The 57,671-nt window shown below is 68.0% G+C and carries 44 protein-coding genes and 2 pseudogenes (1 of these 46 running past the window's edge); 39 read left to right on the top strand and 7 right to left on the bottom strand.

Annotation, left to right across the window (positions count from 1 at the left end; genetic code table 11):
* The 4 genes in view from metH to FB547_RS00215 are tightly spaced (at most 52 nt apart) and all read left to right on the top strand, a layout consistent with a single transcriptional unit that may run on beyond the window.
* On the top strand, window positions 1-763 hold the final stretch of the coding sequence (gene metH / locus FB547_RS00230) for a methionine synthase (RefSeq protein ID WP_145740500.1). Its footprint begins 1,952 nt before the window's first position; 763 of the gene's 2,715 nt are visible here — the last part of the coding sequence; its start codon lies beyond the left edge, outside the window; it ends in the stop codon at window positions 761-763.
* Window positions 764-815: 52 nt separating this feature from the next.
* Complete coding sequence (locus FB547_RS00225; protein WP_145738628.1) at window positions 816-2,621, top strand: ArnT family glycosyltransferase; 1,806 nt, start codon at window positions 816-818, stop codon at window positions 2,619-2,621.
* A complete protein-coding gene (locus FB547_RS00220; RefSeq protein ID WP_145738626.1) occupies window positions 2,618-3,595 on the top strand; it encodes a glycosyltransferase family 2 protein in 978 nt (325 codons plus the stop codon). Before FB547_RS00225 ends, FB547_RS00220 begins: the two co-directional genes overlap by 4 nt.
* Entirely contained in the window at window positions 3,592-3,996 is a 405-nt protein-coding gene (locus FB547_RS00215; protein ID WP_145738624.1) for a GtrA family protein, read from the top strand. The genes FB547_RS00220 and FB547_RS00215 overlap by 4 nt, the downstream gene beginning before the upstream one ends.
* A gap of 12 nt (window positions 3,997-4,008) precedes the next feature.
* Here FB547_RS00215 and FB547_RS00210 read toward each other — a convergent pair whose 3' ends face one another.
* Genes FB547_RS00210 through FB547_RS00200 form a run of 3 tightly spaced genes read right to left on the bottom strand, consistent with a single transcriptional unit; the run spans window position 4,009 to window position 6,715 of the window.
* On the bottom strand, window positions 4,009-5,208 hold the full coding sequence (locus tag FB547_RS00210) for an amidohydrolase family protein (protein WP_145738622.1): 1,200 nt from the start codon (window positions 5,206-5,208) through the stop codon (window positions 4,009-4,011).
* Window positions 5,154-5,924, bottom strand: a complete 771-nt coding sequence (locus FB547_RS00205; RefSeq protein WP_145738620.1) for a TetR family transcriptional regulator — start codon at window positions 5,922-5,924, stop codon at window positions 5,154-5,156. The genes FB547_RS00210 and FB547_RS00205 overlap by 55 nt, the downstream gene beginning before the upstream one ends.
* Window positions 5,925-5,941: 17 nt before the next feature.
* A complete protein-coding gene (locus tag FB547_RS00200) occupies window positions 5,942-6,715 on the bottom strand; it encodes a ferredoxin--NADP reductase (protein ID WP_145738618.1) in 774 nt (257 codons plus the stop codon).
* Window positions 6,716-7,039: 324 nt separating this feature from the next.
* Between FB547_RS00200 and FB547_RS00195 the strand changes: the two genes are divergently transcribed.
* The 28 genes from FB547_RS00195 (at window position 7,040) to FB547_RS00060 (ending at window position 42,363) form a co-directional block, all read left to right on the top strand.
* Entirely contained in the window at window positions 7,040-8,656 is a 1,617-nt protein-coding gene (locus FB547_RS00195; RefSeq protein ID WP_145738616.1) for a 6-hydroxynicotinate reductase, read from the top strand.
* A gap of 167 nt (window positions 8,657-8,823) precedes the next feature.
* Window positions 8,824-9,732: a UPF0280 family protein gene (locus FB547_RS00190; protein WP_145738614.1), complete on the top strand. Its 909-nt coding sequence runs from the start codon at window positions 8,824-8,826 to the stop codon at window positions 9,730-9,732.
* 21 nt (window positions 9,733-9,753) lie between these two features.
* Window positions 9,754-10,395 (top strand): amino acid synthesis family protein, encoded by a 642-nt coding sequence (locus FB547_RS00185; RefSeq protein WP_145738612.1) that lies wholly within the window; start codon window positions 9,754-9,756, stop codon window positions 10,393-10,395.
* 37 nt (window positions 10,396-10,432) lie between these two features.
* The gene (locus tag FB547_RS00180) at window positions 10,433-11,017 is read left to right on the top strand and encodes an amino acid synthesis family protein (protein WP_145738611.1); all 585 of its coding nucleotides are present in this window, start codon (window positions 10,433-10,435) and stop codon (window positions 11,015-11,017) included.
* Window positions 11,018-11,154: 137 nt separating this feature from the next.
* Window positions 11,155-12,360: an ABC transporter substrate-binding protein gene (locus tag FB547_RS00175; protein ID WP_145738608.1), complete on the top strand. Its 1,206-nt coding sequence runs from the start codon at window positions 11,155-11,157 to the stop codon at window positions 12,358-12,360.
* Window positions 12,361-12,388: 28 nt separating this feature from the next.
* Window positions 12,389-14,314: an ABC transporter permease gene (locus FB547_RS00170; protein ID WP_145738606.1), complete on the top strand. Its 1,926-nt coding sequence runs from the start codon at window positions 12,389-12,391 to the stop codon at window positions 14,312-14,314.
* A gap of 130 nt (window positions 14,315-14,444) precedes the next feature.
* A complete protein-coding gene (locus tag FB547_RS00165; protein ID WP_145738604.1) occupies window positions 14,445-15,248 on the top strand; it encodes an ABC transporter ATP-binding protein in 804 nt (267 codons plus the stop codon).
* Window positions 15,245-15,979, top strand: a complete 735-nt coding sequence (locus FB547_RS00160) for an ABC transporter ATP-binding protein (protein WP_145738602.1) — start codon at window positions 15,245-15,247, stop codon at window positions 15,977-15,979. The genes FB547_RS00165 and FB547_RS00160 overlap by 4 nt, the downstream gene beginning before the upstream one ends.
* Window positions 15,980-16,030: 51 nt before the next feature.
* Window positions 16,031-16,753 (top strand): bifunctional nicotinamidase/pyrazinamidase, encoded by a 723-nt coding sequence (gene pncA / locus FB547_RS00155; protein WP_145738601.1) that lies wholly within the window; start codon window positions 16,031-16,033, stop codon window positions 16,751-16,753.
* A gap of 61 nt (window positions 16,754-16,814) precedes the next feature.
* Window positions 16,815-17,981 carry an ABC transporter substrate-binding protein gene (locus tag FB547_RS00150; RefSeq protein ID WP_145738598.1) on the top strand — a complete coding sequence of 389 codons (1,167 nt, stop codon included), beginning with the start codon at window positions 16,815-16,817 and terminating at the stop codon, window positions 17,979-17,981.
* Complete coding sequence (locus tag FB547_RS00145; protein WP_145738596.1) at window positions 17,959-18,462, top strand: (2Fe-2S)-binding protein; 504 nt, start codon at window positions 17,959-17,961, stop codon at window positions 18,460-18,462. Before FB547_RS00150 ends, FB547_RS00145 begins: the two co-directional genes overlap by 23 nt.
* Window positions 18,459-22,211 (top strand): molybdopterin cofactor-binding domain-containing protein, encoded by a 3,753-nt coding sequence (locus FB547_RS00140; protein WP_145738595.1) that lies wholly within the window; start codon window positions 18,459-18,461, stop codon window positions 22,209-22,211. Before FB547_RS00145 ends, FB547_RS00140 begins: the two co-directional genes overlap by 4 nt.
* A 104-nt stretch (window positions 22,212-22,315) precedes the next feature.
* A complete protein-coding gene (locus tag FB547_RS00135) occupies window positions 22,316-23,503 on the top strand; it encodes a fumarylacetoacetate hydrolase family protein (protein ID WP_145738593.1) in 1,188 nt (395 codons plus the stop codon).
* Between the two features lie 132 nt (window positions 23,504-23,635).
* The gene (gene tssA, locus FB547_RS00130) at window positions 23,636-24,727 is read left to right on the top strand and encodes a type VI secretion system protein TssA (RefSeq protein ID WP_145738591.1); all 1,092 of its coding nucleotides are present in this window, start codon (window positions 23,636-23,638) and stop codon (window positions 24,725-24,727) included.
* Window positions 24,728-24,807: 80 nt separating this feature from the next.
* Window positions 24,808-25,380, top strand: a complete 573-nt coding sequence (tssB, locus tag FB547_RS00125) for a type VI secretion system contractile sheath small subunit (RefSeq protein WP_145738589.1) — start codon at window positions 24,808-24,810, stop codon at window positions 25,378-25,380.
* A gap of 18 nt (window positions 25,381-25,398) precedes the next feature.
* A complete protein-coding gene (tssC, locus tag FB547_RS00120) occupies window positions 25,399-26,907 on the top strand; it encodes a type VI secretion system contractile sheath large subunit (protein ID WP_012745359.1) in 1,509 nt (502 codons plus the stop codon).
* Between the two features lie 49 nt (window positions 26,908-26,956).
* Window positions 26,957-27,439 (top strand): Hcp family type VI secretion system effector, encoded by a 483-nt coding sequence (locus tag FB547_RS00115; protein ID WP_012745360.1) that lies wholly within the window; start codon window positions 26,957-26,959, stop codon window positions 27,437-27,439.
* A gap of 107 nt (window positions 27,440-27,546) precedes the next feature.
* A complete protein-coding gene (locus FB547_RS00110; RefSeq protein WP_145738587.1) occupies window positions 27,547-28,413 on the top strand; it encodes a type VI secretion system accessory protein TagJ in 867 nt (288 codons plus the stop codon).
* A 29-nt stretch (window positions 28,414-28,442) separates the two neighbouring features.
* Window positions 28,443-28,970, top strand: a complete 528-nt coding sequence (gene tssE, locus FB547_RS00105) for a type VI secretion system baseplate subunit TssE (protein ID WP_145740498.1) — start codon at window positions 28,443-28,445, stop codon at window positions 28,968-28,970.
* On the top strand, window positions 28,971-30,842 hold the full coding sequence (gene tssF, locus FB547_RS00100; protein WP_145738585.1) for a type VI secretion system baseplate subunit TssF: 1,872 nt from the start codon (window positions 28,971-28,973) through the stop codon (window positions 30,840-30,842). It begins immediately after the preceding gene.
* Window positions 30,839-31,993 (top strand): type VI secretion system baseplate subunit TssG, encoded by a 1,155-nt coding sequence (gene tssG / locus FB547_RS00095; RefSeq protein ID WP_145738584.1) that lies wholly within the window; start codon window positions 30,839-30,841, stop codon window positions 31,991-31,993. The genes tssF and tssG overlap by 4 nt, the downstream gene beginning before the upstream one ends.
* Window positions 31,990-34,719 carry a type VI secretion system ATPase TssH gene (gene tssH, locus FB547_RS00090; RefSeq protein ID WP_145738582.1) on the top strand — a complete coding sequence of 910 codons (2,730 nt, stop codon included), beginning with the start codon at window positions 31,990-31,992 and terminating at the stop codon, window positions 34,717-34,719. The genes tssG and tssH overlap by 4 nt, the downstream gene beginning before the upstream one ends.
* A gap of 19 nt (window positions 34,720-34,738) precedes the next feature.
* Window positions 34,739-37,117 (top strand): type VI secretion system Vgr family protein, encoded by a 2,379-nt coding sequence (locus tag FB547_RS00085; RefSeq protein ID WP_145738580.1) that lies wholly within the window; start codon window positions 34,739-34,741, stop codon window positions 37,115-37,117.
* A 68-nt stretch (window positions 37,118-37,185) separates the two neighbouring features.
* Window positions 37,186-37,587: a DUF3592 domain-containing protein gene (locus tag FB547_RS00080; RefSeq protein ID WP_145738578.1), complete on the top strand. Its 402-nt coding sequence runs from the start codon at window positions 37,186-37,188 to the stop codon at window positions 37,585-37,587.
* A gap of 13 nt (window positions 37,588-37,600) precedes the next feature.
* On the top strand, window positions 37,601-40,213 hold the full coding sequence (locus FB547_RS00075) for a DUF2169 domain-containing protein (protein ID WP_145738576.1): 2,613 nt from the start codon (window positions 37,601-37,603) through the stop codon (window positions 40,211-40,213).
* On the top strand, window positions 40,177-41,259 hold the full coding sequence (locus FB547_RS00070; protein WP_261380191.1) for a pentapeptide repeat-containing protein: 1,083 nt from the start codon (window positions 40,177-40,179) through the stop codon (window positions 41,257-41,259). The genes FB547_RS00075 and FB547_RS00070 overlap by 37 nt, the downstream gene beginning before the upstream one ends.
* Window positions 41,260-41,304: 45 nt before the next feature.
* Window positions 41,305-41,967 (top strand): DUF3540 domain-containing protein, encoded by a 663-nt coding sequence (locus FB547_RS00065; protein ID WP_145738575.1) that lies wholly within the window; start codon window positions 41,305-41,307, stop codon window positions 41,965-41,967.
* Between the two features lie 15 nt (window positions 41,968-41,982).
* Window positions 41,983-42,363, top strand: coding sequence for a DUF4150 domain-containing protein (locus tag FB547_RS00060; protein WP_145738573.1), 381 nt, complete (start codon window positions 41,983-41,985; stop codon window positions 42,361-42,363).
* Window positions 42,364-42,391: 28 nt separating this feature from the next.
* Here the strand turns inward: FB547_RS00060 and FB547_RS00055 are convergent, their stop codons facing one another.
* Genes FB547_RS00055 through FB547_RS00045 form a run of 3 tightly spaced genes read right to left on the bottom strand, consistent with a single transcriptional unit; the run spans window position 42,392 to window position 45,515 of the window.
* Window positions 42,392-43,213 carry a PP2C family protein-serine/threonine phosphatase gene (locus FB547_RS00055; protein WP_145738570.1) on the bottom strand — a complete coding sequence of 274 codons (822 nt, stop codon included), beginning with the start codon at window positions 43,211-43,213 and terminating at the stop codon, window positions 42,392-42,394.
* Complete coding sequence (gene tagH / locus FB547_RS00050) at window positions 43,206-45,086, bottom strand: type VI secretion system-associated FHA domain protein TagH (RefSeq protein ID WP_145738568.1); 1,881 nt, start codon at window positions 45,084-45,086, stop codon at window positions 43,206-43,208. The genes FB547_RS00055 and tagH overlap by 8 nt, the downstream gene beginning before the upstream one ends.
* 57 nt (window positions 45,087-45,143) lie before the next feature.
* The gene (locus tag FB547_RS00045; RefSeq protein WP_225613334.1) at window positions 45,144-45,515 is read right to left on the bottom strand and encodes a TssQ family T6SS-associated lipoprotein; all 372 of its coding nucleotides are present in this window, start codon (window positions 45,513-45,515) and stop codon (window positions 45,144-45,146) included.
* Window positions 45,516-45,679: 164 nt separating this feature from the next.
* Here FB547_RS00045 and tssJ point away from each other — a divergent pair, with 164 nt between their 5' ends.
* The 6 genes from tssJ (at window position 45,680) to FB547_RS00015 (ending at window position 55,680) form a co-directional block, all read left to right on the top strand.
* The gene (tssJ, locus tag FB547_RS00040; RefSeq protein WP_018906610.1) at window positions 45,680-46,195 is read left to right on the top strand and encodes a type VI secretion system lipoprotein TssJ; all 516 of its coding nucleotides are present in this window, start codon (window positions 45,680-45,682) and stop codon (window positions 46,193-46,195) included.
* Window positions 46,196-46,353: 158 nt separating this feature from the next.
* On the top strand, window positions 46,354-47,733 hold the full coding sequence (tssK, locus tag FB547_RS00035) for a type VI secretion system baseplate subunit TssK (protein WP_145738565.1): 1,380 nt from the start codon (window positions 46,354-46,356) through the stop codon (window positions 47,731-47,733).
* 8 nt (window positions 47,734-47,741) lie between these two features.
* Window positions 47,742-49,121, top strand: coding sequence for a DotU family type VI secretion system protein (locus tag FB547_RS00030; RefSeq protein ID WP_145738563.1), 1,380 nt, complete (start codon window positions 47,742-47,744; stop codon window positions 49,119-49,121).
* Window positions 49,121-52,756, top strand: a complete 3,636-nt coding sequence (gene tssM, locus FB547_RS00025) for a type VI secretion system membrane subunit TssM (protein ID WP_145738562.1) — start codon at window positions 49,121-49,123, stop codon at window positions 52,754-52,756. Before FB547_RS00030 ends, tssM begins: the two co-directional genes overlap by 1 nt.
* A 1-nt stretch (window position 52,757) precedes the next feature.
* A complete protein-coding gene (tagF, locus tag FB547_RS00020; RefSeq protein WP_145738560.1) occupies window positions 52,758-53,483 on the top strand; it encodes a type VI secretion system-associated protein TagF in 726 nt (241 codons plus the stop codon).
* A 31-nt stretch (window positions 53,484-53,514) separates the two neighbouring features.
* On the top strand, window positions 53,515-55,680 hold the full coding sequence (locus FB547_RS00015) for a serine/threonine-protein kinase (RefSeq protein ID WP_145738558.1): 2,166 nt from the start codon (window positions 53,515-53,517) through the stop codon (window positions 55,678-55,680).
* Window positions 55,681-55,715: 35 nt separating this feature from the next.
* Here FB547_RS00015 and FB547_RS00010 read toward each other — a convergent pair.
* A pseudogene (locus FB547_RS00010) lies at window positions 55,716-57,265 on the bottom strand (YifB family Mg chelatase-like AAA ATPase).
* Window positions 57,266-57,482: 217 nt separating this feature from the next.
* On the opposite strand from FB547_RS00010, the pseudogene FB547_RS00005 reads away from it, so the two are divergent.
* Window positions 57,483-57,671 (top strand): annotated as a pseudogene (locus tag FB547_RS00005) (hypothetical protein); the annotation flags it as partial.

Genomic DNA, 57,671 nt, shown 5'->3' with positions numbered 1-57,671 from the left:
GCGCGTGTATGCCGACGGCCAGCGCATGCTCAAGCGTTTGATCGAAGGGCGCTGGCTCAGCGCCAGCGGCGTGGTCGGCTTCTGGCCCGCCAACACGGTGAACGACGACGACATCGAGCTCTACACCGACGAGACGCGCAGCGAGGTCGCCATGACCTGGTACGGCATGCGCCAGCAGACCGAGAAGCAGGTGATCGAGGGCGTGATGCGCCCGAGCCGCTGCCTGGCCGACTTCGTCGCGCCCAAGGACAGCGGGCTGAAAGACTACGTGGGCGTGTTCGCGGTGACGGCGGGCCTGGGTGTCGAGAAGAAGGAGAAGTACTTCATCGACGACCTCGACGACTACTCCGCCATCATGCTCAAGGCCCTGGCCGACCGGCTGGCCGAGGCCTTTGCCGAATCGCTGCACCACCGCGTGCGCACCGACCTCTGGGGCTATGCGCCCGACGAGGGCCTGAGCAACGAGGACATGATCGCCGAGAAATACCGCGGCATCCGTCCCGCGCCCGGCTACCCGGCCTGCCCCGACCACAGCGTGAAGCGCCCGATGTTCGACCTTCTGGGCTGCGCGGACATTGGCATGACGCTGACCGAAAGCCTCGCTATGATGCCCGCCGCCAGCGTGAGCGGCTTCTACCTGAGCCATCCCGAGTCGACGTACTTCAACGTCGGCAAGATCGGGCACGACCAGCTGCAGGACCAGGCGGCGCGGCGCAAGGAGAGCGAATCCGACCTCGAGCGCCTGCTGGCGCCGAACCTTTGAACCTGCCGGCCGGCGTGGCCGACCGGCACCGGGAGTTGTTATTCAGAAGCTGATATTTGCTGCCGCGCACTACGCGGCATTGGCGGTCTTTGTCCTTGGCTGCTGGGGCTTCGGGCGTGCGCTGCTGGCGCGCCTCGCGCCGCCGCCGCGCCGGGACGCCTGGCTCGAAGCGGCCATGGCGGCGGCCCTGGGCGTGGGTTTGTTCATCTGCGCCTTCCAGCTGCTGGCGATCTTCGGCGCGTTCAAGCCGGGCGCCACCGTGGCGCTGATCGCCGCCGGCGTGGTGGCGGCCGCGCTGCAGCTGCGGCCCTGGTGGCGCGAAGTGCGGGCGCTGCGCGCCCCTGCTCCGCCGTGGAGCCGCGCCGAAAGGATCGCCGCCATCGCGCTGGCGCTGGTGGCGCTGCCCGCGCTGGTCGCGCCGCTCGCGCCGCCCGCCGCCTTCGACGAGCTGATGTACCACCTGCCCTATGCGCGGCAGGTGGCGCAGCAGGGCTCGCTGGGCATCCACGAGTGGCTGCGCTACCCCTGGTTCCCCTACAACTACAACCTGCTGTATGCGGCCGCGCTGCAGCTGGGCGACGACGTGCTGCCGCACTTTCTCAATGCGCTGGCTGGCGCGCTTTCAGCGGTGATGGTCTACCGCCTCGGCATCCAGCACGCGAACCGGCTCACGGCCTGCATCGGCGCGGCCATCTGGATCGGCATCGGAGATTATTCGAACGCGCTGATCGACATGGGCGTGGCGCTCTTCGTGCTCGGTGCCTGCGTGGCGCTGTGGTGGTGGCGCGAATCGCAGCCGCTGCAGGGCGGCACGCGCTGGCTCGGGCTGGCGGCGTTCTGCCTTGGGGTGGCGGCGGGTTCGAAGTACCAGGCGCTCACCTTCCTGCCGCTGGTGGCGCTGTTCGTGGTGTGGCACGAGCGCCGGCCCAAGGCCTGGGCGCTGGCGCTGCTGTGCTTCCTGATTCCGTGCGTGTACTGGTACGCGCGCAACGCCATCATGACCGGCGATCCGTTCAACCCCATCGGTGCGCGCGTGTTCGGCTTCACCGACTGGATCCCGGCCGACTACGTGCAGCAGGTGGCCGACGTGCGCGACCATGCGGCACGGCCCAACGCGCTGATCTGGGCCGTGTTCCTGGCGCCGTTCAGCCTGCTGTGGAAGCGCTCGGCCGCGCTGCGCGCCGCGGGCTGGTTCTGCTTCTATTCCGTGGCCGTGTGGCTCTTGACCTCGCGCTATCCACGCTACCTCACGGCCTCGTTTCCGCTGCTCGCGCTGATGGCGGCCATCGGCTGGCAGGTGCTGTTCGGCGGGATGGCCGCAGGCCTGCGCCGTGCATTCGGAGGCCGGAGCGGGCAGGCGGAGGCCGCACCTGCGTCCACCGCTGCAGCACCCGCCGGTCGCCTGGGCCTTGCCGGCGACTGGATCGTCGTGCTGCTCCTGGCCGCGTTGGCCGCGGTGTCGCTGCGCCAGACGGCGGGCAAGGTGGCGATGATCTCGCCCACGCCCGAAACGCGCGAAGCCTTCCTGCGCCAGCATGTGCCGGGCTATGCCGCCATGGACTACCTGCGCCAGCATGCCGACGGGCGCGTCTACCAGATCGCGCTGAACGAGGCGATCTACTACGGCCCCAATCCGATCTGGGGCGATACGCTCGGCCCGTGGCGCTACCGCGATTTCCTGCTGCTGCTGCCCGGCGACATGGCGCGCAAGCTGGCCGCGATGGGATTCACGGCCATCGTCATGCCGACCTCGATGGTGCCCACGCTGGCCACCCGGCCCGGCTTCGACGCGCATTTCGCCCTGCTGTACGAAAAAGACGGCGGCCGGGTCTACCGCATTCTCTCGACCGCACCATGACCGACGACAACCCATCCGCCGCCGCCCGCGCCCCGATCCGCATCGCGGCGGTGATCCCCTGCTACAACGAGGCGCTGTCGATCGCGCAGGTGGTCGCGCAGTTCCGCGCGGCGCTGCCCGAGGCCGAGATCCATGTCTTCGACAACAACTCGACCGACGACACGGCCGCCATCGCACGCGCGAGCGGCGCCACGGTGACGCACGTGGCGGCGCCGGGCAAGGGCAACGTCGTGCGCCGCATGTTCGCCGACGTCGAGGCCGACGTGTACGTGACGGTCGACGGCGATGCCACCTACGATGTGGCCAGCGCGCCGCGGCTGGTGGATGCGCTGGTGGAGCGCAACCTCGACATGGTCGTGGGCTGCCGCGTCGACGATGGGCAGAACGCGCTCACCTACCGCGCCGGCCACCGCTTCGGCAACCGGCTGCTCACGGGCGCGGTGGCGCAGCTCTTCGGCGGCGGGCTGACCGACATGCTCTCGGGCTACCGCGTGTTCTCGCGCCGCTATGCCAAGTCGTTTCCCGCGCTCTCGCAGGGCTTCGAGATCGAGACCGAGCTCACGGTGCATGCGCTCGAACTGCGCATGCCCCATGCGGAGTTCGACACCGCCTACAGCACCCGGCCCGAAGGCTCGCACAGCAAGCTCTCGACCTACCGTGACGGCTGGCGCATCCTGAAGACCATCTGCAAGCTGTTCATCAGCGAGCGGCCGCTGCAGTTCTTCTCGATCCTTGCGGCGGTGCTTGCGGCGGGCGCGATCGCACTGGCCATTCCGCTGCTGCTCACCTACCTGCACACCGGCCTGGTGCCCCGGCTCCCCACGGCGGTGCTGGCGACGGGCGCCATGCTGGCCGCCATGCTGTCGATGGTCTGCGGCGTCGTGATGCACGCCATCCGGCTCGCCCGCCGCGAGGCCAAGCGGCTGCGCTACCTCGCGATTCCCGGCGTCGGGCAGTTCCGCCGCACGCCATGAAGGCGGGCCGCGAGTTCCTGGCGTTCGCCATCGTCGGGGCGGCGGGATTCGTGGTCGACGTGGCCGTGCTGTACCTTGCGGCGCCGCTGCTGGGCTGGTACGGCGCGCGGGTGCTGTCGTTTCTTGCGGCGGCAACGGCCACCTGGGCATTGAACCGGCGCTACACCTTCGCGGCGCGGCGCTCCTCGGGCGCGGCGACGCCGATCGTGCGCGAATACCTCGGCTATCTGGCCACCATGCTGGGCGGGGCGGTCGTCAACTACGGCGCGTATGTGCTGGTGCTGCACTGGGCTTCGGGCCCCTGGGCTCCCGCGGCCGGCGTGGCGCTGGGCAGCTGCGCAGGGCTGGCCGTGAACTTCCTGTCCGCGCGCTACCTGGTGTTCAGGACGCCTCGCCGCTGAGCCAAGGGCGCCTCAGTGCGCCGCCGACACCACCACGGGGATTTCGGTCGCGGGCGGCGTGTTGCGGCTGCGGCCGCAGCGCACGATGCCGTCGATCATCACCATGCCCACGCCCGGAATGTCGCCGAGCTGCACGCTCTCGAGCAGGCCTGGTGCGGGCGAATGCTGCGCGCGGTCCATGAAGACGAAGTCGGCGTCGCGGCCCACCTCGACCAGCCCGCAGTTGAGCTTGCGGATCTTCGCGGTGTTGCCGGTGGCAAAGCAGAACACCAGCTCGGCCGGGATGTTTGCAATGGACGACAGCATGGCCACCATGCGCAGGATGCCCAGCGGCTGCACGCCGGAGCCCGCGGGCCCGTCGGTGCCGAGGATCACGCGGTGCGGGCACTTGAGCTCGAGCGCGGCCTTGGCCGCGGCGATGGCCACCTTCTCGTTGCCGTTGTGCACGATCTCGATCGCGCGCGAGCTCTTCTCGCACAGCTCGCACACATGCGCCTCGGGCAGCGATGTGTGGCCGCCGTTGATGTGGCCGATGATGTCGGCGTCGGCCTCCAGCACCACGTCCTTGTCGATCAGGCCCGAGCCCGGGATCGACGGGCCGCCCGTGTGGATCGTGCTCTGGATGCCGTACTTGCGCGCCCAGGCCACCATCTCCTTGGCCTCGTAGCCGGCCTTCACCGAGCCCAGGCCCACTTCGCCGAGCAGGCCCACGCCGGCGTCGGCGAGTTCCTTGAAGTCGCTCTCGACCATGCCCTTCTCGATCACCGGCGCGCCGGCCAGCACCTTCACGCCGCCGGGGCGGAAGTTGTCGAACGCGCGCTGCGCGGTGATGGCCAGCGCCTTCAGGCCCACGATGTCCTTGGGCCGGCCGGGCAGGTGCACCTCGCCGGCCGAGATCATGGTGGTGACGCCGCCGTGCATGGTCGAGTCGATCCAGCCGATCTGGCCCTGGCGCGGCGTCCAGTCGCCGAACACCGGGTGCACGTGGCTGTCGATCAGGCCGGGCGCGACGCAGGTCTTCTTCGCGTCGATGACGGTCTGCGCACCTTCGAGGTCGCAGTCCTTTTCCTTGCCGACTGCCACGATCAGGCCGTCGTTCACCACGATGGTGTCCGCGTCCAGGATGGGCTTGTCGATGTCGCCCGAGAGCAGCAGCCCTATGTTCTTGATGACGACCTTGCCCGACTTTGCGCCGGCTGCGATTTCTGCCATTTCGTGGTGTCCTCGTCGTGGGGTGGGGAGTTGTTCTCTTGTTCCTGGATGTCGTCCGCGCGCACGGTGCGCAGCACGGTCTCGATCACGAAGTCTTCCCAGTGCGTGATCGCCTCGGGCGACTCCAGCGGCTCGCCCAGGAAGGCCGTGAGCGTGTGCCGGTTCGAGGTGTAGAAGTAGCCGGTGGACGCGATCAGCAGATAGATGTCGCGCGCGTTCAGGTCGCGGCGGAACAGGCCCTGCGCCGCGCCGCTCGCCAGGATCTCGGCAATGATCGCCACCGCCCGTGACGAGTATTCGCGCGCCCTGAGCGACTTCGAGATGTGCCGGCCCTTGTGCAGGTTCTCGGTGTTCAGCAGCGTCACGAACTCGGGGTTCTTGCGGTAGTAGCCGAGCACGAAGCGGATGACCTCGGTGAGCGCCTCCACCGGCCGCGAGGCATCGAGCGCGATGGCGGCTTCGGCGTCGTCCATGCGCTTGTAGATGCCTTCGAGCACCGCGATGAAGAGGCCTTCCTTGCTGCCGAAGTAGTAGTAGATCATCCGGTCGTACGACTTGGCGGCCTTGGAGATCTTCTCCACGCTGCCGCCGTCGTAGCCGTATTTGGCGAACACCTTGGTCGCCGACTTCAGGATGCTGTCGCGCGTGGCCTGTGCCGCGGCCTCGCGCACGCCGGTGCGGCGCTGGGGCTTGGCGGCGGTGCGGCTGTCGACCATCGTGCGCGCGGCTCGGCCTACTTTTCGGCGAAGGCGCGTTCGACCACGAAGTCGCCGGGCGTCGAGGTGTTGCCTTCCTTGAAGCCGCGCTTCTCCAGGATGTGCTTCAGGTCCACCAGCAGGCCCGGGCTGCCGCACAGCATCACGCGGTCTTCCACCGGGTTGAGCGGGGGCAGGCCGAGGTCGTCGGTGAGCTTGTTGGTCTCGATCAGGTCGGTGATGCGGCCCTGGTTGCGGAATTCCTCGCGCGTGACCGTCGGGTAGTAGAGCAGCTGCTTCTCGACCATCTCGCCGAGGAACTCGTGCTTGGGCAGGTGGTCGGTCACGAGGTCGTGGTAGGCCAGCTCGTCGACCTGGCGCACGCCATGCACCAGGATGACCTGCTCGAACTTCTCGTAGGTGTCCGGGTCGCGGATGATGCTCATGAACGGTGCGAGGCCGGTGCCCGTGCCGAACAGGTACAGGCGCTTGCCGGGCAGCGTGTAGTCGATCAGCAGCGTGCCGGTGGGCTTGCGGCCCACGATGATGGTGTCGCCGACCTGGATGTGCTGCAGCTTGGAGGTGAGCGGGCCTTCTTCCACCTTGATGCTCAGGAACTCGAGATGCTCCTCGTAGTTCGGGCTCACGATGCTGTAGGCGCGCAGCAGCGGCTTGTTGTTGACCTTCAGGCCGATCATCGTGAAATGGCCGTTGGAGAAGCGCAGCGCCGGGTCGCGCGTGGTGGTGAAGGTGAACAGGCGGTCGGTCCAGTGGTGGACGCTCAGGACGCGTTCTTCGCTGAAAGCACTCATACGGAACTCAAGAGTTGGTTGGAACAGTGGAAGGTGGCTGAGCCGGAACGCACGCTTGTGGGGCGTGCAGCCGCCGGCCGGCTGCGAACCCTCCATTGTCGTTGGTCGGAAAAACCCCGATGAACACCGCGAGAAAACACCATTGCAAGCATCGGGCCTGTTTGCTACATTGACCTCGAATGTAGTGAACGCAACATGAAAGTGTAGGGAATGCTACACAAATGGAAGGCGGCGCACAAGCGGGCAGGCGGCACGTTTGTTGCAACCCTCCGCTGACCGAGTTTCCCCGTGCCCGACCCGCATCACGCCCACGAGATCGCCCCGATGACAGAACACACCAAGACAGATGGCCTTCCCGGCATGGACATGCCGGTGGTGGCCGAAGCCGGCAGCGGCGCCTTCGGCAAGGCGCCCCTGCGCAACGAGAAGATGAGCAGCGCCAAGGTCGAATGCAACGCCTGCCCGGTGCTGTGCCAGATCTCCGACGGCCGCACCGGCGCCTGCGACCGCTATGCGAACAGGCAGGGCGTGCTGGTGCGCGTCGACCCGGTGCTGCTGCTGCGCCGCGAGATCGCGAGCGAGGCCCCGGTGCTGGTGCCCTTCGACCGCCCGGCTGCAGAGAAACCCGAGGGCGGTGCGCCCGACTGGAACGGCGACCTGCTGCACGCCGACGAAGTCTTCGTGACCGGCGTGGGCTCGTCCACCACCTATCCCGACTACAAGCCCGCTCCCTTCATCGTGGCCTCCAAAGCCCAGGGCGTCGACATGGTCACCGTCGTCACCGAAGGCATCTTCAGCTACTGCAGCTTCAAGGTGAAGATCGACACCGACCGCTTCCTCGGCTCCGAGCAGGCCAACGTGCGCTACAAGGGCGAGGTGGTCGGCCACGTGACAACGGCCGAGTACGGCTCGCAGATGCTGTCGCTGGGCGGCGTGCACCATCTCACCGGCGGCAGCAAGAAGGAAGGCCGCATGACGGCCGAGCTGATGCAGCTGCTGGGCAACAAGAAGGCCGTCGAATGCACCATCGACGGCGGTTCCACGCTCGTCATCCAGGCCGGAAAAGCACCCATCGTCAACGGCGTGGAGGAGCAGCGCATGCGCGTGGGCTGCGGCTCGGCGGCCGTGGGCATCTTCGCGCGCCAGTTCGCGGGCGTGGCCGACGAGGTGGTGGTGGTCGACGACCACATCACCGGCGTGCTCACAGAGCACCAGGCGGGGCGCTGTCTCGACATGGCGCCTTCGGGCATCCAGATGCTGGGGCGCAAGTCCACGCCGGGGCGCTACTTCCAGGTGGCGAATCCGGGCAACGGCTGGGGCGGCACCGACATCGCCGATCCGCTATCGATCATCGAGGGCTGGGAAGAGGGCGTGGCGCGGCCGGGCCTGCGCCTGTTGATGACATCGACCACCGGCGAGCATGCGCAGTGGTACGTGCTCGACGAGGCGCTGAAGCCTGTCGAGCAGCTAATGCCGCCCGAGGTGCGCCGCATCGTCGAGCGAATCGGCGAGAACTGCGAACCTTCGCTGTGCACCGTGCTGTTCCTCGGTGGTGCGGGCGGGTCCTTGCGCGCCGGCGTCACCGAAAACCCGGTGCTGCTCACGCGGGCCATCAAGCGCGCGCTGGTCAACGTCACCTGCGGCGGCGCGCCGGCCTATGTGTGGCCCGGCGGCGGCATCACCGTGATGGCGGACGTCATGCGCATGCCCGACAATAGCTTTGGCACCGTGCCCACGCCGGCCATCGTGGCGCCCATCGAGTTCAGCATGCGGCGTGACGACTACCAGGCGCTCGGCGGCCACATGGAACACATCTTCTCGCTCGAGCAGGCGCTTTCGCGCGGCGCGTGGCAGGAAGACGGCGCACCGCTGGCGCGGCAGTGGGTCGTGATGGACGATGCCAATCCGTGGCCGCTTGGCCACCCACCCATGCTGGGTTGAGCGATGGCCATCTTTTCGTGTGCCGTGGCTGTTGCCCCTTCCCCCACCGGGGGAAGGCCGGGATGGGGGCGGGCAGAGCGCCCGACGATTGCACCGCGTGCCCCCACCCCGACCCTCCCCCGGAAGGGGAGGGAGAAACAAGGCGCCGTCCCCGCGCTCTTGCTGCCATGACCGCCCAACGTACCGCGCTCGACGCGAACCGCTGGCACTTCAACCACGGCCCGATCGACATCGTGGCCGAGGCGCATGGCGACCCCTACGCCGTCGCAGCCGCGCACGACGCGGCCTGGGCGCGCTTCGGCCATGTGCTGGACGAACTGGTGCGCGAGCTGCCGCTGCTGCGCGCGCCCGTGGCCGGCGGCGTGCGCCCGCGCGGCGTGGTCGGTGCGCGCATGTGGGATGCCTGCGCGGCGTTCTCGCCGATGTTCATCACGCCGATGGCGGCGGTGGCCGGCTCGGCGGCGCAGGAGCTGATCGCGTTCTATGACCGCCCCGGCATCGAGCGCGCCTGGATCAACAACGGCGGCGACATTGCGCTGCACTTGGCGCCGGGCCATTCGGCGCGCGTGGGAGTCTATGCCGATCTCGCGCGCTTCGACTGGCGCGAGCGCGATACCGGCTTTCTCACCACCGACGGCCAGTTCGAGATCAGCGCCGAGCAGCCGGTGCGCGGCGTGGCCACCAGCGGCTGGCGCGGGCGCAGCTTCTCGCTGGGCATTGCCGACAGCGTGACGGTCCTGGCCGCCACCGCAGCGCAGGCCGATGCCGCCGCCACCGTGATTGCCAATGCCGTCGACGTGGACGATGCGGCCATCGGACGGCGCCCCGCCAGCGAATGCAAGGACGATAGCGACCTGGGCGACACCCTGGTCACGGTCGATGTGCCGCCACTGGCGCCCTCGCAAGTGAAAAGCGCGCTCGACACCGGCGCCGTGTGCGCGAAGGTGCTGCAAAAAGGGGGGCTCGTCTGGGCCGCTCTGCTCGTTTGCCAGGGGCAGTGGCGACTTGTCGAACCCTTATGCTCGAAGTCGCTGCCCAGTGCACCGTCCGATGCAGTTGGTTCAGTATTTGCTTAACGAAAAGCAAGGTTCCTTTCCATGATCGATATACGCCGCGTCTTCACCCATGTCGAGCACATTCACCACGAGTTCGGACCGCGCGCCGCAACGCCGCTGGTGCGCGGTGCCATCGGCGCGGTGCTGACCAATCCCTTTGCGGGCCGCTACGAGCCCGACATCCTGCCGATGATGGCGCTGCTGGACCCGGTGGGTGTCGACATGGCGCACAAGCTGCATGCCGCCATGGACGTGCCGCTCGAACAGATCGCCACCTATGGCAAGGGCGCCATCGTCGGCGCCGCCGGCGAGCTCGAGCACGGCGCGCTCTGGCATGTGCCCGGCGGCTATGCGATGCGCGAGCTGCTCGGCTGGAAGGGCGACCGCGCGGCCTACACCGCGGGCAAGGCGGAAGAGAAAACCGGCCAGCCAGGCAATGCGCTGTCCATCGTGCCCTCGACCAAGAAGGTCGGCCCGCCCGGCGCCGCGCTCGACGTGCCGCTCACCAACATCAATGCCAGCTACGTGCGCGGCCAGTTCGACGCCATCGAGGTGCGCGTGCCCGGTGCACCGGCGGCCGACGAGATCGTCTTCATCCTTGCAATGAGCACCGGCTACCGCGTGCATGCGCGCGTGGGCGGCCTGCTCGCGAAAGACATCAGCAAATGGGACGGCTTGCGCTGACCTGATGAACCAGAGACACGAAGAAGGAACACAAGACATGACCGCCAACATCCGCAAGCTCGTCATCCAGGTCGACGAAACCCGCAAGGAAATGGGCAAGGAAATCGCGCCGCCCACGCGCCGCGCCGTCGCCATCGCGGTGATCGAGAACCCCTACGCGGGCCGCTTCAGCGAGAACCTCGACGAGCTGATCGCCATCGGCGAAGAGCTGGGCGCGCTGCTCGGCCAGAAGGCCGTGAAGGCGCTCGGCATCGAGCCGGGCCAGGCGCAGAGCTACGGCAAGGCCGCGATCGTCGGCGAGAACGGCGAGCTCGAGCATGCCGCCGCCATCCTGCATCCCAAGCTCGGCGCGCCGCTGCGCGCGGCGGTTGAAAAGGGCGCCGCGCTCGTGCCCTCGGCCAAGAAGCGCGGCACGCTGGGCACAGCCATCGACGTGCCGCTCGGCCACAAGGATGCGGCCTTCGTGCGCAGCCACTTCGACGCCGTCGAGGCCCGCGTGTCCGACGCGCCGCGCGCCAACGAGATCGTGGTGGCCGTGGCCGTCACCGACAGCGGCCGTCCGCTGCCGCGCATCGGCGGGCTGCAGGCCAGCGAAATCAAGGGTGAAGACGGGCTGAGATGAGTACACCCCCAGTCTTCGCGCACTTCGTGTCGCGCGCGCCTTCCCCCTCGCCCGGGCAACACCAGCGGTCCGGCAAAGCCGGTTCCGCGGTGTTTCCCGCAAAGACCTCGTTTCTCGTCCCTTCAAGGAGTTTCCTCATGAACCCATTGCGTCACGTCTTCAGCGCCGCGGCCGTTGCCACGCTGGCCACCGCCCTCGTTCCTGCCCATGCCCAGGGCGTGATCAAGATCGGGGAGGTCAACAGCTACAAGGCCCAGCCCGCCTTCCTCGAGCCCTACAAGAAGGGCATGGAGCTGGCCGTGGAAGAGATCAACGCCAAGGGCGGCGTCAACGGCCGCAAGGTGGAGCTCATCACGCGCGACGACAACGCCAACCCCGGCGATGCGGTGCGCGTGGCCGAGGAGCTGGTGGCGCGCGAGAAGATCGACGTGCTCACCGGCACCTTCCTGTCGAACACCGGCCTGGCCGTGGCCGACTTCGCCAAGCAGAAGAAGATCTTCTTCCTGGCCGGCGAACCGCTGACCGACAAGATGACCTGGCAGGGCGGCAACGAATACACCTTCCGCTTGCGCCCCGGCACCTACATGCAGGCCGCGATGCTGGTGCCCGAAGCGGCCAAGCTCAAGAAGAAGCGCTGGGCCGTCGTCTACCCCAACTACGAGTACGGCCAGTCGGCCGTGGCCGCGTTCAAGACGCTGCTGAAGGCGGCGCAGCCCGACGTCGAGTTCGTCGCCGAACAGGCGCCGCCGCTCGGCAAGGTCGATGCGGGTGCCGTGGTGCAGGCGCTGGCCGATGCCAAGCCCGATGCGGTCTTCAACGTGCTGTTCGGCGCCGACCTTTCCAAGTTCGTGCGCGAAGGCAACACCCGCGGCCTCTTCAAGGATCGCACGGTGGTGAGCGTTTTGACCGGCGAGCCCGAGTACCTCGACCCGCTCAAGGACGAAACGCCCAACGGCTGGATCGTGACCGGCTATCCCTGGTACGGCATCCAGACGCCCGAGCACAAGGCCTTCTTCCTCGCCTACCACGCCAAGTACAAGGACTACCCGCGCCTCGGTTCGGTGGTGGGCTACAGCATGATCAAGTCGGTGGCGGCCGGCATCGACAAGGCCAGGAGCACCGAGACGCCGAAGCTCGTCGCCGCCTTCAAGGGCCTGCAGGTCGACACGCCGTTCGGCAAGATCAGCTACCGCGCCGAAGACCATCAGTCGACCATGGGCGCCTTCGTCGGCAAGACGAAGAACGAGAACGGCAAGGGCTTGATGGTCGACTACACCTACTTCGACGGCGCCAAGTTCCAGCCGAGCGCCGCCGACGTCAAGAAGTCCCGCACTGCCGACTGACCTTTTTCTTCCCGGAACGCTTGCACCCATGAGCCTCTCGTCCCTGCTGCTTCAGTTCCTCACCGGGCTGTCGTCGGCTTCGTCGCTGTTCCTCGTGGGGGCCGGCCTTTCGTTGATCTTCGGTGTCACGCGCATCGTCAACTTTGCGCATGGCTCCTTCTTCATGGTGGGCATCTACCTTGCCTACACACTGGTCGAGAAGCTCGGCACGCTCGGCTTCTGGCCGGCCGTGCTGATCGCCGCCCTCGCGGTGGGCGTGATCGGCGCACTGATCGAGATGGTGCTGCTGCGCCGCATCTACAAGTCGCCCGAGCTGTTCCAGCTGCTGGCCACCTTTGCGCTGGTGCTCGTCATCAAGGATGCGGTGCTCTATTTCTGGGGGCCGGACGAATTGCTCGGCCCGCGCGCGCCGGGCCTGTCGGGCTCGGTCGACATCCTGGGCCGCCAGTTTCCGACCTACGACCTGTTCCTGATCGTCGTCGGTCCGGTGGTGCTCGGCCTCATGTGGCTGCTGCTCACGCGCACCCGCTGGGGCACGCTGGTGCGCGCCGCCACGCAAGACCGCGAGATGGTCAGCGCACTGGGCGTGAACCAGGCCTGGCTGTTCACGGCCGTGTTCGCACTGGGCGCCACGCTCGCGGCGCTGGGCGGTGCGCTGCAGCTGCCGCGCGAGCCGGCCACGCTCGCGATGGACCTCAACACCATCGGCGCGGCCTTCGTGGTGGTGGTGGTGGGCGGCATGGGCTCGATTCCTGGCGCGTACGTGGCAGCGCTGCTGCTGTCCGAAATCAAGGCGGTCTGCATTTGGCTTGGCGTGGTCGAGATCTTCGGCTACAGCGTGTCGTTCTCCAAGCTCACGCTGGTGGTCGACTTCATCGTGATGGCCATCGTGCTGGTGTGGCGTCCCTGGGGCCTGCTCGGCCGCCCGCAGGCGCCCAGCCGCTACGTGGGCATGCAGGAAGAGCCGCTGCGGCGCGCGAGCAAGGGCTACCTGTGGCTCGTCGCCGCGCTCGGGCTCGCGCTCATGGCGATGCCGCTGCTGACTGCCGATTCGCCCTACACCACGGTGCTGATGATCGACCTGCTGATCGCGGCGCTGTTCGCGGCCAGCCTGCACTTCATCATGGGCCCGGCTGGCATGCATTCGTTCGGCCACGCGGCCTACTTCGGGCTGGGGGCCTACGGTGCCGCACTGCTGGTTCGCGCAAGCGGCATGCCGATGGAGCTCGCGCTCGTCGTCGCACCGCTGGTGGCCGCCATCGGGGCTTTTGTCTACGGCTGGTTCGCGGTGCGGCTCTCGGGCGTGTACCTGGCGATGCTCACGCTGGCCTTTGCACAGATCACCTGGGCCGTGGTCTACCAGTGGGATTCGTTCACCGGCGGCAGCAACGGGCTCACCGGTGTGTGGCCTTCGGAGTGGCTGTCGGACAAGCGCACTTATTACTGGCTCACGCTGGTGTTGGTTGCCGCGGGCATCCTGATGCTGCGCCGCGTGCTGTTCTCGCCGTTCGGCTATGCCTTGCGCGCGGGCCGCGATTCGGTGCTGCGGGCCGATGCGATCGGCATCGACGTCAAGCGCATGCAATGGACGGCCTTTGTCATCGCTGGAGCGGCGGCTGGATTGGCCGGAGCGCTCTATGCTTTTTCGAAGGGCAGCATTTCGCCTGAAAGCCTGAGCGTCGACAAGTCGGTCGATGGGCTGGTGATGGTGCTGCTTGGCGGTATCCAGACGCTGGCGGGGCCGGTGGTGGGGGCTGTGACTTTCAGCTGGCTGCATGACACGGTGGCGCGCAATACCGACTATTGGCGGGCGACGCTGGGGGCGATCATCCTGCTGTTGGTGTTGCTGTTTCCGCAGGGGATTGCGGGGTTTGCGAAGCAGTTGAGCGATCGCTTGCTGCGCGGGCGCCGGCGTCCGGAAGTGGATGTTGCTTTGAAGGAGAAGCGGACGTGAGGGGCGGTTGTCTTTCGTCGTTCAGGGGTCTTCTTGGTTCCCGAGACCCGGTCCCGGGAAGCAACCGCCCCGCAGCAACAAAAAAGCCCTCATCCCAACCCTCTCCCACAGAGAGAGGGAGTAAAGCCAAATGACCCTCCTCAAAGTAGACAACCTGGGCAAGTCCTTCGGCGGCGTCAAAGCCGTCGACGGCATCAGCTTCGAGCTGAAGGCCGGCGAGCTGCTGGCCCTCATCGGCCCGAACGGCGCCGGCAAGTCCACCACCTTCAACATGGTGAACGGCCAGCTCAGGGCCGACCAGGGTTCGATCGTGTTCGACGGCCACGAACTCGTGGGCCAGAAGCCGCGCGAGATCTGGCGCAAGGGCGTGGGCCGCACCTTCCAGATCGCCGAAACCTTTGCGTCGCTCACCGTCGCCGAGAACGTGCAGATGGCCATGCTCTCGCACGACGGCAAGCTGTTCTCGATGTGGCGCCGCGCGGCGGACCACAAGCGCGACGAGGCGCTGGCGCTGCTCGACCAGGTCGGCATGAAGGCACAGGCCGACCGGCCCTGCAGCGAGCTCGCCTATGGCGACGTCAAGCGCGTCGAGCTCGCGATCGCGATGGCCAATGCGCCCAAGCTGCTGCTGATGGACGAGCCCACCGCCGGCATGGCGCCGAAGGAGCGCAACTCGCTCATGGCGCTGACCAAGGAACTGGTGGTCCAGCGCGGCCTGGCCGTGCTGTTCACCGAGCACAGCATGGACGTGGTGTTCGCCTACGCCGACCGCATGATCGTGCTGGCCCGCGGCCGCCTGATCGCGCAGGGCAAGCCGCTCGAGATCCGCGACCATCCGAAGGTGCAGGAGGTGTACTTCGGCAGCGGCAAGACCTTCGAGAAGATTGCAGAGAAAGCCGCCGAAGTGAACGCGGCAGTGGGAGCCATCGGATGAGCACGCACGAAACACTGTTGAAGGCGAATTCGCTGTGCGCCTGGTATGGCGCCGCGCAAATCCTCTACGACGTCGACCTCGAAGTGCGCCGCGGTGAGGTCGTCGCGCTCATGGGCCGCAACGGCGCGGGCAAGTCGACCACGCTCAAGACGCTGATCGGCATGCTGGCCAAGCGCAAGGGCAGCGTCAGCTTCCTCGGCCACGACATCTCGAAGAGCGAACCTCATCACGCAGCGAAGCTCGGCCTCGGCTTCGTGCCCGAAGACCGCCGCGTGTTCACCGATCTCACGGTGATGGAGAACCTCGAAGTCGGCAAGCAGTCGTCACGCCGCTGGGCCGATGGCAGCGAGGCGCCGCTGTGGACGCCCGAACGGCTGTTCAAGCTCTTCCCCAACCTGGGCGAAATGCCCGACCGCCCGGGCGGCCGCATGAGCGGCGGCGAGCAGCAGATGCTCACCGTGGCGCGCACGCTCATGGGCAACCCCTACCTGGTGCTGCTCGACGAGCCCTCCGAAGGCGTGGCGCCGGTCATCGTCGAGCAGATGGCCAACATGATCCTGGAACTCAAGGCGCAGGGCGTGAGCATCCTGCTGTCGGAGCAGAACATGCACTTCGCCGAGCTGGTGTCCGACCGCGCCTACGTGCTCGAGAAGGGCCAGATCCGCTACCACGCCACCATGGCAGAGCTCGCGGCCAACGAAGAGGTGCGCCGCGCCTACCTGAGCGTCTAGCCGCACCTGCGCGGCCGCTTTTTCTTCTCATCAACCACCGGAGCACACGCCATGCACGACTCGCACCGCAGATCCCTTCTGAAGTCCACGGCCGCACTGGGCCTGCTGGGCGCGGCCGGGACGCTGTTCGCGGCCCCGAAGCTCAAGCCGAATGACAAGTCCGCGCTGATCGTGATCGATGTGCAGAACTGCTTCGTCGACGGCGGCACGCTGCCCGTCAAGGGCGGCGCCGAGGTGGTGCCGGTGATCAACAAGCTGGCCGATTCGTTCGAGAACATCGTGGTCACGCAGGACTGGCACACGCAGGGCCATGCGTCGTTCGCGAGCGCGCATCCGGGGCAGAAGCCGTTCAGCAGCATCAAGCTCTCGTACGGCAACCAGGTGCTCTGGCCCGACCACTGCGTGCAGGGCACCGACGACGCGGCACTGCACAAGGACCTGAAGCTGCCGACCGCGCAGGTCATCATCCGAAAGGGCTTCCACAAGGGCGTCGACAGCTACTCCGCTTTCGAGGAGGCCGACCGCAAGACCGCCACCGGCCTGGGCGGCTATCTCAAGCAGCGCGGCATCAAGACGGTCTATGTGGCCGGGCTGGCCACCGATTTCTGCGTGGCCTGGACCGCGCTCGATGCGCGCAAGGCCGGCTTCGAGGTCTATGTGATCGAGGACGCCACGCGCGCCATCGACCTCAACGGCTCGCTCGCCGCGGCATGGAAGCAGATGGCGGCCAAGGGCGTCAAGCGCATCCAGTCCGCCGACATCCAGACGGCCTGAGCAGACCCGCGCCGCATTCACATCCGCCCGGCAACAGCGACAACAACGAGCTCGACAACGCATGACGATTCCGATTTCAAGGCGCGCCCTGGTGGCGGGCGGCGCAGCCCTGGCACTGGGCCCGGGCCCGGGCCTTCTGCGTTCGGCGCGCGCCGACAACGGCGTGACCGACGGCCTCATCCGAATCGGCCAGTCGGCCGTGTTCAGCGGCCCGGCCAAGGACTTCGGCATCGACTACCGCGCGGGCATCAGGCTGTACTTCGACCGCATCAACAAGTCGGGCGGCGTCAACGGCCGCAAGCTCGAGCTCGTCAGCTACGACGATGCCTACGACCCCGCGAAGACGGCCGCCAACACCGCGAAGCTGATCGACGAGGACAAGGTGTTCGCGCTCGCAGGCTTCGTCGCCACCGGCAACCTCGCGGCCGCGATGCCGCTGGCCGAGAAGGCCGGCGTGCCCATGTTCGCGCCGCTGGTGGGCACCACCTCGTTCCGCACCAGGGTCAACCGCCTGCTGTTCCACGTGCGCGCGGGCTACGACCTCGAGCTGCGCAAGATCATCAGCCATCTCTCGACCCTCAGCCTCTCGTCGATTGCGGTGGTCTACCAGGACAGCGCCTTCGGCAAGTCGAACCTCGCCACCTGCGAGCAGCTGGCTGCCGACTACAAGGTGCAGGTCGTGAAGACGCTGCCGCTCGCGATTGCCGCGGAAGACGCCAAACAGGTCGTCGCCAGCCTGGCCGATGCCAAGCCCGGCGCGGTATTGATGATCATGGCCGGGCGCATGGTCGAGGTGTTCATGCGCGACTACCGCGCGAACGGCGGGGCGGCGCCGCTCTATACGCTGTCGGTCGGCATCACCGACGCGGCCGGTTCCGCCAAGCGGCTCGAAGGCAAGCTCGCGGGGCTGGTCACGGCCAGCATCGTGCCGCCGCCGCAGGCCGTGCGCGTGCCCATCGTGGCCGACTACCAGCGCGACCGTGCCGAGTTCGGCGAGAAGATCGACAGCTACACCACGCTCGAAGGCTATATCGCATCGCGCGTGATGGTCGAAGGCCTGCGCCGCGCGGGCAAGGCGCTCACGCGCGACAGCTTCATCGCCGGGCTCGAAGGCATCGGCAGCGCGCGCTTCGGCGATTTCCCGGTCGAGTACGGCGCGAAGAACCACAACGGCTCGACCTTCGTGGACCTGGAGATGTACACCCGTGACGGCCAGTTGCGGCGCTGAGCCGCTGCTGCACCTGCAGGTCAACGGCAGGGCCTGTTCGATCGAAGGCGTGCCGCGCGCGGCCACGCTGCTGCACCTGCTGCGCAACGACCTCGGCCTGAACGGGCCCAAGTACGGCTGCGGACTGGGGCAGTGCGGCGCCTGCACGGTGCACGTCGACGGCGTGGCGGCGCGTGCCTGCGTGATTCCGGCGCATGGCGTGGCGGGCCGCGCGATCACCACGCTCGAAGGCCTCGGCACGCGTGGGCGCTGGCATCCCGTGCAGGCCGCCTTCGAAGACGCGCAGGCCGCGCAGTGCGGCTACTGCCTGAACGGCATGGTGATGCAGGCCGCAGCGCTGCTTGCGCGCGACCCGCAGGCAAGCGAGGCGCGCATCCGCAGCGAACTCTCGGGCAACCTGTGCCGGTGCGGTACGCACATTGAAATACTGGACGCGGTGCAGCGCGCGGCGGTGCGCATGCGCGCGGAGCAAGAGCCATGACGCGCCGCGCCGATCTGCCGCGGACCCGCGCGGAGTTTCTCTCGGTCGACGGCGTGCTGCTGGTCGTGCGCGAGACGCCGCCAGCGCCGGCGCCCGCCAACGGGCAGCCCGCGGCCGTGGCGGGCAACCCGCTCGAAGGCGACGAGATCCTGCTCGCCGTCTGGGACGACGGCAGCGCCTCGGCGCTCAACGGCCACGTCGACCTCGGCACCGGCATCCAGACCGCGCTCGCGCAGATCGTGGCCGAGGAACTCGAACTCGGCATGCCCTGCGTGCGCATGATGCTCGGCGACACCGCGCGCGCGCCCAACCAGGGCGCGACGATCGCGAGCGCCTCGATCCAGATCCATGCGCAACCGTTGCGCCTGGCCGCCGCGCAGGCGCGCGCGTGGCTGCTTGCGCGCGCGGCCGAGCGGCTCGGCGTGGCTGCCGGCGCACTGCAGGTGCGCAATGGGGTGGTGCGGGTGGCCGAGGCGCCGGACCGCCGCATCCACTACGCCGAGCTGGTCGCGGGGCAACGCACTGTGCTGCGGCTCGATCCGGGCGCGCAGCCCAAGGACCCGGCCGACTACCGCATCGTCGGCACGCGCCAGGCCCGCGTGGACATTCCTGCCAAGCTCGCGGGCGACCTCGTGTTCGTGCACGACATGCGCGTGCCCGGCATGCTGCACGGCCGCGTGGTGCGCCCGCCGTATGCGGGTGCGGACCATGGCGAGTTCATCGGCAACACGCTCGAGTCGGTGGACGAATCGTCGATCGCGCACATCCCCGGCGTTCGCGCGGTGGTCGTGATCCGCGACTTCGTCGGCATCGTGGCCGAGCGCGAGGAGCACGCCGAGCAGGCGCTGCGCGAACTGCGCGTCACGTGGAAGCCCTGGCCCGGCATGCCCGACCTGTCCGACCTCGCGCAGGCCCTGCGCGACAACCCGTCGACGCAGCGCCTGCTGGTCGATGAAGGCGATGTCGACGGCGCCATCGCCGCGGCCGCGCAGCCGATGCATCGCACCTACGTGTGGCCGTACCAGATGCACGCGTCCATCGGGCCGTCGTGTGCGCTGGCAGAGTGGCAGCCGGCCGATGGCAGCGGGATGCGGCTGCGTTGCTGGGCCGGCTCGCAGAATCCGCATGTGCTGCGCGCCGATCTCGCAAAGCTCATGGGCCTGGACGACGTGCAGGTCGACGTCATCCGCATGGAAGCTGCGGGCTGCTACGGCCGCAACGGCGCCGACGACGTGGCGGCCGATGCGGCACTGCTCGCGCGCGCCGTGGGCGCGCCGGTGCGCGTGCAGCTCACGCGCGAGCAGGAGCATGCCTGGGAGCCCAAGGGCGCCGCGCAGCTCATGGAAGTGGATGGCGGGCTCATGGCCGATGGTCGCATCGCCGCCTACGACTACGAAACTTCGTACCCCTCCAACGGCGCGCCCACGCTCGCGCTGCTGCTCACGCGCACCATCGAGCCGGTGGCGCAGGCCTTCGAGATGGGCGACCGCACGGCGCGTCCGCCCTACAGCGTCGACAACCTGCGCGTGAAGGTCAACGACATGGCGCCGATCGTGCGCGCTTCCTGGCTGCGCGGCGTGTCGGCGCTGCCGAGCTCCTTTGCGCACGAGTCGTACATCGACGAGCTGGCCACCGCGGCCGGCGTCGATCCGGTGCAGTTCCGCCTGCGCCACCTGAACGATCCGCGCGCGGTCGAACTGGTGCAGGCCACCGCGCAGAAGGCCGGCTGGCGCATGCGCACCGGGCCGCAGGAAAACGCCGACGGCGGGCTGGGTATGGGCGGCGACGTTCTCTTCGGCCAGGGCTTTGCCTACGCGCGCTACATCCACAGCAAGTGGCCGGGCTTCGGCGCCGCATGGGCCGCATGGGTGGCGGACGTCGAGGTCAACCGCAAGACCGGCGAGGTGCACGTGCGCCGCGTGGTGGTGGGACACGACGCGGGGCTGCTGGTCAACCCCGCGGGCGTCGAGCACCAGGTGCACGGCAACGTGATCCAGACCACGAGCCGCGCGCTCAGAGAAGAGGTGCAGTTCGCGCCGCAGCAGGGCACGGCAACGACCGGTGCGCAGTTGCCCGGCGTGCTGCCCTCGGGCGTGGTCGCGAGCCGCGAGTGGGGCAGCTACCCGATCATCAATTTCCGCGACGTGCCGGTGATCGAGATCATGCACATGCCGCGGCCCGGCGAACCGTCGCTCGGCGCGGGCGAGTCGTCGTCGGTGCCGGGCACGGCGGCGATCGCGAATGCGATCTTCGATGCGACGGGCGTGCGCTTCCGCGAGCCGCCGTTCACGCCGGAGAAGGTGCTGGCCGCGTTGAATCCGGGGTTGCTCCCTCCCCTTTCGGGGGAGGGCGGGGGTGGGGGCGAGCGGCGTTCGAATGGTGACGCTGCCATGCCCCCATCCCAACCTTCCCCCGGAAGGGGAAGGAGCAACACGGCCTGGCCTCGGCGCAAAGGCCTCTGGGCCACCGCCTCTGCCCTCGCCATCGGCGGCATCGGCCTCATCGCCGGCCTGCTCGGCTGGCGCTCCGCCATTGCCCCGGTTTCGCTCACTGCCCCGGTGTACAGCGAGGCCACCATCGAGCGCGGCCGCGTGCTTGCCGCGCTCGGCGACTGCGCCGTGTGCCATACCGCACCGGGCGGCGCGCCCAACGCCGGCGGCCGCGCGATGCAGACGCCCTTCGGCACGCTCTACACCACCAACCTCACGCCCGATGCCGACACGGGCCTGGGCCGCTGGTCGTTCAGCGCCTTCCAGCGCGCGATGCGCGAGGGCGTCTCGCGCGACGGCCACCACCTGTATCCGGCGTTTCCATACACCGCCTTCGCCAGGACCAGCGACGACGACCTGCAGGCGCTCTACGCCTACTTCATGTCGATGCCCGCGGTGCGCGCCGAGACGCCGAAGGCCGAACTGAAGTTTCCATTCAGCATGCGGCCGCTGATGGCCGGATGGAACGCACTTTTCCACGACCCCGCGCCCCTGCAGCCCGTCGCCACGCAAAGCGCCGAGTGGAACCGCGGCGCCTACCTCGTCAACGGCCTGGGCCATTGCGGCGCCTGCCATACGCCGCGCAACGCGCTAGGCGCGGAGCAGGGCGGCAGCGCGTTCCTCTCGGGCGCGATGGTCGATGGCTGGGAGGCGCCGGCGCTCACGCAGCGCTCCAAATCCGCCGTGCCCTGGGATGCCGACGAGCTCTACCGCTACCTGCGCCAGGGCCACACGCAGCGCCATGGCATCGCGGGCGGCCCGATGGCCGAGGTGGTGCGCGAACTTGCGCAGGTGTCCGATGCCGACGTGCGCGCCATGGCCACCTATCTCGCCTCGTTCAATCCGGCGCCCGCGGCCGAGCCGCAGGCCGTGGCGCAGCAGGTGGTCGACAACGCGGCACGCACGCAGGATCGGCTGCTCGGTCCCGCGCAGCGCATGTTCGACAGCGCCTGCGCGTCGTGCCACCACGACGGCGACGGCCCCACGCTGCTCGGCGTGAACACGCCGCTCGCGCTCAACGGCAATCTCACGAGCGCGCGGCCCGACAACCTGCTGCGCACCATCCTCGATGGCGTGCGCGAGCCCGCGAGCCGCGACATCGGCTTCATGCCGGCCTTCCGCGACGCGCTCGACGACCGGCAGATCGCCGAACTCGCGGGCTACATGCGCGCGCGCTTCGCACCGCAGGAGCCGGCGTGGAAGAACCTGCCGGCCGAAGTGGCACGCGTGCGCGCCGCGCGCGGCCACGGCGCCGAGTAAGCCGCCTTCCGCGGCGTGCCGCTTTCCGCTTGCGCAGCGGCAGGGAACACATTCATTCAGAATGTCCGCTCCAAGAACCCAACCCAAGTGCCTCCGGAGACAACATGCCCCTGAATCTTTCCACCGCCGCCAGCCTTCCCCGCGATGCAGAGCGCGCCACGCTCGTCGGGCGCATCTGGCAGCCCGGCGTGGGCCCCGTACTCGTGGCGGTGCACGAGGGCGGGCTGCACGATCTCTCGCGGCTCGCGCCCACGATGAGCGACCTGCTCGAGGCGAAGGAGCCGCCCGCCGACGCGGTGCGGCGCGCACTGCGCAGCGGCCAGGCTCCGCGCGTCGCCTCGCTGGCCGAGGCCATCGCCAACAGCGACGCCACCGCGCGCGACGAAGCCAAGCCCTGGCTGCTCGCACCCTGCGACCTGCAGGCCATCAAGGCCAGCGGCGTGACCTTCGTCGAAAGCCTGCTCGAGCGCGTGATCGAAGAGCAGGCGCGCGGCGATGCCTCGCGCGCCGAGGCCACGCGCGCGGCACTCAGCGGCGTGCTCGGCGACAACCTCGCGGGCATCGTGCCGGGCTCGGCCGAGGCCGCGAAGGTCAAGGAGGTGCTGATCTCGCAGGGCGCATGGTCGCAGTACCTCGAGGTCGGCATCGGGCCCGACGCGGAGATCTTCACCAAGGCGCCGGTCCTCTCGGCCGTGGGCATGGGCGCCGACGTGGGCATCCATGCCGCATCCGTGTGGAACAACCCCGAGCCCGAGGTCGTGCTCGCGGTCAACAGCCGCGGCGAGACGCTGGGCGCCGCGCTCGGCAACGACGTCAACCTGCGCGACTTCGAAGGCCGCAGCGCGCTGCTGCTCGGCAAGGCCAAGGACAACAACGCCTCCTGTGCGATCGGTCCTTTCATCCGCCTGTTCGATGCGCACTTCGGCATCGACGACGTGCGCCGCATCACGGTGGCGCTCGAAGTGAAAGGCCCCGAAGGCTTCACGCTCGAAGGCTCGAGCTCGCTCGCGAAGATCAGCCGCGATCCGCTCGACCTCGTCTCGCAGGCGGTCGGCGCGCACCACGACTATCCCGACGGCTTCATGTTGTTCCTGGGCACCATGTTTGCGCCGACACAAGACCGTCATGGTCCTGGGCAAGGATTCACCCATGTCGTCGGCGATCGCGTGAGCATTGCCGCGCCGGAACTCGGCGCCCTCGTGAACCGCGTGGTCCATTCGGACCAGGCACCACGGTGGACTTTCGGGTTAAGTGCGCTGATGCGGAATCTGGCTGCGCGCGGATTGCTGTAAACGTTCTTTCTACGCTTTAAAAGGAGTTGTACTCCTTTGTGATTCATAGCCGGCACGTAGCAAACTGTTGCTGTTGACCGCGTCTCGCGTTCCCCTCAAGATAACCGGTCTTGAAAATGGATAACACGGGAGATGGGGTTGCCACCGAGCGAGATCGAACTACTGCAGTCGCCTGTTGAAGGCCCGCTTCCTTGCGGTGAAGACCTCGAATACGACCCCGAGTTCATGGCGTTGCAGCAAGCTGCAACGGGAAAGCGGGAGCAGCAGTTCGGCTCGACCATCATTCCGGCCGAGCCGCCCGACTGGGCCCGTGTCGAGCGCATTGCCAAGCAGCTGTGCCAGCGCACGCTCGACGTGCGCGTGCTGGTCCTGTTGACGCTGGCATGGACCGAGAGCCGGGGACTGCCGGGCTACGTCGATGGCTTGCGCGTGGTGGACGGCATCCTGCAAAAGTTCTGGAACGACGTGCATCCGCGCGTCGTCGATGGTGATTTCGAAGACCCGCTGCCGCGCATGAATGCGCTGGCTGCATTGGCCGAAGCCGAGGGACTCGGACGCAGCGTGCGCGATGCGCGGCTGCTCGAGGATGCCGGCGCGTCGATGAGCCTGCGGCAGGTCGAGGCCCTGCTCGACTCGAGCAAGGCCGACCAGATCGATTACCCGGGCGGCATCGGCCGGCTGCGGGAGGTGGCGCGCCGCGCGCAGGAGAAGGCGGCGCCCGCGGTGATGGCATTGCATGCAGCACTGGAGCTGCTGCGGCGCATCCGGGAGACTTCGGAGCGGGCCCTGGGACAGAGTTGGGCGCCCGATTTTTCCCGGCTCGAACGCTCGCTTCGCACCGTGGTCCAGCTGCTGCCCGAGCAGGCCCAGCCGGAACCGGCCGAAGCGTCGCAGGCGGCCGTGCAAGGCAATGGATCGGCGCAGGCCGCACCTTCGGCGCAGGGCGCTGCGGCCACGGGCAATGGCGCCTCCGGCGCGCGTGCGGCAAGCATTAAAGATATTGAAATATCGACTCGTGATGATGTGCAGGTCTTGTTGGAAAAGGCGTGCCAGTACATGGAACGCACCGAGCCCAGCCATCCGGCCCCCATGCTCATCCGCAGAGCGCAAAGGCTGCTGGACCTCAACTTTTTCCAGATCATCGAAGAACTCGTTCCCGAGGGCCTGCAGAAGATCGAAAGCCTGGCCGGCCGTTCGCTGAGCGGCGGGGCCGCAGCGGAATGAGCGGCCGGCGCAATCACCGGGAAACAGGCCGCCGGGGCTCGACCCATACGAATACGCATTGAGATTCAAGAGGAAGCTTTATGGCAGACAACCGTGTCAGAAACAGTGGTCAGAAGTTCATCGCGCGCAACCGGGCACCCCGCGTGCAGATCGAGTACGACGTCGAGATCTACGGCAGCGAGCGCAAGATCCAGCTGCCCTTCGTGATGGGCGTGATCGCCGATCTCGCGGGCAAGCAGGTCGACCCGATGCCCGACCTCGCCGAGCGCGACTTCATGGCGGTGGACATCGACAACTTCGACGACCGCATGAAGGCCATCAAGCCGCGCGTGGCCTTCCAGGTGCCCAACACCCTCACGGGCGAAGGACAGATGAACGTCGACATCACCTTCGACAGCATGGACGACTTCTCGCCCGCGCGCATCGCCCGCCAGGTGGGCGCGCTGCAGCATCTGCTCGAAGCGCGCACCGAGCTTTCCAACCTGCTGTCCTACATGGACGGCAAGAACGGTGCCGAGCAGCTGATCGCCCAGGCGCTGCAGAACCCGGAGCTGCTCAAGTCGCTCGCATCCGCACCCAATCCCGCCGTTGCCAAGGCGATCGAGGCCGCGAACGAAAAGTCGGGCAACCCCGGCACCACACCTTCCGAGTAAGCCGACAGGATCTCCATCATGAGCACCGCACCCAAACAGACAGCGCGCGGACAGGCCGCCACCATCGAAGCGCTCGAGCCGAACGAGTTCTCCGACCTTCTGCAGCGCGAATTCAAGCCCAAGACCGACCAGGCGCGCGAGGCGGTGCAAAGCGCCGTCAAGACGCTGGCGGTGCAGGCGCTTGAGAGCACCGTCACCATCTCGAACGATGCCTACCGCACCGTGCAGGCGATCATCACCGAGATCGACCGCAAGCTCTCCGAGCAGATCAACCAGATCCTGCACCACGAAGACTTCCAGCAGCTCGAAGGCGCATGGCGCGGCCTGCACTACCTGGTCAACAACACCGAGACCGACGAGCAGCTCAAGATCCGCGTGATGTGCGCCTCCAAGCGCGAAGTGGCGCGCTCGCTCAAGCGCCACAAGGGCATCGGCTGGGACCAGAGCCCGCTGTTCAAGAAGATCTACGAGGCCGAGTACGGCCAGTTCGGCGGCGAGCCCTTCGGCGCGCTGATCGGCGACTTCCATTTCGACCACAGCCCGCCCGACGTCGAGATGCTCGGCGAAATGGCCAAGATCGCCGCAGCCGCGCACTGCCCCTTCATTGCCGGCGCATCGCCCACCGTGATGCAGATGGACTCGTGGCAGGAACTGTCGAACCCGCGCGACCTCACCAAGATCTTCCAGAACACCGAGCACACCGCCTGGCGGTCGCTGCGCGAGTCGGAAGACGCGCGCTACATCGGCCTGGCCATGCCGCGCTTCCTGGCGCGCCTGCCCTACGGCGCGCGCACCAACCCGGTCGACGAGTTCGAGTTTGAGGAAGAAACCGACTCGGCGCTGCACAACCGCTACACCTGGGCCAACTCGGCCTATGCGATGGGCGTGAACATCAACCGCTCGTTCAAGCAGTTCGGCTGGTGCACGTCGATCCGCGGCGTGGAATCGGGCGGCGCGGTCGAGAACTTGCCCACCCACACCTTCCCGACGGACGACGGCGGCGTGGACATGAAGTGCCCGACCGAGATCGCCATCAGCGACCGGCGCGAGGCCGAACTCGCCAAGAACGGCTTCATGCCGCTGGTGCACCGCAAGAACTCCGACTTCGCGGCCTTCATCGGTGCGCAGTCGCTGCAGCAGCCGGCCGAGTACTACGACGCCGATGCCACGGCCAATGCCAACCTGGCGGCGCGCCTGCCGTACCTGTTCGCATGCTGCCGCTTCGCGCACTACCTGAAGTGCATCGTGCGCGACAAGATCGGTTCGTTCCGCGAGCGCGAGGACATGGAGCGCTGGCTCAACGACTGGATCATGAACTACGTGGACGGCAGCCCGGGCACGTCGTCCCAGGATACGAAGGCAATGAAGCCGCTGGCGGCGGCCGAAGTCCAGGTGGAAGCCATCGAGGACAACCCGGGCTACTACGCCGCCAAGTTTTTTCTCCGGCCGCACTATCAGCTCGAAGGGCTGACGGTGTCATTGCGGCTGGTTTCGAAGCTGCCATCCAACAAGAAGGACAGCAGCTAGTTCAACGGTGTCCCGCAATCGGGCATATATATAACTCTGGGGGTTAATCATGGCAGTAGACATGTTCATGCGCGTCGAGGGCGCGAACGGCGAATCCAAGGACTCGAACCACAAGGACTGGACGGATATCAAGTCGTTCGCATGGGGAGCAACGCAGCCTGGCAACATGGTCAGCGGCGGCGGGGGCGGTGTGGGCAAGGCGAGCTTCAACGACCTGCAGGTGCTCGCGCGCATCGACAAGGCGGCGCCGTCGGTGATGAAGAACTGCGCGAGCGGCAAGCACCTGAGCAAGGTGGAAGTGTCGGTGTGCAAGGCGGGTGGTTCGCAGATCGAATACACGCGCGTGACGCTGGAAGAAGTGCTGGTCACCTCGGTGCAGTACTCGGCCGAGCAGGGCGGGGATGCGGTGCTGGTGCAGTTCGCGTTCCAGGCGGCCAAGGTGAAGCAGCAGTACTGGGAGCAGACCGACAAGGGCGGCAAGGGCGCCGAAACCGTGCTGGCCTGGAACATCAAGGAAAACCGGGAAGCCTGATTCCCCTTCTTGCTTGGTCCCGACCGGTCCGCGCATGCCGCGGGCCGGTCGCCTGCAGATAGTTGTCGACGGCCCCGCGGCCGTGCGCGAGTCAAAGAGGAAGTTTCATGGGCGATGGGTTTGCAGTGCTGGGCGAGCGCTCCGTGGCCGAACACACCGAATGGGTACAGCGGCAGATTCGCGCGAGTCCACAGAATGCCAGCCTGCGGCTTGCCCTGTGCCACTTTCTTGCGCTGCGGGGCGACTGGCAGCGGGCTGAAGACCAGCTCAAGCTGGCCGCGAAGATCGATCCCTCCTTTGCTCCCGCCAGTGCCACCTGCGCAATGGCGCTGGCGGCCGAGCGGCATCGAACCGAATTCTGGAATGGCGGCCGGGCGCCGGCCGTCGTGGCCGGCGAGGCCGGCTGGGTCGCGGCGCTGATCGCTGCCGCCGCGCTGCCGGCCGAACGCGCCGCCGAAGCGGCCGACCTGCGCGAGGCCGCGCGGCAGGATGCGCCCGCATTGCAGGGCACGTTGAACTGCGTCGACCGGTCGGACGCGCGCGCCGTGCAGGCCATCGACGGCGAGCCGGTGCAAAGCAGCGAGTTCGCCTGGCTCTGCGACGGCGACGTGCGCATGGGCGCCGCGCTCGAACTCCTCACGCCTTCGGGCTATGCGTGGCTGCCGCTGCCGGCGGTGCGGCGCCTCAAGTTCTCCCGTCCGCAGCATCTGGTCGACCTGCTCTGGGCGCCGGCCGAGATTGTGCTGCATGACGGCCGCGGGCTCAACGGCCTGGTGCCGGTGCGCTATCCCGGTGCGCTCGATGCGCTGGACGACGAAACAACCCTGGGCCGCCGCACCGACTGGCTGCCGCTGACCGGTGAAGACCAATACGCCGGCGTGGGCCAGCGCACGCTGATCAGCGAAGCCGGCGACCATTCGCTGCTCGATATCCGCCTCGTCGAGTTCGCGCCTGCCGAGAGTGCTGCGCAGTGAGTTCCGTCCTGCCAGCCAGCCGCCAGGCCATGGAGGCCGATGGCGCCCAGCAAGAAAGCGTTGCGCGCGACCGCCTGCAGCCGGTGCTGCTCGACCGCCTGACCGACAAGCAGCCGCAAAGCCGCCAGGAGCGCGCGGGTGCATTCCTCATGAGCGGCAAGCTGCTGCGCGACTCGGTGCTGCGCGACCTGCAGTGGCTGCTCAACACCACCAATTTCGGTGCGGACCACACCATCAACGCCATGCCGCGCGCGCGGCGCTCGGTCGTGAACTACGGCGTGCGCGGCTGGGCCGGCGGACGCATGTCGGAGGTCAACTTCGCGGACGTCGAGGCGGCCATCCGCGCCGCGATCGTCGACTTCGAGCCGCGCATCATGAAGGACAGCATCGACGTGCGCTGCGTCACCGACGCCACTGACCTGGAGCACCACAACCTGCTCGCGCTCGAGATCCGCGGCACCTTGTGGTCGGTGCCCTATCCGATCGAATTCATCCTGCGCTCCGAGCTCGACCTCGAGAGCGGCCACATGATCCTGCGTCCGACCGGGGGCCTCTGAATGGACGCGAGGCTGCTGGATTACTACAACCGTGAGCTCACCTACATGCACGAGCTCGGTGCCGAGTTCGCGCAGCGCTACCCGAAGATCGCCGGGCGGCTGGGCATGCGCGGCATCGAGGTCAGCGACCCCTACGTGGAGCGCCTGCTCGAGGGCTTCAGCTTTCTCACGGCGCGCATCCAGCTCAAGATGGATGCGGAGTTTCCGCGCTTCTCGCAGCGGCTGCTCGAAGTGGTGTACCCCAACTTCCTCGCACCGCTGCCCGCCATGGCCGTGGTGCAGATCGACGGCAACCTCAATGAAGGCTCGCTGAAGGCCGGCTACGAACTGCCGCGCCACACGATCATGCGCGGGCGCATGATCAAGGGCGAGCAGACGGCCTGCGAATTCCGAACCGGCCATGAGGTCACGCTGTGGCCCATCAGGATCGCGGATGCGAGCATCGGCCCCGTGCCGGCGGAAATCGCGCATGCGATGCCCGCGGTCGCCCAGCGCGCCAGGAGCGCCATCACCATCAAGCTCGAAGCGGTGGGCGGCACCACGTTCGCCGAGCTGCCGATCGACCGGCTCGAGTTCTTTCTTTCGGGCGCGGAGCTGCACGCGCTGCGCGTGCTCGAACTCGCGGTGCACCACAGCATCGGCACCGTGTGCCGCAGCGGCCCGGGCAGCAAGGCGCGGATCGTTCCGCTCGGCGACGAAGCCATTCGCCACGAGGGCTTCGATCCCGAGCAGGCGCTGCTGCCTTATGACGCGCGCTCGTTCCAGGGCTACCGGCTGCTGCACGAGTACTTCGCGTTCCCCGACCGCTACCTGTTCTTCAGCGTGAAGAACCTGCGCGCGGCGGCCTCGGCCATGGGCGGCACCACGATGGAAATCGTGATCCTGCTCGACCGCGCCGACGCCGACCTGGAGCGGCTAGTCGACGCCAAGCACTTCTCGCTGTTCTGCACGCCCATCATCAACCTGGTGCCGCGCCGCAGCGACCGCATTCCGGTGGGGCCCGGGCAGCACGAGCACCATGCGGTGATCGACCGCACGCGTCCGCGCGACTTCGAGATCTTCACCGTCGAGCGCGTCACGGGCCACATGGCAAGCGGCTCGGAAGAGCGCGAGTTCAGGCCCTTCCTGGGCTCGTTCGCGGCCGACGACGGCGACTTCGGCGCATACTTCTCGCTGCGCCGCGAGCCGCGCCTGGTGTCCGACCGCGCACGCGCGCAAGGCACGCGCACCAGCTACACCGGCAGCGAGGTGTACGTGTCGCTCGTCGACCAGCACGACGCGCCCTTTCCGCACAGCCTGCGGCACATCACGATCGATGTGCTGTGCACCAACCGCGACCTGCCGCTGCTGCTGCCGACGGGGCTGGAGTCGGACTTCTCGCTGCGCGTGTCGGCGCCGGTGCGCGGCATCCGCATCCTGCGCGGGCCGTCGCGGCCCTATCCCGCGCTGGCGGAAGGCGCGCTGACCTGGCGCCTGATCAGCCACCTGGGCCTCAACTACCTGAGCCTGACCGACATCGACGCCACGCAGGGCGCGGCCGCATTGCGCGAGATGCTCGACCTCTACGGCAACCTGGCTGACCCAGCGGTGCGCCGCCAGATCCAGGGCGTGCGCTCGATGGCGCTGGCGCCGGTGTTCCGCCGCCTGCCCGAGCCGGGACCGATCGTCTTCGGGCGCGGCGTGGAAATCGCGCTGAAGATCGACGAAGTGGCCTTCTCGGGCGCGAGTCCCTATCTTTTCGGCGCCGTGCTGGAGCAGTTCTTCAGCCGGCACGTGTCGCTCAACGCGTTCACCGAGTTCGCGCTCTCCAGCCTGCAGCGCGGCGAGATCGCGCGCTGGGCGCCGCGCATCGGACGCCGTCCCGCCGTATGAGTATGAGCAGCACAGCCGGCCTCGCCGACGATTCGGAGCAGGCGCCGCCGATCGCGCCCGAGGACGCTGCGGCACGCGCGCCGCGCCGTGGCGCTCCCGAGGCCGACCCGGTCCTGTGGGCCGGCCTGGTCGACCAGCCTTTCGAGCACGACCTGTTCATGCTGCTGCGCCGCCTCGATGCGCACGGCGGCCATCCCTTGCTGGGCCGCGCGCCGCGTCCGCTCGACGAGCCGTTGCGGCTGGGGCAGGAGCCTTCGATGGCCTTTGCGCCGTCGAACGTCTCGGGTGTCGATGTCGACGGCGACGGTCCGCCGCGCATCTCGATCTACGGCTTCGGTTTGTTCGGCCCGAACGGGCCGCTGCCGCTGCACCTGACCGAGTACGCGCGCGAACGCAAGCGCCACCACAGCGACAACACGCTCAGCGCCTTCGCCGACCTGTTCCACCACCGGCTCATCCTGCTGTTCTACCGGGCCTGGGCCGATGCCCAGTCGGTCAACAGCCTGGACCGCCCCGACGGCCACCGCTTCGTCGACTACGTGGCGAGCCTCATGAACATGGGGCAGCCGGGGCTCAAGGAGCGCGACCGCATCGCCGACCATGCGCGCACCTTCATGGCCGGGCACCTCGTGCGCCAGACGCGCAACCCCGAGGGCCTGATCCAGATCCTGCGGCTGTACTTCGACGTGCCCGTGCGCATCGAGGAGTTCGTGAGCGACTGGGTGATGCTCGACGAGCGCGAGGTCAGCCGCATCGGCACTTCCGGCCGCAACCAGAAACTGGGCGCCGGCGCCACTGTCGGGCTGGCGGTGCGCGATGCGCAGGGCAAGTTCCGCCTCGAACTCGGGCCGCTCTCGCAAAGCGAGTTCCGCGACTTCCTGCCGGGCAGCAGGCGCCTGCAGCAGGTGGTCGACTGGGTGCGCCAGTACGTGGGCATCGAGTTCGCCTGGGAGCTGCGCCTCGTGCTCAGGAAGCAGGAAGCCCTCGGCATGCAGCTGGGCGGCGACCAGCGGCTGGGCTGGGGCAGCTGGCTCGGCACGCGCCTCTCGCCCACCGATGCCGGCGACATGCTGTTCCAGCCCGAAGCCCTGTATTCCCGTTCCGCATCGGCTGCTTCCACGGCGGCCGAGGCTTCTTCCATGGCCCTATGACCGATATCCGCCGCGTCTCCCTTTTCTCCAAGCTGAATCCGATGCTCTACAAGGCATTGGAGACTGCCACCGCCTTTGCCAAGCTGCGCGGCAATGCCTATGTGGAACTGGTGCACTGGCTGCACCAGATCCTGCAACTGCAGGACAGCGACCTGCTGCGCATCGTCAGGCGCGCCGGCCTCAACCTCGATGCGGTCGAGCAGGACCTCGTGCGTGCGCTCGACCGGCTGCCGCACGGCGCCACCTCGATCAGCGACATTTCGGAGCACGTCGACAACGCCGTCGAGCGCGCCTGGGTCTATGCGAGCCTGCGCTTCGAGGCCACATCGATCCGCGGTGCCTACCTGCTCGCGGGCATCGTCAAGACGCCGGGGCTGCGGCAGGTGCTCTCGGGCATCTCGCGCGAGTTCGACAAGATCGTGCCCGACGTGCTCATCGCCCAGCTTCCCGCGTGGACCGAAGGCTCGCCCGAGGACGACTTCGACGCTGCGGCTGCGCCGGGGCCTGCCGCTGCAGCGGCATCCCACCAGGGCGACGGCGCCGCCGCGGGCGGCTCGGCGCTCGCCAAGTACGCGAGCGACCTGACGGCCAAGGCGCGCGCGGGCGAGCTCGATCCGGTCTACGGCCGCGACGACGAGATCCGCCAGATCATCGACATCCTGATGCGCCGGCGGCAGAACAATCCGCTGCTCACCGGCGAAGCGGGCGTGGGCAAGACGGCGGTGGTCGAAGGGCTGGCCTCGCGGCTCGCGGCGGGCGACGTGCCGCCGTCGCTCAAGGACGTGTCGCTCTGGGTGCTCGACCCCACGCTGCTGCAGGCCGGCGCGGGCGTGAAGGGCGAGTTCGAGCAGCGGCTGCGCCAGGTGATCGACGAGGTCGAGAAGAGCCCCAAGCCCATCGTGCTGTTCGTCGACGAGGTGCATACGCTGGTCGGCGCGGGCGGCACGGCGGGCACCGGCGATGCGGCCAACCTGCTGAAGCCGGCGCTCGCGCGCGGGCGGCTGCGCACCATCGGCGCCACCACCTGGTCGGAGTACAAGAAGTACATCGAGAAGGACCCGGCCCTCACGCGGCGCTTCCAGACCATCCAGGTGCACGAGCCCACCGAGTCCAAGGCCGTGGTCATGCTGCGCGGCATTTCGGCCGAGCTCGAGAAGCACCACGGCGTGCTCATCCTCGACGCCGCGCTCGAAGCGGCCGTGAGCCTGTCGCACCGCTACATTCCCGCGCGCCAGCTGCCCGACAAGGCCGTGAGCCTGCTCGACACGGCCTGCGCGCGCGTGGCCCTGAGCCAGCATGCGCTGCCCGCGGCCATCGAAGACCTGCAGCGCCGCATCGAGGTGCTGGGCATCGAGTCGGGCATTGCCGGGCGCGAGGCGGCGATCGGCGTCGGCGAGCACCGGCGCGTGGAGGACATCGCGGCCCAGGTGGCTGCGGCGCAGGCCGAGCTCGACCTGCTCGAGCAGCGGCGCGCGGAAGAAAGCCTGCTCGTCGAGCGCATCGTGGCGCTGCGCAAGCAGCTGTCGCCGGCGGCGGTGCCCGTGCAGGCCGAAACGCAAGAGCAGGGCGACGCGGCGGATGAAGACGCGCCGCTGGACGCCGAGGCCGCTGCACCCGAACCCGGGAGAACACCCGAAGAGATCCGCGCCGAACTCGACCAGGCGCAGGACCGGCTCGTCCAGCTGCAGGGCGAATCGCCGCTGATCCTGGCCGCCGTCGACGCACAGGCCATTGCCACCGTGGTGGCCGACTGGACCGGCATTCCGATCGGCCGCATGGTGCGCGACGACGCGCAATCGGTGCTGCGCCTCGGTGAAATACTTTCGGCCCGCGTGGTCGCGCAGCCCGATGCGCTGGAGACCATCTCGCGGCGCATCCGCACCGCGCGCGCGCGGCTCGACAACCCGAACAAGCCGGTGGGCGTGTTCCTGCTGTGCGGCCCCTCGGGCGTGGGCAAGACCGAAACTGCGCTTGCGCTGTCGGAGGCCTTGTATGGCGGCGAGCAGAACCTCGTGACCATCAACATGAGCGAGTTCCAGGAGTCGCACACCGTCTCCACGCTCAAGGGCGCGCCGCCCGGCTACGTGGGCTACGGCGAGGGCGGCGTGCTGACCGAGGCCGTGCGCCGCCGGCCCTACAGCGTGGTGCTGCTCGACGAGATCGAGAAGGCCCACCCCGACGTGCACGAGATCTTCTTCCAGGTGTTCGACAAGGGCTGGATGGAAGACGGCGAGGGCCGCCACATCGATTTCCGCAACACCGTGATCATCATGACCTCCAATGTCGGCACCGACCTGGTCATGCAGCTGTGCGAAGACCCGACCCTGCGTCCCGACCCCGAGCCGCTGGCGGCTGCGCTGCGCGAACCGCTGCTCAAGGTGTTCGCGCCGGCGCTGCTGGGCCGGCTGGTTGTAGTGCCTTATTACCCGTTGCAAGCCGATGCATTGCATCGCATCATTCGCCTCCAGCTCGACCGCATTGCCACCCGCCTCGATGCGAACCATGGCATTGCGCTGGACTACGACGACAGCGCCGTCGAACTGGTGGCGCGCCGGTGCACCGCCATCGAATCGGGTGGGCGGATGATCGATGCGATCCTCACGCACACCATCCTGCCGCGGTTGAGCGAGGAAGTCATCGGCGCCACGGTCAGCGCGCGCAAGCTCGCCGGCGTGCGGTTGAGCGCGGCGAACGACGATTTCCACTACGAATTTTCTGAACGCTGAGCGAAGAAGGGAATAAGCCATGCCCAACAGAGTCGTCAAAGCCCACACGCCGCTGGGAGAAGACCAGCTCCTGTTCCGATCGATGCACGGCACCGAGGGGTTGTCGCAGCTGTTCGAGTTCGAGGTCGACCTGTTGAGCCCGAGCGTGTCGCTCGATATGAAGGCCGTGCTGGGCAAGCCGCTCTCGCTTGAAATCCAGACGGCCGGCGAGCCTCGTTTCCTGAACGGGCAGATCGTTCGCTTCACGATGGTCGGCAAGGAGGGCGGCACCTCGCGCTACGTGCTGTACCGCGCCACGGTGCGGCCCTGGCTCTGGTATCTCACGCGCACCAGCGACTGCAAGATCTTCCAGAACAAGTCGGTCGTCGACATCCTCGAGGAAGTGTTCGCCGACTACAACTTCGCCTTCGAGAAGAAGCTCAGCGGAAACTACCGCCAGTGGGAGTACTGCGTGCAGTATCAGGAGACCGACTTCGCTTTCGTGAGCCGCTTGATGGAGCACGAAGGCATCTACTACTACTTCAAGCACGACAAGGGCGAGCACACGCTGGTGCTTGCCGATGACATCGGCGCGCACGACACCCTGCCGGGCTATCCGAAGATCAGCTATCTTGCAGCCGACCGCAACCCGGACCCGTTCCAGGAAGTGATCGACCAGTGGCAGGTGACCGAGGAAATCCGTCCTGGCACCTACGTGGTGGACGACTACGACTTCAAGAAGTCGAAGGCCGACCTCATGGGCATGCGCAGCCAGCCGCGCGGGAATCCCCACGACACCTACGAGATCTACGAATGGCTGGGCGGCTTCAGCGAGGTCGAGCAGGGCGAGCACTACTCGCGCATCCGGCTCGAAGAGGCGCAATCGCAGGCCGAACGCGACGTCGGCCATTCCAGCGTGCGCGGCATGGCGCCGGGCTACCGCTTCACGATGCAGAACTGCCCGCGGCAGGACGACAACCGCGAATACCTGATCGTGTCGGTGTCCTATGCACTGCGCGAAGGCGGGTACGAGAGCGGTGCGGCCGAGAGCCACTACAGCTTCAGCTTCGCCGTGCAGCCGACCTCGTATGCATTCCGTCCGCCGCGCGTCACACCGATGACCCGCACCAACGGGCCGCAGACCGCCACCGTGGTGGGCAAGGCGGGCCAGGAATACTGGGTCGACCAATACGGCCGCGTGAAGGTGCAGTTCCGCTGGGACCGCTATGGCAAGAGCGACGAGAACAGCTCATGCTGGGTGCGCGTTTCCAGCGCCTGGGCTGGCTCGAACTACGGCGCCGTCAATCATCCGCGCAAGGGTCAGGAAGTGATCGTCGATTTCATCGGCGGCCACCCCGACCGGCCGATCATCATCGGCCGCGTCTACAACTCCGACCAGATGCCGCCGCTCGAGTTGCCTGCAAAGGTCACCGTGAGCGGCTTCGTGAGCCGCAGCCAGGACGGCACGCCGGCAAATGCCAACGAGTTCATCCTGGACGATGCGCCGGGCCAGGAGCTGGTGCGCATTCATGCCGAGAAGAACTTCGAGATCGATGTCGAGGCCGACGAGACCGACACTGTCGCGGGAAAGAGAACCACGACAATCGAGGGCGCCGACAATTACACTACCAACACCTCGCTGGATGAGACGATCAACGGACCGCATACGGTGACGGTCAACAAGGGCGGGCCGCAGAACATCACCGTGAACGGGCCGCAGAACATCAAGGTGATCGGCGGCACCCAGGACGTGTACGTCGAAGGCGACCAGATCGAGCACGTGACCGGCAGCCGCACTGAAAACGTCGACACGGGCGAGACACGGACCATCGGCCAGTCGCTCGACGAGACCGTCAACGGGCCGCAGACCACCACGGTGGTTGGGTTGTACACCGAGAAATCCAACGGCAAGGAGGTCTCGGTGCTGGGCGGCGAGCACTACTACGTGCAGAACGACAGCATGCGCACGGTCGGCGGCACCGAGAGCATTGGCTCGGTCGGCGACATGCTCATCACCACTGCCGGCAAGCTGACGATGCAGAGCGTGAATACGGACGTGGACATCTACACGCCGACGCAATTCAACGTCAACGCCAACACCATCAGCCTGCACTCCGACCACAAGGACGTCAGCTACACGAACTCGCTGCACACGCACGCGGGCAGCACGATCACCACGGAGGCCGAAGTTTCCATCACCTCGAAGACGCCCTTCGCGTTTTCTATCGCCTACGCGAATTCTTTCACTTTTGCACCGCTTTCCGAAACCATCAATGCGGTCAGCACCAACATCGGCGGCGCCAGCTTCGACTGGAAGGCATACAGGCTGTCGAACCGGGCGCTCAACTTCGAAAACGGCGCCAAGATCAAGGTCGGCCCGTTCAAGGTCATGCTCAAGGGCCTGTTCATGTGCACATGACCGGCGCATTGCTGTCCCTGCGAATGAGATGGCTGGGCGCTCTCCTGGTCGCGATAGGTGCCGTGCCGATGATCGTGCTTGCCGGTGCCATGGGCCTGGGCGGGATCGGCGCATGCATCGGACTGATGCTGGTCGGGTCCTTTCTGCTGTGCGGCGGATGGGATCTCTTGCAGGTCTCGCGCCGCGAGTCGGCGAGCAATGCACTCGAAGGACGCGCGGACGGCCTGATCGTGGCGAGCGAGCTGGGTGGAAGCTACGACGATCGCAGCCCCTTGATCACGTTTACCGTGGCATTCCGGGATGCAGCCGGTGTCCAGCACAGCGCGCAGGTGCAGAAGGTCGTGCCGCTCAATGAGCTGACGCTCTACGGCATCGGCTGCGCGGTGGAGGTCCGCTATGCCCCGGATCGGCCGGCGCAGACCGCCGTGATTTTTTCCACCGTGGCTGCCCATTCGGCGCCTCCACCCTGACCGATCATCGCCGTTGAAAATCGTCAAGCCATTCCGACTCAGCCTGCTGACCCGCCCGTACCGGTGGAAGGCCGACAACCACCTGGGCATCGCCTCGATCGCGCTGGTCAGCCTGAAGGCGGACCCGCAGCTGCAGCCGGAGCAGGAGCTTTGGCAAATGGTCAGCGAGGTGCTCGACCCCGGCAGCGTACTGGACCTCGGCGTGCCCAAAGCCGAGGCCGAAGTTCTGGTCAGCGGCTTTGCCTACACCAGCCACCAGGCCGAAAAGTCGCAATGCGCTGTGCGCCTGCGGATGGACACGGTCGATAAATTGCTCCTCGTGTCCGGAGACCGCTACTGGCTCGATGGGCGTTCGACGGCGCCCTTGCCCTTCGAGCAGATGCCTCTGGATTGGAGGCACACCTATGGAGGCCCCGGTTTCGCGCAAAACCCGTTGGGTATCGGCGGGCAGGACGAGATCGTCAATGGCGTGCACACGCGCCGTCTGCCCAACGTCGAAGCCGCAACGCATCGCCTCGCCCGCCGGGAACAGGCCGGCACACCTGCAGCGCTGTGTGGCTACTTGCCGGACTGGCCGCAGCGCATGGCGCACATCGGCCGCCAGTACGACAGCACCTGGCTGGCAAACGGCTACCCGGGCTTTGCCGACGACATGGACTGGCGCTTCTTCAATGCGGCGCCGCAGGACCAGCGCTGGCGCGGCCGCGGCACGCTGCCGCCGGGCGCGGCCTACGAACTGTGGAACATGCATCCGCAGATTCCCGTCATGAAGGGAAACCTTCCCGACTGGAACGCGGTCTGCCATGTCAGCTTCTCGGACGACGGCGAGATGCTGCGGTCAGTGCCGATGCACCTGAGCACCGCATGGTTCTTCCCGGACCGCGAACGGGTGATCCTGATCTGGCACGGCGCCACGCCCGTGCGCGAGGACGACGCCGCCGACGTCAGGCACATCATGCCTGCACTCGAATTGCGCGACGCGCCGCGGCCCTTGCAGCATTACCGCGAGGTTCTTCTCAAGCGGATCGATCCGGAAAAGGCCGCGATCCATGTGCTGCGGGACAGCGACCTCGCTCCCCGGCCGATCCTTGGCGACTGGCGGCAAATGCAGCTGCCCGACACCATGGCCGAGCCGCTGCCGCGCAACCTGCGCGCCGGCCTGCTGCGCGACCATGAAGCACGCCGCGCGGAGTTGCTGGAAAAAGGGCTCGACCCCGAGCTCTACCTGGAGGCGCCCTGGGAGCCCGAAGCGATTCCGGACTTTGACGACCTGCCCGAATATCTCGAGCGTGCCGAGGCATCGGCCGTGCAGACGCGGGAGCGGCTGCAGAAAGAGGCCGAGCGTATCGAAAGCGAGCGGAATGCCCTGCCGACCCAAGGCGCTGCCGCAGAAGCGGCGCGCGCTCAGGCGGTGATGCCTGATCCACAGCAGCTCCAGCGCGAAATGTCGAAAGGCGACCGCTACGATCAGGCGAACCCGCCCGAAGCCGAAGGCGACGCCGATACCGAAAAGCCGGACGAGCCGGCGGCTCCCGCAGATCCCCTGATGCATCTGGGCTATCTGCATTCCGCGCATCTGGGAGGTGCAGCGCCCGCGATGCCGAGCTTTCGCAGCGCCAAGCTTCGCAGGCGGCTCTCGGCGGCCGAGCCCGGGCGCCGCACCTTCGCGCATATGAATCTGATAGGCGCGGACCTGTCTGGCATGGACCTGCGGGGTGCCGACCTTTCGCACGCCATACTGACGGACGCGAACCTCGCCGGTGCGCAGCTCGACGACTGCAATCTTTCGCAGGCGATTCTCGCGCGCGCCAACCTCACGGGCGCGAGCCTTGCACGCGCTCGGTTGGACGAGGCGAACATCGGAGGAGCCTGCTTCGATCGCACCAACTTCGAAGGCGCGAGCCTGCGGGAGGTGCATGCCGGCGGGGCGCGGTTCGTCGACTGTCGCATGGCCGGCACTCGCATGGATCAGGTGCAGCTGCATGAGGCATCGTTCGCACGCTGCGACTTTCGCGGTTCGCGCTGGCACCAGGTGGCCTTCCTGCAGATGGCGCTCGAAGACCTGCACTTCGAGCAGGCCGAGATGCTGCAGGTGGTCTGGATCGAATGCCAGCTGCGTCGCGTGTCCTTCGCCGATGCGAAGTTGACGCGCTGCGGATTCGTGGCGGCGACGCTCGACAGCTCGGTGGACTTTTCCAACGCGGTTCTGGACGCCTGTAGCGTGGCACAGGGCAGTTCGCTGGCCGGTGTCCGGCTGAGCGGCGCGAGGCTGAAGCAATGCGGCATGCGTGGCATGCCGCTGATGGCGGCCGATTTGAGCGCGGCGCATCTCGATGCCTGCGATCTTTCCGAATGCGACTTCAGCGACGCGAAGTTGAATGGTCTGTCCGCCGGCGAGAGCTTGTTCGTTCGTGCCGATTTCACGCGCGCCTCCCTGCGCGGTGCCATCCTCATCGACGCGAACCTCTCGAAGGCCGTGCTCACCCATTGTGATCTGCGCGGGGCGAATCTTTTCCGAACCGATGTGTCTCAGGCCCTCATCGACGGCACCACGCTGCTGGACGGCGCCTATACCCGGCATGCCAAGGTATGGCCCGCGCGACCTGCAGGGGCATCGGCGCCGTGACGCGCGACGAACTGCTCGACCAGGTGCGGCATGGCGTCCAGGTCCAGGGTATCGAATGCCGCGGCTGGGATTTTCGCGGGCTCGACCTGTCGGGCGCGCTCTGGGACAACATCGATTTCACGGGCGCCAGCTTTCAGGGCGCGAACCTGGCAGGCAGCGTGATCACGCATTGCCGGATGGGCGAGTGCGATTTTTCGGACGCCATCTCCGTCAAGGCGCAGTTCTACCGGTGCCGATTCGAGCGCGCCGAATTCGCTCGGGCTGCGCTCGAGGATGCATCGTTTGTCGAATCGCACCTGCAGCAGGCCGATCTGTCCGGTGCCCAGCTGGACCGCGCAACCTTCTTCCGCTCGGACCTCACGCAGGCCCTGTTCGCCGCGGTGCGCATGGATCGAGCGACGGTGGCAGAGTCGAAACTTGTGCAAGCTGACTTCACCGGTGCCGTTCTGAGCTTCGTCACCATGTACAAGCTCAACCTCGCGACCGCTGTCTTCACCGGCATGCAGGCCGACAGCGTGGTGTTCCTTGAATGCGAGCTTGCGCGCCAGGTCTTCGCAGGCCAGACGCTGCAACGATGCCAGTTCACCGACAGCACGCTGGACGGAGCCGACTTCCGCAACGCCACGCTGACGCAGAGCAATTTCAAGGGTGCATCGCTGCGCAATGCAGATTTCTCGGGCGCCGAGGCGGCGCAGACCATCTTTGCCGAAGCAGACCTCGGCGACGCCAACTGTGCGGGCGGCCGCTTCGAACAGTCGATCTGGGTCGACGCGAAGCTGCAGCGCACTTCGTTCGAGGATGCCTTCCTGCCGCTGAGCGTGTTTCATCGCGCGCGCGCGAACGGGGCAGCTTTTCGCCGCGCGAATCTGCAGGATGCCGATTTTTCATACGCGGACCTCGGCAGTGCGGACATGAGTGGCGCGCACTTTCTTCGTACGCGCTTTCACCGAACCAATGAGCAGGGGGCCCGTTTTTCCGCTCGCGGTGGCATCATTGAAAACGACCCCGAACTGTACAAGGCCCAAGCCTGGTCCGACTCCGCGTGAGCGGCGGGCGCTGCGCAATCGATCAATGCCAAGAAGGGAATCACCATGAATGTCGTCCCACTCCGCTCGGCCCCGGCCGAATCGGCACCCGTCCATTTCATCGGTCGGCTGACAGCCTGCATGTCCGATGGGCAACTCCAAGTCGAAGACGACGAAGGTGCCGTGTGGATGTGCCGGCGGGCGGCGAGCTGCCTGCTCAAGCCGCGGGAGGGCGACACGGTGCTTCTGTCGGGGCCGGACCGCTTGCGCGTCTACCTGATCGCGGTGATCGAGCAAGCCGATCCTGCCGCGAGCCGCATCGATGCCCCTGGCGATATCACGTTCGGCGGCGCCGGGGGCACGGTGTCGATCGAGAGCGCGGGCAATCTCAGCCTGCGCAGCAGTGCCGCTCTGGAAATGAAAAGCGTGCGATGGGCCATGCAAGCCGACGAGGGAGATTGCCGCGTGGACCAGTTGCGCGTCACGGCACAGTCCGTCGATGCAACGGTGGGCCGGACCCGGCTGGTCGGCAAGGTGTTGGAGACGGTCGCCGACCGTATCGTGCAGATGGCGCGCAATGCACTGCGCCTGGTGGAGGAGGTCGACCAGTCCCGAGTGGGCCATTTGGACTGCAAGGCCACGCAGACGGTGCGCATCCATGGCCAGCACACGATGGTGACCGGCAAGGAACTGGTGAAGGTCGACGCCTCGCAGATCCACATGGGCTGACAAGGAGCTTCAACAATGTTTGCAAACTGCCAGCTGATGGGCATGGATCTGGCGTTCCCTGACGTCTGCCGCACGCCCGTGCCCATTCCCTTTCCGAACATGGCCCTCGGACCGATGGCCGTGCCGAACGCCTGGAACATCCTTTTCATGGCGATGCCGGCGCACAACATGGCGACCACCACACCCATCACTCTGGGCGACCAGCCTGGGGCGCTGGGGGGGGTGGTGTCGCAGACCTTCATGCAGCAATCTCGTCACCTCACCGGTGCATTCACGGTGCTGCTCAAGGGAACCCCGGCCACTCGCGTGACCAGCATCACGATGCAGAACCGCTGCAACATGGTGGGCATGCGCATCGTGCCGAGCCAGTTCAAGGTGCTGCTGCTCGCACCCTGAAAAAGCGGCGCCGCGGCAGATGCGGGTGTCAGGCGGCCGGGCGCGCCGCGGGCTGCGCCGTCCCCGCCAGCGTCACCTGCTGCGGAAACCCCACCCACACCGCCAGCGCCGAATAGTTGTCGCGCGACTCGTCGGCCTTGGCTTCGGCCGCGCGGCGCAACAGCGCGAGCCATTCCTCGGCACTGTCCGCGAGCTGCAGCGAGCGTTCCATCACCTGCTGCGAGATGAGCTGCCACAGGCCGTCGGTGCACAGCAGGAACGCATCGCCGTCGGCAAGGCGCTGCGGCGTCGACACGGTGGTTTCCGCCGTGGCCCGGGCGCCGAGCGCGCGGTACAGCAGGTTGCTCTTCACCAGCCGTTCGCTCCCATTGGCTCCGTTGCCCAGCGCAGCCTCGCCCGAGCGCTCCGACAGGCTGTGGTCTTCGGTGCGCTGCATCAGCGCGCCGCGGCGGAACCAGTAGAGGCGGCTGTCGCCCACGTGGGCCCAGCAGGCTTGGCCGCTGGTGCGGTCCACGAACAGCGAGACGATGGTCGCGCTCATGCGGCTCTGGTCGGCCAGCTCCCGCTGCTTGGCGAGGATGGCGTCGTTGGCGGCCTTCACGGCCTGCAGGATGTCATGCTGCGCCACCGAGGGATTGTCGACGAAGGTGTTCAGCGCGGTGTCGACCGCGATGCGCGCGGCCAGCTCGCCGCCCGCGTTGCCGCCGACGCCGTCGCTCACGACGAAGCAGGCGTTGTATTCGTCCAGGTGGTAGCCGATGGCGTCCTGGTTGCCGCTGCGCTCGCCCACGCAGGAGAACTGCGAGGTCGAGATGGGCACCGCGAACGCGCGGGGGGTGGTTTCAAGCACGGCGCGCCTCCTTCAACCGTTCCATCTCCTTGTCGTAAGCCTGCTGGAAGGCCCGGCCGAAGACGGCCTGGAAATCGTCCTCGACGGCCGCGGTGGTTTCGGCATGCAACTTCTGCAGCTGGCGCCACAGGCGCGCTTCGCGGCCGCCGGGCAGCAGCTTCTCGCCCAGGCCGCCGTCGTGCGGCGTGGCGGTGTTCAGCGCCGTGGGGTCGAAGCGCTTGAGCACCGTGAGCAGCGCGGCGCGCATGCCGGCCACCATGCCGAGCTGATGCGATTGCAGGTCGCCGAGCGCGTCGTGCACGGCCGCTTCGGGCGATAGGAAGCCGGGCATACGCGCGCCGAACATCTGCATCAGCACGGCGCGGCCATTGGGAAGGATCTTGAAGGGGTTGTTCTCTTCGTCGACGATCATCGTGATCTCGGCGCGCACTTCGCGCTTGAGCATGGCGCGCGACGAGAGCAGCTCGATGGTGCCGTCGGTGAACGCGCGCATGAGCCGGCCGAGGCGCCGCATGGCTTCGGCATCCAGCGGCTGCTGGCCGGCCACGTCGGGCACGCCGGCGCCTTCGAGGAAGGCCTTGAAGAGTTCGTCCGAAGAGGACGGTGCCGATGGCGGCGCCGCGGCAGGGACTGGCGGCGCGGCCACGGGCGAGGGCGCGGCAACAGGCTTCGGTTGCTGCGGTGCGGGCGGCTCCGTCGGCGCGGCCTTCGGAGGAGGCGGCGCGACATCCTCCACGCGTGCGGCCGCGGCGGGCACCGGTGGTGGCGGGGGCGGCGGCGGTGGTGGCTCGGCCTGCGCGGACACCTGCGGCTCGAAGGGCACCGGGTTCGGCGGCCTGAACTGCGCCGCCAGTTCACGCGCATGGTTCGAATGGCTGTAGCCCTGTGGCGCCGGCGGCCGTGACAGCAGGTCGATCGCCGGATGCACGTCGTGCAGCGGATCTTCGTGGGTCAGCGCGGTGGGGCGCGGATCGGACAGCGGCGAGGGCGCGTCGTTGTCGGCGGCAAAGAAGGACAGCGGGTCCATGCCGCGCTTGAGCGCCACGTCGGACATGCCGTCTTCCGCTTGCGGATTCAGTTCGGCCAATGGATCGACCGGGTTCCTGCGCGCCTGCGAGGGCAGCTCGAAAGGCTCGTGCGCCATCGGGTCGGGCATGGGCTCGGCAGCGCTGGCCTCGCGCCGCGGCGCGTTCGCGAGGATGGCATCCCAATCGGCGGCGGAGGGAATCTGCGAGGCGCTCGTCTGCGTGCTTGCCGGTGACGGGGCCGGCGATGGCGGCGCGGCAGGCACCGGCGCAACCGCCAATGCCTGTGCGGGCGGCGGTGCCGGCATGGCCGGCGGTGGCGGCATCGCCACGGTCACGGGCTGCGTATCGCCGATCGGCAGCGCGCCGGCGCCGAAGAGGTCCGAGAACACATCGGAGACGGGGGCCGCGGGCAGCAGCGAGTCCATGGGCGCCTGCGCCATGGCGCTGGCGGGCAGCGGGCTGTGCACAGGCGAGGCCGGTGGTGGTGCCGCCGCCATCAGCGGCGCGGCGGGCGCCACGACTGCTGCGCGTTGCCCGCTCCCCGCCACCAGCACATAGCTTCCGATGGTCACGCGGTCACCTTCGGCGATCGGCGATTCCTGCTCGTGCTGCAGCGTGCGTTCGTTGACGCCGATGGGTAGCACCGCACTCATGTTGCGCAGCACCGCCGCGCCGCTGTCGTCGAAGCGCACGGTGGCCTGCAGGCGCGAGATCTGGCGCTGCTCGTCGGGCAGCACCAGGTGGTTGTCGGGACTGCGCCCGATGGTTCCGCCGGGTGCAGCGAGCAAGGCCGAAGGGCCTGCGGTCACCGGCTTGCCGGCATGTTCGATCACCGTCCAACGCATGGCATCTCCATGTTCATGTCGAGCGCGGCTCGTGCCGCGGCTCATCGCCTGCGGCGTTCAACGCTTCATTCGCTTGGCGGCCTCGAAGGCAGGGCCCCACACCGGGTGCTTGCGCTCGGCCACGGTGAGGTCGAAGTTGGGGAACGCATCCATGAGCTTGCGGAACTGCGCGCGGCATTCGGGCACCTGGTTGGCCACGCAATAGCTGAAGGCTTCGAGCTTCATGGCATCGAGCCGCGTGGCGGGCTCGGCCGCGTCGAACACCGAGACGCCGCCGCTCTTGAGCGTGGTGATGGCCTTGGCGTAGTCGCCTTCGTCATAGGCCTGTTGCGCGCGTTCGAGCGTGCTGCGCGCCACTTGCTGGCTCAGGCGTTCGGGTTGCGGCGGCTCGGGCGGCGGCGTGGTCGTGCAACCAGCAACCAGAACCAAGGTGAACGCCAAAGCAGGCAGACATGACTTCAATCTTCTCTCCTACCTTGCAAAAGGCAATGCTTGAGATAGTGTGCCGCTGTCATGCGACAGGCACGCGATGCGACGCGGTAGGTGCGCACGACTTCGATAATATAGGCCGCGAACCACTAGGGAAGATCTCAATGCATCGACGAACCCTGCTTCAAGGCGCACTTGCAACCGCACCGTTGCTTGGTGGCCTCAGTGGATGCGCATCGACTGCGAAGTCATTGCCCACGCCCTACGCGGTGACCATCAGGATCGACGATGGCGTCAACCCCGACGGACGCGGCCAGCCGGCGCCGATTCTCGTCAAGGTCTTCGAATTGAAATCTTCCGGTAACTTCGAGACGGCAGACTACTTTGCACTACAGGACCGCGACCGCGAGACGCTGGCCGCGGAACTCGTGAACGCCGACCAGGCCATCATGCGCAGCGGCGAAGAGCGTGTCTTCAAGCGCGAGGCCGGGCTCGATTCGCGTGCCATCGGCATCATCGCGGGCTACCGCAAGCTCGAGGCCGCTCGCTGGCGCATCGTGCTGCCGCTCAAGGAGCCGAAGCAAACCAATCTCTACAAGGTGTGGCAGTTTTCTCCGAGCGAGCAAAACGTGCGCATCGCGATCCGCAAGAGCGGCATCGAGTTACTACCAAGTCGTTAATTTCACGGCTTTGTAGTTAGAAAGTGCGAGAAATTCGCACGCTAAATGCGGTGCAAAACGTAAGAAGCGCCGTGTAGCATCAGAGAAAAAAACCGATTCAATCGGGAGGTCGTTAACAAGACCTCCCGCTTCAGCGTGGGCATGCCCCAGGAGGTTCTTTGGTGACAGTTCGCAATCCGGGCGCCGGCAAGCAGGGCGCCCTTCCGCAGGCGTTGGCGAATCGCGTGGTGTGGTCCGAAGGCATGTACCTGAGGCCCCAGCACTTCCAGCAACTGGAGCGCTATGTCGAGCAGTACGTCACGCGCCGCACCGCGGGCCTGCAAGGTGCCTATTGGGGATGGCTCAACCTGGACATCGATCGCGATGCACACGCGCTCGGCCGCGTGTCGCTGCTCGGCGGCGCGGGCGTGCTGCCCGACGGCACGCCGTTCTCTTTCGGCGCCGAAGATGCGCCGCTGCCCTACGAGGTGCCGAGCGACCTGACCGATGAACTCATCGTGCTGGCGCTGCCGCTGCGCCGTACGGGCAGCGAAGAGATCATCTTCGCCGACGACGAGGGCTCGGCCGCGCGCTTCGGTGTGGTCGAGCGCGAGGTGGCCGACGGCAATTCGGTGGCGCTCGGCCCGGCGGTGCTGCAGCTTGCGAAGCCGCGCCTGCGGCTCGCGCGCGCATCGTCGCTCACGGCCGAGTGGCAGGCCATCGGCGCGGTGCGCGTGATCGAACGGCGCACCGACCACAAGCTGGTGATCGACGCCAACTACATTCCACCGGTGCTCGATGCATCGGCGCACCCCATGCTGCGCAGCATGGTCGCCGAACTGCACGGCCTGCTCACGCAGCGCTCCGAGGCCCTGGCCTCGCGGCTCTCGCAGCCCGGCCGCGGCGGCGTGAGCGAGGTCTCCGACTTTCTCCTGCTCGAACTCGTCAACCGTTATCTCGCAACGACCTGGCATGCGCAGCATGCGGTGCAGGTGCACCCCGAGGAACTGTTCATCGACTGGTTCAAGCTGGCCTGCCATCTCGCCACGCACACCTCGCCCACGCGGCGCCCGGTGGTGTGGCCGAAGTACGACCACGACAATCTCAACGAGACCATCCGGCCGCTGATGGAAGAGCTGCGGCGCTCGCTCTCGGCCGTGCTCGAGCAGAGCGCCATCGCCATCGAGCTCGAAGAGCGCAGCCACGGCGTGCGCGTGGGCCGCATGCCCGATCCGGTGCTGGTGCGCAATGCAGGCTTCGTGCTCGCGGTGCATGCCAACCTGCCCGCCGATGCGATCCAGCAGCGCTTTCCGACGCAGGTCAAGATCGGTTCGGTGGAGCGCATCCGCGACCTCGTGCAGCTGCAGCTGCCGGGCGTCACGGTGCGGCCGCTGCCGGTGGCGCCGCGCCAGATTCCATACAACGCGGGCTACCACTATTTCGAACTCGACAAGAGCGGCGACATGTGGCGCCAGCTCGAAAAATCGGGCGGCGTTGCAATGCACCTGGCCGGCGACTTTCCGGGGCTGGCCATGGAGTTCTGGGCAATTCGTCCGTGAGGGACCCTATGAACGGTGTCAATGACATGGCGGTCGGTCCGGGAGGCTTCGTGCCGCCCAACCCGGGCGGCGGCAACAACAGCGGCAACGGCGATCCCGCGGGCATGCCCCTGGCATCGCGCGGCGCGGGACAGCAGCAACCCCAGTCATTCACCGCATGGCATGACGCACGCCGTCCGCATGCGGGCGACACGGCACTGGCCGGCAACAACCCGCTGGTCGCGGCGGCCAACCCGCTGCTCGACCTGATCCCGCAGATTCGCGCTACCGGCCACCACGATGCGCCCGCGCAATTGCGCGAACACCTGGTCGACGAGGTCCGGCGCTTCGAGACGCGCGCGCAGCAAAGCGGCATCGCGCCCGAGGTGATCATCGGCGCGCGCTACTGCCTGTGCACCGCGGTCGACGAAGCGGCCGCACTCACGCCCTGGGGCGGCAGCATCTGGTCGTCGCAGAGCCTGCTCGTGATGTTCCACAACGAGACCTGGGGCGGCGAGAAATTCTTCCAGCTGCTGTCGCGGCTGGTGCAGAACCCGCAGCAGCACCTGCAGCTGATCGAGCTCATCTACTTCTGCCTGGCGATGGGCTTCGAAGGGCGCTTCCGCGTCATCGACAACGGCCGCACGCAGCTCGAAACGCTCAAGCAGCGGCTGCTGCAGATCATCCGCCAGACGCGCGGCGAAATTGCCGTGCCGCTGTCGCCGCACTGGCAGGACGCGAGCGCGCCGGTGCGCCGCACGCGCAACTGGTTGCCGCTGTGGGCCGTGGGCGCGGTGGCGGCAGTGCTGCTGGTGCTGGTGTTCGGCGTGCTCACGTTCAGCCTGGCCGGCCGTTCCGACGGTGCATTCGCCGCGGTGAATGCAGTGCGCCTGCCGCAGACGCAGCGTGCCGTGGCCGTTGCGCCGGCGCCGCAGCCGCGCCTGCAGCGCTTTCTCGAACCCGAGATCCGCGACGGCCTGCTGACGGTGCGCGACGAGGCCGACCGCAGCGTGGTGGTGCTGCGCGGCGACGGCCTGTTCGCATCGGGCTCCGACCGCGTGCTCGACCGCTATGCGCCCGTGCTCGCGCGCGTGGCCGACGCGCTCAATTCGGTGGAAGGCAACGTGCTCATCAGCGGCTTCAGCGATGACCAGCCGATCCGCAGCGTGCGCTTCCCGTCCAACTGGCAGCTTTCGCAGGCGCGTGCCGATGCGGTCAAGAAGATGATCGCCACGCGCGTCACCCGGCCCGAGCGCCTGCGCGCCGAAGGCCGCGGCGATGCCGACCCGCTGGTGCCCAACGATTCGCCGGCCAACCGTGCGCGCAACCGGCGGGTCGAAGTGACGCTGCTGGTGGCGCCCGTGGCCGCAGGCGCAGCAGCAGCGGCGCCGCAGGGAGGAACCCGCTGATGCTGCGCGCGATTTTCCGTTTCCTCGTGAGCCGCGACCTGTGGGTCTTTTTCGGGCTCCTGGCCATTGCGTTCCTGATCTGGATCATCGGCCCCGTCATCGCAGTGGGCCGCTACCGGCCGTTCGAAAGCGAGTTCGTGCGCATCGCGGTCATTGCGCTGATGTTCGCGATCTGGATCGCGCGCGTGCTCTACCGCAAGTGGCGCGAGCGGCGCCTCAACGCGCAGCTGCTCAACCAGCTGCGCACGCCGTCCCCCAAGGAGAAGGCCGCCAAGCCCGAGGATGCGCCCGAGATCAAGGAGCTGCAAAGCGGCTTCAGCGATGCCACGTCCATCCTGAAGAACATGCGCTTCGGCGCGGACGCCAGCGGCAAGCCTGCGGGGCGCTTTGCGGTGTTCGACCGCCAGTACCTGTACCAGCTGCCCTGGTACATCTTCATCGGCGCGCCGGGCTCGGGCAAGACCACCGCGCTGGTCAACTCCGACCTCGACTTTCCGCTGGCCGACCAGCTCGGCAAGGCCGCGGTGCGCGGCATCGGCGGCACGCGCAACTGCGACTGGTGGTTCACCAACGAGGCGGTGCTGATCGACACCGCCGGGCGCTACACCACGCACGAGAGCAACCGCGAGACCGACGAGGGCGAGTGGAAGGGCTTCCTCGACCTGCTCAAGAAGTTCAGGCCGCGCCAGCCGATCAACGGCGCCATCCTCACCATCAGCATCGCCGATCTGCCGCTGGCCGACGACGCGCAGCGTGCGCGCCACGCCATGGCGCTGCGCAAGCGGCTGCTCGAGCTGCGTAACGGCCTGGGCATCAATTTTCCGGTGTACGTGCTGGTCACCAAGACCGACCTGCTGGCCGGCTTCAACGAGTATTTCGGCTCGCTGGGCCGGGCCGAGCGCTCGCAGGTCTGGGGCTTCACGTTTCCGATCGATGCCAACCCGGCAGACCCCGCCAAGGCCGACCTGCGCGAGCGTTTCCACCAGGAATACAAGCTGCTGCACCAGCGCCTGGACGAGCGCCTGCCGGAACTGCTCGCGGCCGAGCCCGACCAGCTGCGCCGCGCGCAGGCCTACCTGCTGCCGCAGCAGTTCGCGAGCTTCGAGGACATCCTCGGCACCTTCCTGGCCGACGTGTTCAACCCCTCGAAGTTCGAAGTCGCGCCCATGCTGCGCGGCGTGTACTTCACCAGCGGCACGCAGGAGGGCACGGCCTTCGACCGCGTGATGGGCGCGATCAAGCGCTACCTGCAGGTCAACGCGCCGCCCGCGCCGCCGCCGGGCCCGGGCAAGAGCTACTTCCTGAAGGAGCTGCTGCAGCAGGTGATCTTCCGCGATGCGGGCGTGGCTGGCACCAACCTGCGCTGGTACCGGCGCAAGCGCGCCATCGACCTGGCGGGCTACGGCCTCATCGGCGTGCTGCTGGTGGTGCTGCTGGGCGCCTGCGTCAACAGCTGGCGCAACAACCGCGACTACGTGGCCGAGGTCGACAACAACGCCAAGGCCTTCAACAAGGCCGCGGCGCGCGGCGAGCTGCCGACGGTGGTCGATTCCAACAGCGACATCGCCAGCTCGCTGCCGGTGCTCGACCGCCTGCGCGACCTGCCCAAGTCGAGCCATTTCGACATCGGCGATCCGCCCGTCTCCTACCGCTTCGGCCTCTACCAGGGCGAGAAGCTGCAGGCCGCGACCGACGGCGTCTACCAGCGTGCGCTCGAAAGCGTGCTGCTGCCGCAAGCCTCGCAGCGCGTGGAGCAGGCGCTGCGCGAGGCCTCCAAGACCGATGCCGAATACAGCTACGAGGCGCTCAAGGCCTACCTCATGCTGTACGACGCGGAGCGCTACGACGCCGACTTCCTCCAGGCCTGGCTGCTCACCGACGTGGACCGCAAGATCGGCGCCGGCCTCACGCGCGAGCAGCGCACCAACCTCGAGTCGCACCTGAAGGCGCTGTTCGCCGAACGCGTGGTGACCTCGCCCTTCGCCAAGGACGACCGGCTCATCAACGAGACGCGCGCCCGCCTGGCCGGCGTGCCGCTGGCGCAGCGCTCCTATGCGCGGCTGCGGCGCATCCTGCTGCAGACCAGCCCGCCCAACGCCTTCAGCATCGCGGAGGCGGCGGGGGCCGAGTCGGCGCTGGTGATCAAGCGCGCGAGCGGCAAGCCGCTCACCGACGGCATCCCGACGCTCTTCACCTACCGCGGCTACTGGGACATCTTCGACAAGCGCATGGCCGAGACCACGCTCGCGCTCGAACAGGAAGACCGCTGGGTGCTGCAGATCCGCGCGCCGGGCATGACCGACATCACCTCGCGCGAGCTGCTGCTGCGCGAAGTGCGCCGGCTCTACCTCACCGACTACGTCCGCGTCTGGGACGACTACCTGGCCGACGTGCGCCTGGCCGACAGCCGCTCGCTGCTGCAGAGCATCCAGATGACGCGCGTGCTCTCGACCAGCGAGTCGCCGATGTCGCGTCTCATCCGCGGCGCGGCGCGCGAGACCGACCTGCTGCGCAACCACGACGAGGCCACGCGCAGCCTGCTCGACCAGGCGCAGAACCGTGTGGCCAGCACGCGCGAGCGCATCGAGCAGCTCATCGGGCAGCCCGACGGCAGCCAGCGCCGCAACACCGTGCCGGACCGTCCCGAATCGCTGGTGGACAACCACTTCGCGCCGCTTCGCCGCATGGTCACCGCGCCCAAGGCCGGCGGCCAGGCGCCCATCGACGCCACCGCCGCGCTCATCAACGAGCTCTACACCTTCCTCACCGCCACCGACACCGCATTGCGCAGCGGCAACATCCCGCCGTCGAGCGATGCGGTCACCAAGGTGCAGGCCGAGGCGGGCCGCCTGCCGGTGCCGTTCCAGGGCATGCTGAACGATCTCTCGGCCACCGCGTCGTCCAAGGCGGCGGCGGTGACGCGGCAGAACATCGGGCAGAACGCCGCTGCCACCATCGGTCAGTTCTGCAGCCAGGCCATCGCGGGGCGCTATCCCTTCTCGCGCGGCTCCAACCGCGACGTGGCGGCCGGCGACTTCGCTCAGCTGTTCGCGCCGGGCGGCATGATGGACGACTTCTTCCAGAAGAACCTGGCCTCGCAGGTCGACACCTCCGTCAACCCGTGGGCCTTCAAGAAGGGCGTGGACGGCAGTTCGCCGGGACGCTCGGCCTACCTCGATTCGTTCCAGAAGGCGCAGGCGATCCGCGACGTGTTCTTCTCGGGCATGGCGGGCGGGCGCACGCCCTCGTTCACCATCGACATCCGGCCCGAGGACATGGACGCCGCCATCAGCCAGTTCACGCTCGACATCGACGGCCAGACCGTGCGCTACGCGCACGGGCCGCAGGCGCCCAGCACCGTCAAGTGGCCCGGCCCGCGCAACAGCAACCAGGTGCGCCTGCAGGTGACGACCGCCAGCGGCACGCCGGCCGGCGGCATCGTCACCGAGGGGCCGTGGGCGCTGCACCGGCTGTTCGACAAGGCCTCGATCTCGTCCGGCAACGCACCCGAATCGTTCAACGCGACCTTCGACCTGCAAGGCAGGAAGGTGGTGCTCGCGGTGACGGCCAACAGCGTCTACAACCCGCTGCGCCTGAACCAGATGAACGGCTTCTCATGCCCGGGGAAGTCCTGAGATGAACAGCGGCATTCCTTCGCCGCGGGTGTGGGTGCCCGACGACCAGCAGATCGGCTGGTACGGCAAGCTGCCCGCGGCCGGCGACTTTCTCTACCGCCGCGTGCCGCGCGAGCTCCAGGCCTGGTGGGACCGCTGGATGCAGAACGGCCTGGGCACCTTCAAGCGCTGGCCCGACGCCATGACGCGGCACTATGTGGTGGCGCCGGTCTGGAACTTCGCGATTCCGGCCACCCAGGGCGTGGACGCGGTGCAGTTCGGCTGCCTGGCGCCCAGCTGCGACCGCGTGGGGCGCTACTACCCCGTGTGCGTAACCTTGCAGGTGGCCGCATCGAGCTACCGGCCCTCCATGCTCGAGGGCTCCGCCGCCTGGTACTGGCAATGCGGCACCGCGCTGCTGCAGGCGATCCGCCACAGCGTCGCGCCCGACCAGTTCGACCGCCAGGTGCTGGCCGCGGCCCACGGCGGCTTCCAGACCGCGAGCGGCGGCTCGGACGACATCCTGTCGATCCTCGGGCCTGCGGCCGGGGGCGCCGGTGCCACAGGTGCGCAGCAGCGCCTCGGCTGGCCCGAGCTGCCCCTGTGCTTCGACGCCTTCGGAAGCACCAGCTACTGGTGGACCAACCAGGCGGACGGCTCGCCGCTGCGCACTGCCGCCCACGGCGGAGGCCTCAACACGCCGCTGTTTTCGAAGTTGTTTTCACAGGGGCATGTGCCATGGGCATGAACGACCAGACCCCCGCCGCGGGAGGAGATGCATGACGACCAACGCCAGCAGCAATAACAACAACAGCAGCAGCACCAGCGTGCAGGCCGATCCGCAGGAGCGCCCCCATCCGCTGGACGCGGGCCACCGGCTGGACGAGTTCGAGCTGCTCGAGGTCATCGGCGAGGGCGGCTTCGGCATCGTCTACCGCGCCTACGACCACTCGCTGCAGCGCGAGGTGGCCATCAAGGAATACATGCCCTCGATGCTCGCGCGCCGCGTCGGCGACGACAGCGTGCACGTGCGTTCCGACCGTCTCACCGCCACCTTCCAGGCGGGCCTGCGCAGCTTCATCAACGAGGCGCGCACGCTCGCACAGTTCAGCCATCCGGCACTGGTGCGGGTGCACCGCTTCTGGGAAGCCAACAGCACCGCTTACATGGCGATCCAGCTCTACCGCGGCCGCACGCTGCGCCGCCTGGCCGAGGAAGAGCCGAAGAAGATCTCCGAGGCCTGGCTGCTGAGCATGCTCGGCCCGCTGCTCGGCGCGCTCGAAACCCTGCACCGCAGCCAGTGCTTCCACCGCGACATCGCGCCCGACAACATCTTCATCCAGCAGGACGACCTGCCCGTGCTGCTCGACTTCGGCGCCGCGCGCAAGTCGATTGCCGACCTGGTCGACGAGGTGGCGGTGATGGTGAAATCCGGCTACTCGCCGATCGAGCAGTACGCCGACGACAACACGCTGCTCCAGGGCGCGTGGACCGATCTCTACGCGCTGGGCGCCGTGCTGTACCGTGCCGTCACCGGGCACCCGCCGCCGTCGGCCGTGGTGCGCAGCGTGCAGGACGCCTACGTGCCGCTGTCGTCGCTGGGCCGCAGCGACTTGAGCCCGGCCTTCTGCGCGGCCGTCGACCATACGCTGGCCGTGCACAGCAAGGACCGCACGCAGACCGTGGCCGCGTTCGCGGCCGAACTGGGCCTTGCCAAGCTGGGCGACACCTATGTGAGCGGGCTGGCGGCGCCGACGGCCGTAGTTGCTGCACCCGCTCCTTCGAAGCCCGCGCCGGTCGTGGCGCCGGTGCCGCAGCAAGCGCCGGCTGCTCCGGCGCCCCAGACACCGGCACCAATGTCGGCAGCAGCCGCATCGCAAGCCGCTGCATCGGCCAGTGCTGCACGGCCTGAAGCCGCCGCCCCGGAACCCGCCAGGCCCAGGCCCCAGCCCGCGCCCAAGGCCGAGCCGGCCCGGGCTCCCGCGCCCAGGCTCGCCGAACCGCGCGAGGCGGCGGCAGCGCCGGCGCGCGCGCCATCGGTGGCCGCCGGCAAGCAGCCGTCGCCGTCCGCCGCCAGGAAATCGTCGATGCCGCGCTGGGGCCTGGTCGGCGTGCTGCTGCTGGCGCTGGTGGGCGTGGGCACCTGGATCGGCATTCACCTGACTTCGGGCCGGCAGGAGACATCGACCGCCATGGTGCCGGTGCCCCCGCCTTCGGGGCCGATGTCTGCCACTTCGCCGCCGCCCGCCGCCATGCCGCCGGGCGAAAGCGCCCCCGGCGGCGCACCGGCGGCTGCGGGCGAGAACGTGGCGGCAGCGCCCGGCACGCCGCCCCCCGCGGCGGCCGCCAGCGCGCCGGCCGGTCCGTTGACGCCATTGACCAACGTGCCGGTCGGCGCGGCGCCGGCAGCTGCACCGGCCACACCGGACCCCGCAGCCACGCCGCCGGGCTCGACCACCACGCCCGTGACGCCGCCGGAGGCCGCCATGGCCACCGCCGAAGCCGAGGACTGGAACCTGGCCCAGGCCGAGAACACGCGCGAAGGCTACGAGGCCTACCTGCGCCGCTACCGGCGCGGCCCGCATGCGCGCGATGCCCGCAATGCCATCGCCGAGCTGAACCGGCTCGCGCAGACGGTGCCCGCGGCACCCGGCACGGCGCCAACGAACTCCATACCCACCGTGATCGCCGGCGGAACTACACCGCCGACCGCGCCGCCTGCAGCTCCGCCCGGCATGGGGCGCGTGGTGCTCAACATCCGGCCCTGGGGCCAGGTCTTCGTCGACGGCGCCGAGCGCGGCGTGAGCCCGCCGCTCAAGTCGCTGTCGCTGCGCCCTGGCATCTACAACATCGAAGTGCGCAATGGCGACCTCGATGTCTATCGCCAGCGCGTGACGGTGCAGGACAGCAAGTCGGCGCCCGTGGTGAGCCACGAGTTCAAGTAGGCGCTCCCCGGCACCCGGCACCCCGGCGGCAGCGCTCAGTTCCGCAGCGCCCTGCGGTACTGCACCGCCTCCGCCACATGCACCACCCCCACCGATTCGGCGCCCGCCAGGTCGGCCACTGTGCGCGCCACCTTGAGCGCGCGGTGCGTGCTGCGCGCCGACCAGCCGAGCTTGGCGGCGGCGTTGTAGACGAACTTGCGGGCCGCATCGTCGAGCGCGGCATGCTTGTCGATGGCGCCGGCCTGCAGCGCCTGGTTGGGGCTGCCCTGGCGCTGCAGGGCGAACTCGCGCGCGGCCACCACGCGGCTGCGGATGCTGGCGGCCGATTCGCCGGCGGGCGCATCGATGAGCTGCTCTGCCGATACCGCGGGCACTTCGATGTGCAGGTCGATGCGGTCGAGCAGCGGGCCGCTGAGCTTGGCCTGGTAGCGCGAGATCTGGTCCGGCGTGCAACGGCAGGCCTTCAGCGTCGAGCCCAGGTAGCCGCAAGGGCAGGGGTTCATGGCCGCGACCAGCTGGAAGCGCGCCGGAAACTCGGCCCTCCGGGCGGCGCGCGCGATGGTGATGGTGCCGGTCTCCAGCGGCTCGCGCAGCGCCTCGAGCGCGGAGCGCGCGAACTCCGGAAACTCGTCCAGGAAGAGCACGCCGTGGTGCGCCTGCGAGATCTCGCCCGGCCGCGGGGGCGAGCCGCCGCCCACCAGCGCCACGGCGCTCGAGGTGTGGTGGGGCGCCGAGGTCGGCCGGTTCATCCAGCGCGCGGCCGAGAAGCTGCCGGCCAGGCTGGCCACGGCCGCGCTCTCCAGCGCCTCGTCGACGCTCATGGGCGGCAGCAGCCCGGCAAAGCGCTGCGCCAGCATGGACTTGCCCGAGCCGGGCTCGCCGACCATCAGCAGGCTGTGCCCGCCCGCGGCGGCGATCTCGAGCGCGCGCTTGGCGCCCGCATGCCCCTTGACGTCGGCCAGGTCCGCATAGAGCGGCGCGGCCGCTGCGGCCGCGGCATGAACCCGGGCCCAGCCGTCCGCGGCGGGCGGCTGCTGCCGACCCTCGCCCTGCAGCGGCGCGGCGCCCTCGGGCATGAAGCGCTGAACCACGTCCAGCAGGTGCCTGGCGCCGTACACCTCGCTGCCGGGCACCAGCGCCGCTTCCTGGGCGCTGCCGGCGGGCAGCACCAGGCGTGTCGCGATGCCGCGCGTGTGCAGGGCCAGCGCCATGGCCAGCGCGCCGCGCACGGGCCGCAGCTCGCCTGAGAGGGAGAGCTCGCCGGCAAATTCGTGGCCTGCCAGCAGCGCGGGCTGGATCTGCCCGCTGGCCGCGAGGATGCCGAGTGCGATCGGCAGGTCGAAGCGGCCGGAATCCTTGGGCAGGTCGGCCGGCGCCAGGTTGACGACGATCTTCTTGTTGTTCGGAAACTCCAGGCCGGCTTCTGGATGGCCGAGCGCACCCGTTCGCGGGCCTCCTTGACCTCGGTTTCCGCCAGCCCGACGAGCGTGAAGCTCGGCAGGCCGTTCGCCAGATGCACCTCGACCGTGACACTGGCCGCTTCCAGCCCAAGCAAAGCACGGCTTTGCACCAAAGACAGGCTCATTCCACTCCCTCTCACCATTGTGGTGCGCCCGTTTTTGGCCGGGCTCATGCACCGCGGTGCCCCATGGGGTACCGCAACCGAACACGCTTGTAACTATTTCGCCTGGGTTGCCGGTGCGGGAGCGGCCGCCGTGCCGCAGGGCAAAACGTGCACTTTGGCACGCTCCCTGCTATGAGACGGTGTCCCCCAACAATCCAACCAACTCCGAGGAGTCTCGATGATGCACCGTAAATTCGCCCAGGCAATGGCCGTGGCCACCCTTGCCGCCCTGCCGATGCTTGCGAGCGCACAGCTCACGGGGAATGTGGCACTGACCAGCAACTACAAGTTCCGCGGTCAGGACCAGGACATGATCGGGAAGAACGACTACGCCAAGACCAAGGGCTTCAAGCCCGCCATCCAGGGC

Source organism: Variovorax beijingensis, assembly GCF_007828835.1.
GTDB classification, from domain to species: Bacteria; Pseudomonadota; Gammaproteobacteria; order Burkholderiales; family Burkholderiaceae_C; genus Variovorax; species Variovorax beijingensis_A.
This window is presented reverse-complemented; position numbering and strand designations above follow the sequence as displayed.

Excerpts from the sequence above, each read along its gene's own strand:
- FB547_RS00140 (WP_145738595.1), top strand. The coding sequence starts at position 18,459 with ATGACGCGCCGCGCCGATCTGCCGCGGACCCGCGCGGAGTTTCTCTCG.
- FB547_RS00170 (WP_145738606.1), top strand. The coding sequence starts at position 12,389 with ATGAGCCTCTCGTCCCTGCTGCTTCAGTTCCTCACCGGGCTGTCGTCG.
- FB547_RS00060 (WP_145738573.1), top strand. The coding sequence starts at position 41,983 with ATGTTTGCAAACTGCCAGCTGATGGGCATGGATCTGGCGTTCCCTGAC.
- FB547_RS00110 (WP_145738587.1), top strand. The coding sequence starts at position 27,547 with ATGGGCGATGGGTTTGCAGTGCTGGGCGAGCGCTCCGTGGCCGAACAC.
- FB547_RS00015 (WP_145738558.1), top strand. The coding sequence starts at position 53,515 with ATGACGACCAACGCCAGCAGCAATAACAACAACAGCAGCAGCACCAGC.
- FB547_RS00200 (WP_145738618.1), bottom strand. The coding sequence starts at position 6,715 with ATGAGTGCTTTCAGCGAAGAACGCGTCCTGAGCGTCCACCACTGGACC.
- FB547_RS00160 (WP_145738602.1), top strand. The coding sequence starts at position 15,245 with ATGAGCACGCACGAAACACTGTTGAAGGCGAATTCGCTGTGCGCCTGG.
- tssE (WP_145740498.1), top strand. The coding sequence starts at position 28,443 with ATGGAGGCCGATGGCGCCCAGCAAGAAAGCGTTGCGCGCGACCGCCTG.
- FB547_RS00065 (WP_145738575.1), top strand. The coding sequence starts at position 41,305 with ATGAATGTCGTCCCACTCCGCTCGGCCCCGGCCGAATCGGCACCCGTC.
- FB547_RS00205 (WP_145738620.1), bottom strand. The coding sequence starts at position 5,924 with ATGGTCGACAGCCGCACCGCCGCCAAGCCCCAGCGCCGCACCGGCGTG.
- FB547_RS00115 (WP_012745360.1), top strand. The coding sequence starts at position 26,957 with ATGGCAGTAGACATGTTCATGCGCGTCGAGGGCGCGAACGGCGAATCC.
- FB547_RS00135 (WP_145738593.1), top strand. The coding sequence starts at position 22,316 with ATGCCCCTGAATCTTTCCACCGCCGCCAGCCTTCCCCGCGATGCAGAG.
- FB547_RS00190 (WP_145738614.1), top strand. The coding sequence starts at position 8,824 with ATGACCGCCCAACGTACCGCGCTCGACGCGAACCGCTGGCACTTCAAC.
- pncA (WP_145738601.1), top strand. The coding sequence starts at position 16,031 with ATGCACGACTCGCACCGCAGATCCCTTCTGAAGTCCACGGCCGCACTG.
- tssF (WP_145738585.1), top strand. The coding sequence starts at position 28,971 with ATGGACGCGAGGCTGCTGGATTACTACAACCGTGAGCTCACCTACATG.
- FB547_RS00080 (WP_145738578.1), top strand. The coding sequence starts at position 37,186 with ATGATCGTGCTTGCCGGTGCCATGGGCCTGGGCGGGATCGGCGCATGC.
- FB547_RS00175 (WP_145738608.1), top strand. The coding sequence starts at position 11,155 with ATGAACCCATTGCGTCACGTCTTCAGCGCCGCGGCCGTTGCCACGCTG.
- tssM (WP_145738562.1), top strand. The coding sequence starts at position 49,121 with ATGCTGCGCGCGATTTTCCGTTTCCTCGTGAGCCGCGACCTGTGGGTC.
- tssG (WP_145738584.1), top strand. The coding sequence starts at position 30,839 with ATGAGTATGAGCAGCACAGCCGGCCTCGCCGACGATTCGGAGCAGGCG.
- tssB (WP_145738589.1), top strand. The coding sequence starts at position 24,808 with ATGGCAGACAACCGTGTCAGAAACAGTGGTCAGAAGTTCATCGCGCGC.
- FB547_RS00220 (WP_145738626.1), top strand. The coding sequence starts at position 2,618 with ATGACCGACGACAACCCATCCGCCGCCGCCCGCGCCCCGATCCGCATC.
- FB547_RS00210 (WP_145738622.1), bottom strand. The coding sequence starts at position 5,208 with ATGGCAGAAATCGCAGCCGGCGCAAAGTCGGGCAAGGTCGTCATCAAG.
- FB547_RS00070 (WP_261380191.1), top strand. The coding sequence starts at position 40,177 with ATGGCCCGCGCGACCTGCAGGGGCATCGGCGCCGTGACGCGCGACGAA.
- tssJ (WP_018906610.1), top strand. The coding sequence starts at position 45,680 with ATGCATCGACGAACCCTGCTTCAAGGCGCACTTGCAACCGCACCGTTG.
- tagH (WP_145738568.1), bottom strand. The coding sequence starts at position 45,086 with ATGCGTTGGACGGTGATCGAACATGCCGGCAAGCCGGTGACCGCAGGC.
- tssH (WP_145738582.1), top strand. The coding sequence starts at position 31,990 with ATGACCGATATCCGCCGCGTCTCCCTTTTCTCCAAGCTGAATCCGATG.
- FB547_RS00085 (WP_145738580.1), top strand. The coding sequence starts at position 34,739 with ATGCCCAACAGAGTCGTCAAAGCCCACACGCCGCTGGGAGAAGACCAG.
- tssA (WP_145738591.1), top strand. The coding sequence starts at position 23,636 with ATGGGGTTGCCACCGAGCGAGATCGAACTACTGCAGTCGCCTGTTGAA.
- FB547_RS00030 (WP_145738563.1), top strand. The coding sequence starts at position 47,742 with ATGAACGGTGTCAATGACATGGCGGTCGGTCCGGGAGGCTTCGTGCCG.
- FB547_RS00185 (WP_145738612.1), top strand. The coding sequence starts at position 9,754 with ATGATCGATATACGCCGCGTCTTCACCCATGTCGAGCACATTCACCAC.
- FB547_RS00165 (WP_145738604.1), top strand. The coding sequence starts at position 14,445 with ATGACCCTCCTCAAAGTAGACAACCTGGGCAAGTCCTTCGGCGGCGTC.
- tagF (WP_145738560.1), top strand. The coding sequence starts at position 52,758 with ATGAACAGCGGCATTCCTTCGCCGCGGGTGTGGGTGCCCGACGACCAG.
- FB547_RS00195 (WP_145738616.1), top strand. The coding sequence starts at position 7,040 with ATGACAGAACACACCAAGACAGATGGCCTTCCCGGCATGGACATGCCG.
- FB547_RS00215 (WP_145738624.1), top strand. The coding sequence starts at position 3,592 with ATGAAGGCGGGCCGCGAGTTCCTGGCGTTCGCCATCGTCGGGGCGGCG.
- FB547_RS00150 (WP_145738598.1), top strand. The coding sequence starts at position 16,815 with ATGACGATTCCGATTTCAAGGCGCGCCCTGGTGGCGGGCGGCGCAGCC.
- FB547_RS00180 (WP_145738611.1), top strand. The coding sequence starts at position 10,433 with ATGACCGCCAACATCCGCAAGCTCGTCATCCAGGTCGACGAAACCCGC.
- tssC (WP_012745359.1), top strand. The coding sequence starts at position 25,399 with ATGAGCACCGCACCCAAACAGACAGCGCGCGGACAGGCCGCCACCATC.